The 57,671-nt window shown below is 39.7% G+C and carries 40 protein-coding genes (1 of these 40 running past the window's edge); 21 read left to right on the top strand and 19 right to left on the bottom strand.

The features are described 5' to 3' along the window. The 3 genes from sprA to lnt all read left to right on the top strand — a co-directional run. On the top strand, window positions 1-5,086 hold the 3' portion of the coding sequence (gene sprA, locus M0R21_06860; GenBank protein ID MCK9617542.1) for a cell surface protein SprA. 2,132 nt of this gene lie to the left of the window's left edge; the window shows 5,086 of its 7,218 coding nt (coding positions 2,133-7,218); its start codon lies off the left edge, out of view; it ends in the stop codon at window positions 5,084-5,086. Between the two features lie 5 nt (window positions 5,087-5,091). Then, on the top strand, window positions 5,092-6,243 hold the full coding sequence (gene hflX / locus M0R21_06855) for a GTPase HflX (protein MCK9617541.1): 1,152 nt from the start codon (window positions 5,092-5,094) through the stop codon (window positions 6,241-6,243). 109 nt (window positions 6,244-6,352) lie between these two features. Continuing rightward, complete coding sequence (gene lnt / locus M0R21_06850) at window positions 6,353-7,972, top strand: apolipoprotein N-acyltransferase (GenBank protein MCK9617540.1); 1,620 nt, start codon at window positions 6,353-6,355, stop codon at window positions 7,970-7,972. A 14-nt stretch (window positions 7,973-7,986) separates the two neighbouring features. Here lnt and M0R21_06845 read toward each other — a convergent pair whose 3' ends face one another. Beyond that, on the bottom strand, window positions 7,987-8,556 hold the full coding sequence (locus tag M0R21_06845) for a DUF3109 family protein (protein MCK9617539.1): 570 nt from the start codon (window positions 8,554-8,556) through the stop codon (window positions 7,987-7,989). Between the two features lie 180 nt (window positions 8,557-8,736). Between M0R21_06845 and M0R21_06840 the strand changes: the two genes are divergently transcribed. Together M0R21_06840 and M0R21_06835 are read left to right on the top strand one after the other, a co-directional pair. Beyond that, the gene (locus tag M0R21_06840; GenBank protein MCK9617538.1) at window positions 8,737-10,263 is read left to right on the top strand and encodes a glycine--tRNA ligase; all 1,527 of its coding nucleotides are present in this window, start codon (window positions 8,737-8,739) and stop codon (window positions 10,261-10,263) included. A 21-nt stretch (window positions 10,264-10,284) separates the two neighbouring features. Further along, window positions 10,285-10,761 (top strand): methylated-DNA--[protein]-cysteine S-methyltransferase, encoded by a 477-nt coding sequence (locus tag M0R21_06835; protein ID MCK9617537.1) that lies wholly within the window; start codon window positions 10,285-10,287, stop codon window positions 10,759-10,761. Between the two features lie 31 nt (window positions 10,762-10,792). On the opposite strand, the gene M0R21_06830 is transcribed toward M0R21_06835, so the two are convergent. Beyond that, window positions 10,793-11,026 carry a DUF2179 domain-containing protein gene (locus M0R21_06830; GenBank protein MCK9617536.1) on the bottom strand — a complete coding sequence of 78 codons (234 nt, stop codon included), beginning with the start codon at window positions 11,024-11,026 and terminating at the stop codon, window positions 10,793-10,795. A 189-nt stretch (window positions 11,027-11,215) separates the two neighbouring features. Here M0R21_06830 and M0R21_06825 point away from each other — a divergent pair, with 189 nt between their 5' ends. From M0R21_06825 to M0R21_06815, 3 genes are all read left to right on the top strand, one after another. Further along, window positions 11,216-13,645: an Ig-like domain-containing protein gene (locus tag M0R21_06825; GenBank protein ID MCK9617535.1), complete on the top strand. Its 2,430-nt coding sequence runs from the start codon at window positions 11,216-11,218 to the stop codon at window positions 13,643-13,645. Between the two features lie 4 nt (window positions 13,646-13,649). Beyond that, entirely contained in the window at window positions 13,650-16,001 is a 2,352-nt protein-coding gene (locus M0R21_06820; protein MCK9617534.1) for a T9SS type A sorting domain-containing protein, read from the top strand. A 412-nt stretch (window positions 16,002-16,413) separates the two neighbouring features. After that, entirely contained in the window at window positions 16,414-17,262 is an 849-nt protein-coding gene (locus tag M0R21_06815) for a bifunctional methionine sulfoxide reductase B/A protein (GenBank protein MCK9617533.1), read from the top strand. 64 nt (window positions 17,263-17,326) lie between these two features. Here the strand turns inward: M0R21_06815 and M0R21_06810 are convergent, their stop codons facing one another. The 4 genes from M0R21_06810 to M0R21_06795 all read right to left on the bottom strand — a co-directional run bounded on the left by M0R21_06810 (window position 17,327) and on the right by M0R21_06795 (window position 21,048). Then, complete coding sequence (locus M0R21_06810; GenBank protein ID MCK9617532.1) at window positions 17,327-18,769, bottom strand: NAD(P)(+) transhydrogenase (Re/Si-specific) subunit beta; 1,443 nt, start codon at window positions 18,767-18,769, stop codon at window positions 17,327-17,329. A gap of 24 nt (window positions 18,770-18,793) precedes the next feature. Further along, window positions 18,794-19,099 (bottom strand): NAD(P) transhydrogenase subunit alpha, encoded by a 306-nt coding sequence (locus M0R21_06805; protein ID MCK9617531.1) that lies wholly within the window; start codon window positions 19,097-19,099, stop codon window positions 18,794-18,796. A 12-nt stretch (window positions 19,100-19,111) separates the two neighbouring features. Then, entirely contained in the window at window positions 19,112-20,239 is a 1,128-nt protein-coding gene (locus tag M0R21_06800) for a Re/Si-specific NAD(P)(+) transhydrogenase subunit alpha (GenBank protein ID MCK9617530.1), read from the bottom strand. Between the two features lie 149 nt (window positions 20,240-20,388). Continuing rightward, the gene (locus M0R21_06795) at window positions 20,389-21,048 is read right to left on the bottom strand and encodes a hypothetical protein (protein MCK9617529.1); all 660 of its coding nucleotides are present in this window, start codon (window positions 21,046-21,048) and stop codon (window positions 20,389-20,391) included. 131 nt (window positions 21,049-21,179) lie between these two features. On the opposite strand from M0R21_06795, the gene M0R21_06790 reads away from it, so the two are divergent. The 7 genes from M0R21_06790 (at window position 21,180) to M0R21_06760 (ending at window position 27,349) form a co-directional block, all read left to right on the top strand. After that, the gene (locus M0R21_06790; GenBank protein ID MCK9617528.1) at window positions 21,180-21,713 is read left to right on the top strand and encodes a hypothetical protein; all 534 of its coding nucleotides are present in this window, start codon (window positions 21,180-21,182) and stop codon (window positions 21,711-21,713) included. A 94-nt stretch (window positions 21,714-21,807) separates the two neighbouring features. Further along, the gene (locus M0R21_06785) at window positions 21,808-22,437 is read left to right on the top strand and encodes an O-methyltransferase (GenBank protein MCK9617527.1); all 630 of its coding nucleotides are present in this window, start codon (window positions 21,808-21,810) and stop codon (window positions 22,435-22,437) included. Between the two features lie 992 nt (window positions 22,438-23,429). Further along, the gene (locus tag M0R21_06780; protein ID MCK9617526.1) at window positions 23,430-24,149 is read left to right on the top strand and encodes a hypothetical protein; all 720 of its coding nucleotides are present in this window, start codon (window positions 23,430-23,432) and stop codon (window positions 24,147-24,149) included. A gap of 474 nt (window positions 24,150-24,623) precedes the next feature. Next, entirely contained in the window at window positions 24,624-25,064 is a 441-nt protein-coding gene (gene tnpA / locus M0R21_06775) for an IS200/IS605 family transposase (protein MCK9617525.1), read from the top strand. Window positions 25,065-25,379: 315 nt separating this feature from the next. Further along, window positions 25,380-25,829, top strand: a complete 450-nt coding sequence (locus tag M0R21_06770; GenBank protein ID MCK9617524.1) for a hypothetical protein — start codon at window positions 25,380-25,382, stop codon at window positions 25,827-25,829. Between the two features lie 194 nt (window positions 25,830-26,023). After that, on the top strand, window positions 26,024-26,659 hold the full coding sequence (locus M0R21_06765; protein MCK9617523.1) for a hypothetical protein: 636 nt from the start codon (window positions 26,024-26,026) through the stop codon (window positions 26,657-26,659). A 114-nt stretch (window positions 26,660-26,773) separates the two neighbouring features. Then, window positions 26,774-27,349 (top strand): DUF1697 domain-containing protein, encoded by a 576-nt coding sequence (locus tag M0R21_06760; GenBank protein ID MCK9617522.1) that lies wholly within the window; start codon window positions 26,774-26,776, stop codon window positions 27,347-27,349. Window positions 27,350-27,410: 61 nt separating this feature from the next. On the opposite strand, the gene purL is transcribed toward M0R21_06760, so the two are convergent. Continuing rightward, window positions 27,411-31,118 carry a phosphoribosylformylglycinamidine synthase gene (gene purL / locus M0R21_06755; GenBank protein ID MCK9617521.1) on the bottom strand — a complete coding sequence of 1,236 codons (3,708 nt, stop codon included), beginning with the start codon at window positions 31,116-31,118 and terminating at the stop codon, window positions 27,411-27,413. A gap of 110 nt (window positions 31,119-31,228) precedes the next feature. Between purL and M0R21_06750 the strand changes: the two genes are divergently transcribed. Further along, entirely contained in the window at window positions 31,229-31,765 is a 537-nt protein-coding gene (locus M0R21_06750) for a copper resistance protein NlpE (GenBank protein ID MCK9617520.1), read from the top strand. Window positions 31,766-31,771: 6 nt separating this feature from the next. Here M0R21_06750 and M0R21_06745 read toward each other — a convergent pair whose 3' ends face one another. The 5 genes from M0R21_06745 to M0R21_06725 form a co-directional block, all read right to left on the bottom strand. Further along, complete coding sequence (locus M0R21_06745) at window positions 31,772-33,757, bottom strand: alpha amylase C-terminal domain-containing protein (GenBank protein ID MCK9617519.1); 1,986 nt, start codon at window positions 33,755-33,757, stop codon at window positions 31,772-31,774. Between the two features lie 755 nt (window positions 33,758-34,512). Next, a complete protein-coding gene (locus tag M0R21_06740; protein MCK9617518.1) occupies window positions 34,513-34,752 on the bottom strand; it encodes a hypothetical protein in 240 nt (79 codons plus the stop codon). 30 nt (window positions 34,753-34,782) lie between these two features. Continuing rightward, window positions 34,783-37,926: a hypothetical protein gene (locus tag M0R21_06735; protein ID MCK9617517.1), complete on the bottom strand. Its 3,144-nt coding sequence runs from the start codon at window positions 37,924-37,926 to the stop codon at window positions 34,783-34,785. Between the two features lie 101 nt (window positions 37,927-38,027). Further along, window positions 38,028-44,588, bottom strand: coding sequence for a hypothetical protein (locus tag M0R21_06730; protein MCK9617516.1), 6,561 nt, complete (start codon window positions 44,586-44,588; stop codon window positions 38,028-38,030). Between the two features lie 187 nt (window positions 44,589-44,775). Then, window positions 44,776-45,495 (bottom strand): hypothetical protein, encoded by a 720-nt coding sequence (locus M0R21_06725; GenBank protein MCK9617515.1) that lies wholly within the window; start codon window positions 45,493-45,495, stop codon window positions 44,776-44,778. Window positions 45,496-45,747: 252 nt separating this feature from the next. Between M0R21_06725 and M0R21_06720 the strand changes: the two genes are divergently transcribed. After that, window positions 45,748-46,173 (top strand): hypothetical protein, encoded by a 426-nt coding sequence (locus M0R21_06720; protein ID MCK9617514.1) that lies wholly within the window; start codon window positions 45,748-45,750, stop codon window positions 46,171-46,173. A gap of 416 nt (window positions 46,174-46,589) precedes the next feature. Here M0R21_06720 and M0R21_06715 read toward each other — a convergent pair whose 3' ends face one another. Continuing rightward, a complete protein-coding gene (locus tag M0R21_06715) occupies window positions 46,590-47,216 on the bottom strand; it encodes an NAD(P)H-dependent oxidoreductase (protein MCK9617513.1) in 627 nt (208 codons plus the stop codon). 127 nt (window positions 47,217-47,343) lie between these two features. Between M0R21_06715 and M0R21_06710 the strand changes: the two genes are divergently transcribed. After that, entirely contained in the window at window positions 47,344-47,886 is a 543-nt protein-coding gene (locus M0R21_06710) for a 5-formyltetrahydrofolate cyclo-ligase (GenBank protein ID MCK9617512.1), read from the top strand. Between the two features lie 12 nt (window positions 47,887-47,898). On the opposite strand, the gene M0R21_06705 is transcribed toward M0R21_06710, so the two are convergent. Further along, window positions 47,899-48,897: an OmpA family protein gene (locus tag M0R21_06705; protein ID MCK9617511.1), complete on the bottom strand. Its 999-nt coding sequence runs from the start codon at window positions 48,895-48,897 to the stop codon at window positions 47,899-47,901. Window positions 48,898-49,196: 299 nt separating this feature from the next. Further along, window positions 49,197-49,964, bottom strand: a complete 768-nt coding sequence (locus M0R21_06700; GenBank protein MCK9617510.1) for an exodeoxyribonuclease III — start codon at window positions 49,962-49,964, stop codon at window positions 49,197-49,199. A gap of 176 nt (window positions 49,965-50,140) precedes the next feature. On the opposite strand from M0R21_06700, the gene M0R21_06695 reads away from it, so the two are divergent. Both M0R21_06695 and M0R21_06690 read left to right on the top strand, forming a co-directional pair. Further along, the gene (locus M0R21_06695) at window positions 50,141-51,916 is read left to right on the top strand and encodes a chloride channel protein (protein ID MCK9617509.1); all 1,776 of its coding nucleotides are present in this window, start codon (window positions 50,141-50,143) and stop codon (window positions 51,914-51,916) included. Between the two features lie 85 nt (window positions 51,917-52,001). Continuing rightward, entirely contained in the window at window positions 52,002-52,538 is a 537-nt protein-coding gene (locus M0R21_06690; protein ID MCK9617508.1) for a DUF4468 domain-containing protein, read from the top strand. 6 nt (window positions 52,539-52,544) lie between these two features. On the opposite strand, the gene M0R21_06685 is transcribed toward M0R21_06690, so the two are convergent. Then, window positions 52,545-53,735, bottom strand: a complete 1,191-nt coding sequence (locus M0R21_06685) for an amidohydrolase family protein (GenBank protein MCK9617507.1) — start codon at window positions 53,733-53,735, stop codon at window positions 52,545-52,547. A gap of 83 nt (window positions 53,736-53,818) precedes the next feature. Then, a complete protein-coding gene (locus M0R21_06680) occupies window positions 53,819-54,385 on the bottom strand; it encodes an isochorismatase family protein (GenBank protein MCK9617506.1) in 567 nt (188 codons plus the stop codon). A 102-nt stretch (window positions 54,386-54,487) separates the two neighbouring features. Between M0R21_06680 and rlmN the strand changes: the two genes are divergently transcribed. Further along, window positions 54,488-55,537 (top strand): 23S rRNA (adenine(2503)-C(2))-methyltransferase RlmN, encoded by a 1,050-nt coding sequence (gene rlmN, locus M0R21_06675; GenBank protein ID MCK9617505.1) that lies wholly within the window; start codon window positions 54,488-54,490, stop codon window positions 55,535-55,537. Window positions 55,538-55,611: 74 nt separating this feature from the next. Here the strand turns inward: rlmN and M0R21_06670 are convergent, their stop codons facing one another. Both M0R21_06670 and M0R21_06665 read right to left on the bottom strand, forming a co-directional pair. Then, on the bottom strand, window positions 55,612-56,898 hold the full coding sequence (locus M0R21_06670) for a YCF48-related protein (protein ID MCK9617504.1): 1,287 nt from the start codon (window positions 56,896-56,898) through the stop codon (window positions 55,612-55,614). A gap of 30 nt (window positions 56,899-56,928) precedes the next feature. After that, window positions 56,929-57,671, bottom strand: a 743-nt coding sequence (locus M0R21_06665; GenBank protein MCK9617503.1) for a T9SS type A sorting domain-containing protein, incomplete at its 5' end; no start/stop codon positions are given.

Below are 57,671 nucleotides of genomic sequence, written 5' to 3'. Positions count from 1 at the left end.
TAGAATAAGCCTCGAAAACAATGCTATGTTTAACGTGCAAACCCAGCGTTTGATGGGTGCACATATTGAACATGCCCTGAGCAACGATTTTAAAATTGGTGCAACCATCCTGAATATGCGTGAACGTCCGCTGACACAAAAAACTAACTTCGGATACGACCCCATTTCCAATACCATCTGGGGCATGGACGTAAATTACCAAAGCGAATCACGTCTGCTTACCAAATTGGTTGACAAACTTCCCTTTATTACCACCAAAGCGCCTTCACGCATATCGTTTGCCGGTGAATTTGCCCATTTTATTCCAGGACACTCAAGCGCCATTGGCAGTGCGGGAACTTCTTATATCGATGATTTTGAAGGCAGTGAATCTACCATTGACTTAAAGAGTGCACCCATTGCCAACTGGTTTCTTGCCAGTACACCTCAGGGACAAATAGAAAGAGGTATGTTTCCAGAAGCAGCACCGGGTATAGGCATAGAATATGGTTTCAACCGTGCAAAATTGGCATGGTATGTTATTGATCCCCTGTTTTATGAAAGAAACAGCACCATAAAGCCCGCCAATGTTGATAAAAATGAACTATCGAAAAATGCAGTTCGTCCTGTTCTTGAAAAGGAAGTATTTCCGAATGCTGACCCACAAAACGGGCAACAGATGAATCTTCCTATTCTTAACCTGGCTTATTATCCTTCAGAAAGAGGACAATACAATTATGATGTAAATCGTATACCAGGTATTTCGGAAGGATTGAACTCCGCCGGAATCCTAAACAATCCCGAAACCCGTTGGGGTGGTATCATGCGAAAAATGGAAACTACCGATTTTGAAGCAACGAATGTGGAGTACATTGAGTTCTGGATGATGGATCCTTTTGCCAGTGATACCCTGAATGATGGGGGCGATTTATACATCAATCTGGGAGATATATCAGAAGACATTTTGCGCGATAGCCGGAAAAGTTACGAAAATGGATTGCCAACCTCCACAACTATTACAGAAGTAGATACTACTATCTGGGGAAGAGTTCCCAAACTGCAAGCTCTTATCCCCGGTTTCGACAACTCGGAAAGTGCCCGTAAATACCAAGATGTGGGGTATGACGGATTGAGAAACGAGGACGAACAAACATTTTTTTATGGAACCTATCTGCAGAAAATTATTGACTTATACGGCACTGAATCCGATGCCTATCTCAAAACTGTCAACGACCCTTCTGCCGACGATTACCATTATTTCCTGGGCACCGATTATAACCAAGGCAACCAGTACCGCAGCATACTCGAAAAATACAAAATGTATAACGGCTCCGAAGGAAACTCACCAGCCAGTAGCAATAACTACGCAACTACTATACCTAATATTGAAGACATCAATAAAGACAATACCCTAAATACTAATGAACGGTATTTCCAATACAGAGTCAATCTGCGACCAGATAAAATGCAAATCGGGCAAAATTATATCACCGATATTCACGGAGCTACCGTAAGGCTCGAAAACAACAAAACTACCGTAGTAAACTGGTACCAATTTAAAATTCCCATCCGCTACCCCGAAAAAGTAATTGGTAACATCCAGGATTTTAAATCTATACGCTTTATGCGTATGTTTTTCAAAAATTTCACCAGTTCTATTGTTTGCCGTTTTGCTACCCTCGAACTGGTTCGCGGCGAATGGAGAAAATATGACCAAAGCTTACTTTCTGCAGGCGAATACGTGCCCAATGATGAACAGCATCAAACCCAATTCGACGTTTCGACAGTAAATATTGAAGAAAATGGAAATCGCTTACCGATTCCCTATGTCTTACCTCCTGACATCCAACGCGAAATAAATATGGGAGCCATCACCATGCAACAGATGAACGAACAATCAATAGATTACAAGGTTGTCAACCTGCTTGATGGAGATGCAAGAGCTGCTTTCAAAACTGCTGATTTCGATTTTCGTATGTACAAAAAAATCAAAATGTACGTACATGCCGAAGAACTAAACAACAACGACAGACTACAACCTGGTGACCTTACCGTATTTTTGCGTCTGGGTTCCGACTTTACCGAAAACTACTACGAATACGAAATTCCTGTTGAATTTACACCCTGGCATACCGGCGCCCGTGATAAAGAAGCCATCTGGCCCGAAAACAATGAATTTAATATTGATATTGAAACCCTTATTGCTGCAAAACAACAACGAAACGAAGCTATTATCAGCAACGGTATTCCCACTACCCTTCCTTATGTAGTGTACGACGGAGCCAATAAAATAACAATAGTAGGTATGCCCAGCCTTAGCGATGTAAAAGCAATGATGATAGGGGTGCGAAATCCTAAAAAACGCGGTATCAGTGATACCGATGACGGAAAAACAAAAAGTGCTGAATTTTGGTTCAATGAATTCAGGGTATCAGGCTTTGACGAAAAAAGCGGTTTTGCTGCCACAGGAAGACTAAACGCTACACTTGCCGATCTGGGAAATGTAATCTTTTCGGGAGGATACAGCACCCCCGGGTTTGGAAGCATCGAAAAAAGAATTAACGACAGGCAAAAAGAAACCTTGATTACGTATGATGTGGCTACTAACCTCGAATTAGGCAAATTCTTCCCCGAAAAATCGGGTTTGCGAATTCCTATGCATTTCGATTTTTCCGAATCAAAAAGCAACCCCCAGTACAACCCACTCGATCCGGATGTACTTTTCAAGGATTTAAGCAAAAAAAGCAAGGACTCGCTCAAAAAAATAGTTCAGGACTATACCCAGCGCAAAAATATCAATTTCATGAATGTTCGTAAAGAAAAAACCGGTGCCAATAAAAAAAACCGGGTTTATGACATCGAAAACTTCGACTTTACCTACGCCTATTCGGAAATTTATCACAGAAATATTGACATACAATATGATGTAAAGAAAACCTACCGTGGAGGCATTGGATATAACTTCATTAATAATCCCAAACCGGTTAAACCTTTTGACAAAGTTAGGTTTCTTTCGAAATACAAATCACTGCAACTGGTCAAAGATTTCAATTTTTACCTAATGCCCAAGCTGTTTTCATTCCGAACCGACATGAACCGCGCTTATAACGAACGTAAATACCGGAATAAAAGCACCCAGGCGCTCATCATTATTGAACCCACCTACGTAAAAAGCTGGGAATGGGCAAGAGTTTACGATTTCAAATACGACTTTTCGCAAGGGTTAAAATTAGAATACAGCGCTAATGCCAACGCCTACATTGACGAACCCGCCGGAAAGCTCGATAAACACCAGAAAGATTACAAAGAAAAACGGGATTCCATCATAGATGAAATTTTGGGTTTTGGCACCTTGCAACGGTTCAATCAATCCATGAATATAACATACAACATCCCGATTAACAAAATTCCTTTGCTAAATTTTACCAATGCATCAGCACGTTACGGAAGTACTTATCGTTGGGAAGCTTCACCACAGTCGCTTCAGGAAGCACTGGGAAATACTATTGAAAATTCAAATAACAAACAAATTAACGCCAACGTTAAATTATCATCCTTATATAGCAAATTCGGATTTCTGAAAAATATAAACCCAAAAGGGAAAAAGCCCTCCCCGCGAAGCCTCCCTGCCGGGAAAAAACCAGGAACAGAAAAAGAGCCTCCAAAAAAAGAGGAAAAAGTTCAGGATTCCGCTGCCCGTAAACCTTTTATTGATTTACAAGTTGTAAAAAATGCCGTCTTAACTCTTCTTACCGGCATTAAAGAAGGTTCGATGAGCTATTCCGAAACCAACGGTACACTGATACCGGGATTTATGCCCAAGCCAAATTATTTAGGTAATCGTTGGAGCGACATGGCGCCGGGATTAGGTTTTGTGTTTGGAAGTCAGGAAAATATACGTGATATTGGAAAAAGAAACGGCTGGTTTTCAACCGACTCTTTGCTTAATACTCCTTATCTCACCAAACAGACAAAAAATCTTTCGTTTAAAGCAACCGCCGAACCTATTAACGACCTCAGGATTGATATCACCGCCGACCGTACCGAATCTATCAACCATCAAGAATACTATCTGTATAATTACACAACAGGGGAGTTTGAAACCAGTTCGATGATGGATGTTGGCAGTTATTCCATTTCTTACGGTGTTTGGAATACATCTTTCGATAAAAATGTAGAAGATAAAAAGTCGGAAACCTTTGAAAAAATGAAAAACTACCGCATGGAAATTGCTCAACGGCTGGCTGCCAAAAACCCGAACTGGAGCGGCGAATACGATTCGCTCGGTTATCCTGTGGGTTACGGAGCCACTTCTACCGCAGTGCTTATTCCTTCGTTTCTTGCAGCTTATTCGGGTCAAAATTCGGGAAGTGTTTCCCTTACCCCTTTCCCCAGAATCCCCAAACCTAATTGGCGACTAACCTATGGAGGGTTAAGCCGGATTGAATTCCTACAAGATTATGTTAAAAACGTAAATATTTCACATGCGTACCGCTCAACCTATTCCGTTGCATCTTACCGTTCCAACATTTTATACCACGTTAATCCCGATAACGGCTACGCCGATTCTCTTGATGTAAACAACAATTTTATTCCCGAATTTCAGATTGATGCTATCACCATAACCGAGCAATACAGTCCGCTATTCGGAATTGACATCACGTGGGTTAACAATTTGCTTACACGCTTCGAATACAAACGTAGCCGTAACCTTGCCATGAGCTTTACCAACAACCAGATGACCGATATTTCGTCGAGCGAACTGGTTTTCGGATTGGGTTACCGTTTCAAGGAAATGGAACTGGTGTTGCGTACACTGGGCATCGAAAGCAAGAAAAGCAAGGTGAAAAGCGATTTAAACATCAAAGCCGATCTTTCTATACGGAACGACAAAACGGTACTTCGCAGGCTGGTGGAAGACTCTGACCAGATTTCTGCCGGAAAAAAGCTGACATCAATAAATATTTCGGCTGATTATGTTATGAACCAAAACCTTACAATTAGGGCATTTTTTGAAAAACAGATTACAAATCCATTTGTTTCAACTCAATACCCCAATTCAACTACTAACGCCGGAATCAGTTTGCGATTCATGCTGGCACAATAAACTCCATGGACGAAACAAACATCATTCCTGAAAATGCTATTTTGGTGGGGTTGGTTACCCCAGAAAGCAACGAATCAAAAACGCAGGAACATCTTAATGAACTGGAATTTTTGTTGCAAACAGCAGGAGGACAAGCGTTGCAACGTTTTGTGCAAAAACTGGAAAAACCCGATGGAAGAACTTACGTAGGTTCAGGAAAGCTGGAAGAAATCGTCATGTTTGCTAAGGCAGCTTCGGTGGACGTGGTGGTTTTCGATGACGAACTTACTCCTTCTCAACTCCGCAATCTCGAAAAAAGCCTCGAATGCAAAATTCTTGATCGAACTACTCTTATCCTCGACATTTTTGCCAGGCGGGCACGCACTTCCACTGCCCGTACCCAGGTGGAACTTGCCCAATACCAATACTTGCTGCCCCGACTTACCCGAATGTGGACACACCTTACCAAGCAGCGCGGCGGTTTAGGTATGCGTGGACCCGGCGAAAAAGAAATTGAAACCGATCGGAGGGTAATCCGCGACAGAATTGCCCTGCTAAAAGAAAAACTTAAACACATTGATAAACAAAAAACCACACAACGGAAAAGCCGCTCCGAGTTGGTGAGAGTGGCGCTGGTAGGTTACACCAATGTTGGAAAATCTACCCTCATGAACCTTATCAGTAAATCCGATATTTTTGCCGAAAACAAACTATTTGCCACCCTCGACACCACTGTACGTAAAGTGGTGATTGATAATTTGCCCTTCCTGCTTACCGATACCGTAGGTTTTATCCGGAAACTGCCGCACGGGCTTGTGGAGTCCTTTAAGTCAACATTGGATGAAGTTACCGAAGCCGACCTTCTGCTACATGTAGCCGATATTTCGCACCCTGATTTTGAAGAACAAATTGCCGTTGTAAACCAAACCCTTCGCGAAATTAAAGCCTTTGATAAACCAATAATCATGGTCTTTAACAAAGTGGACGCCTGCCCGCCAGTTGTTCCAGACACAATCTCCACCGAACTTAAGAACTCATGGATGGCAAAAAACAATGCCCCTGCAATTTTTATTTCCGCCACCCAAAAAATCAACCTGGAAGAATTTAAAACATTGCTTTACAACGAAGTTAAAAAAATCCATGCCATACGTTACCCTTACAATAACTTTTTGTATTAAACCCGTGGCATGTGGAATTATTAAAACAACATGTGGCTTTTGTTAAATTCATCGGGAGAAGTTTCGGGGGCAACATGGGTTTATTATTTTTGCAATTCAAGATTCACACATGAAAAAAATTTATCAAGTTTTTTTATCTGTCCTTTCTGGAGTGCTACTTACAGTTTCCTGGCCAGCAGGAGGATTTCCCCTTTTCCTGCTTGTAGCATTAGTTCCGTTGCTTATCATTGAATACTATCACTTTTCCGAAAGAAAAATTAACCATGCTTTTGGTATCTTTGGATATGCTTTTCTGAGCTTTTTTATCTGGAACCTATTCACCACCTGGTGGATTTACAATTCAACTTTAGTGGGGGTTATTTTTGCCCTGCTTTTTAATACGTTGTTTTTAAGTACAATTTTTACATTATTCCATATTACACACCGCCTTTTCTCCAGACAATGGGTGGGCTATCTGGGTTTAATTTTGTATTGGACAGCTTTTGAATTTCACCACCTCGACTGGGATCTGAGTTGGCCCTGGCTTAACCTTGGCAATGGTTTTGCCTCCTATCCGCAATGGGTGCAATGGTATGAATATACTGGCGCTTTAGGCGGAAGTCTGTGGATACTTTTGGTAAATATTTGTATTTTTCTTCTTTACAGGCAATGGTTTGTACAAAAAAAGTGTAGCCTTCTCCTGGCAGGTTATAGCTTGGGAACACTACTGCTGGCAATGGTGCCTATGATTTTCTCGGTAATCAGGTACAATTCCTACACAGAAGTGCAAAAACCCGTCAATGTACTGGTTGTTCAACCTAATATCAATCCCTATACCGAACAATACGATTTTCCTCCTCAGGAAATTACACGGCGGTTGCTACAGCTTGCCGCCACCAAAACCGACTCTTCGGTACAATTCATCGTTACGCCCGAAAGTGCCATCCAGGAATATATCTGGGAAAACTATATGAACCAATCAAAAAGTTTCGACAGCATACGTACATTTTTAAGAAAATTTCCCAATACAAAAATGGTGGTAGGACTTTCATCCCGGAAGGTCTTTCTGCCCGGCGAGCCGCCTACCCATACCGCCCGAAAGTTCAGGGATGCTGACGAATATTATGATGCTTACAACACCGCTGCATTGATTGACACTTCAGTAGGCTTACAAACGCACCACAAGTCGAAACTTACTCCCGGCGTTGAGATGATGCCATTTGCAAAGTATCTTACCTTTATGGAAAGTTTTGCCATTGACCTGGGAGGTACGGTAGGAAGCCTGGGTACCGACCCTCTGCAGATTCCTTTCAGAGTAGGTGAGTTAAGCATTGCCCCGATAATTTGTTACGAATCGGTTTACGGTGAATATGTGGCAAGTTTTGTCCGCAATGGTGCCGAGTTAATTTTTGTAATTACTAACGACGGATGGTGGGGAAACACTCCCGGGCATCGCCAACATCTCACTTTTTCATCGCTTAGGGCGATAGAAACCCGCAGAAGCATAGCCCGCTCGGCAAATACCGGGATTTCCGCTTTTGTAAACCAAAGAGGCGACATTACACAGGCAACCCCATACTGGACTCCCGCTGTTATCAAACAACAAATCAATGCGAACGATACAATAACTTTTTATGTTCGCTACGGCGATTTCATTGGAAGAGCCTGTTACTACATTTCGGGTATTCTGCTTGTGTTGGTAGCTGCCTTTTCCATCACACAAAAAAGACGTTTGAAAGAGCTACGTTAACAGAAATAACACAGCTATTTTTTCCCAGTTGCGGGTAACGACTGCAAAAGTTTTTCGTACCACTCCTCCCCAAACTTCCGTATCAGGGGCTCTTTTAAAAAACGATACAATGAAACTGCATTGCGCTTGCCGGCAGTAACCGCCGATTCACAGATATGCCAGCGGTGGTAATTCAATACATCGAAACCATTATATTTTTTAATACGAATGGGATACAAATGGCACGAAATTGGCTTAATGAATTTTATTTCCCCTAACCGGAAGGCTTTTTCGATAGCGCAGAATGCAATTTCGTTTTCAAAATACACAAAGGCACATTCTTTCCCGTCAAACAGAGGGGTTACAAACTGCCCGGAGGCATCATAATCAAAAACTCCCGTCTTTTCCACTGCCTGCAACCCACTTTCCGACATATATGGCTTAATGGCTTCAAGGTTATCTTCTATGATAGAGATTTCCTCCATTTCGAGTGGTGCACCGGCATCGCCTTCCACGCAGCATTCTCCTTTGCAGGCAGCAAGATCGCACGAAAAGCATATCGTAAACAGTTCTTCGGTAATCAGGGAATTGTCTATAATCTTCATCTGGCAAAGGTAATATAAAAAATTCTGGCTGAAAGAAAAAATGCTTTTTAAAAAATAAAGATAACCTCTGATTATAAAAAATTTTTACAATAAATAGGAATCTGATAAACTAATTTTTTCCGACAGTCAATCAATCATTCATTCAATATAATTTTTTATCTTTTTTACTACTTTTGCCGCATGGCAAATAACGAAGAACTTTTCCGAAAAATCATTTCTCACGCAAGGGAATATGGTTTTGTGTTCCCGTCAAGCGAAATTTATGACGGACTGAGTGCTGTGTACGACTACGGTCAGAATGGCGTTGAACTGAAAAACAACATTAAGAACTATTGGTGGAAAGCCATGGTACAGAACCACGAAAACATCGTGGGACTGGATTCGGCAATCTTTATGCATCCCACCGTTTGGAAAGCCTCGGGGCATGTTGATGCCTTCAACGATCCGCTTATTGACAACCGTGATTCAAAAAAACGCTACCGGGCTGATGTGCTTATTGAAGATTACCTGGCTAAGATTGAAGACAAAATAAACAAAGAGGTGGGAAAAGCCGCCAAACGTTTCGGTGAAAGTTTCGACGAAAAAATGTACCTCGCCACCAATCCCCGCGTGAAAGAATACCAGGGAAAAATAGATTCGGTAAGAAAACGTTTTGTGGCTGCTTTGGAAGCAAACGACCTGGCAGAAGTTCGTCAGATAATCATTGATTTGGAAATTGTTTGCCCCATTTCAGGCACACGTAACTGGACTGATGTACGTCAGTTCAACCTGATGTTTGCTACCCAGATGGGCTCGATAGGCGAAGAGGCATCTGCCATTTACCTTCGTCCGGAAACTGCACAGGGAATTTTTGTAAATTATCTTAATGTACAGAAAACAGGAAGGATGAAGATTCCTTTCGGAATTGCGCAGATAGGAAAAGCCTTCCGTAACGAAATCGTTGCCCGCCAGTTCATTTTCCGTATGCGGGAATTTGAACAAATGGAAATGCAGTTTTTTGTTCGCCCGGGAAGCGAATTGGAATGGTTTGAATTCTGGAAAAAAGAACGGTTGCAATGGCATCATTCCCTGGGTATCCCCGAAAACAAATACCGCTACCACGATCACGACAAACTGGCACATTATGCCAATGCCGCCACTGACATCGAATTTGAATTTCCTTTCGGATTCAAGGAACTGGAAGGCATCCACAGCCGCACCGACTTCGATCTCAATGCCCACCAGCAATACTCAGGTAAAAAAATACAGTATTTCGACTCCGAACTCAACGAAAGCTACGTTCCTTACGTAATAGAAACCTCCATCGGTCTCGACCGTACTTTCCTTGCTGTGCTGAGTAACGCTTATACAGAAGAAAAACTGGACGATGGATCGGATCGAGTGGTAATGCGCATCCCTCCGGTACTGGCACCGATAAAAGCCGCAGTTTTTCCCTTGGTAAACAAAGACGGTTTGCCCGAAAAAGCCCGTGAGATAATGGACGTTCTGAAACAGAATTTCCTTTGTGCGTATGAAGAAAAAGATACCATCGGACGCCGTTATCGTCGGCAGGATGCCATCGGAACGCCCTATTGTATCACCGTTGACAACCAAACTGTGGAAGACAATACCGTTACCATACGCGAACGCGATAGCATGCAACAGGATCGTATTGCAATTGAAAACATTTCTGCCATTATCAACTTACGGATAAAGAAAAACAGGTAACCGATTACTTTTGAAATGCAAATGGACAAAACATATTACAATTCTCCTGTTGGCTGGCTGGAAATTACAGGCAACAATCTGGGAATAACTTCCATAATGTATTCAAATGAACCCCCGGAAAATATCGGAGAAATTCCCGGGTGCCTCGCACCCTGTATTCAGCAATTACAGGAATATTTTGCCGGAGCCCGCAAGGCTTTTTCGTTGACTCTTCGCCCTAAGGGGACGGATTTCCAACTGAAGGTGTGGGAAGAATTGCGAAACATTCCTTTTGGAACCACCATAAGTTATCAAAGTCTTGCAAAGAATCTTGGTACTGAAAAACTTACCCGTGCTGTTGGTGCAGCAAACGGGAAAAATCCCCTTAACATCGTTGTCCCCTGTCATCGTGTAATTGGTTCCTCAGGGCAGCTTGTTGGGTACGGTGGTGGATTGTGGCGCAAGGAATGGTTGCTAAAACATGAAAAACAAAATGTTTCGGAGGGCTTATTTCTATAAAACCTTATGATTCCAAGTTTCCTAAGTAAAATTATTCTGGAATTTTCTCTCCGAGCGATTTAAATCCTTTTCCAAGGATTTCGTTGGCTCCTATTACCGTTAAAAAGGCATTCGGGTCTATCCGGTGGATGTATTCTTCGGGCATCGAAAGCTCGTGGCGGCTTACCGCCGTAAAAATGAAGAAGTGCCCAACAAACTGTGTCAGGAAAACTTTTAGTACTTTCGTTTGCCGGGATAAACGGACACTGGCTCTGCTGGGGAGCAACCAATGAAGGGTTAAATCCGACCGGCAGTTGCCATTTGTTTCAAATTATAATAATTTCCATTTTAAATTATTGTATTTCTGCATGATATTTATTTTTGATTAAAAAAATAAAAAAAACATATAAAATTGTTTTTAAAATATCATTTTTATTTCATAATTTTAAAGCGTCCTTTATTATTCCTTAATATTATGAAAAATATTTACTTTGTAATTTCCTTTTTATTGCTGACATTTAGCGCATTATGTCAGAATCATCCACCTGTAGCCGTTGCAGATTCCGGTTTTGCTAAAGAAGCCCTCCCTGCATCCAGAATCAGCCTCTACGTAATTTTAAACGACTACGATCCAGATGGAGATTCTATTAAAATTGATACAGTTATCGCTCCTTTTCACGGAAAAATAGCATTTTCTGATAGTGTAATTACTTATACTACTACACCTTATGAAAATTATTTTGGTTACGATTCTGTTTATTATCGTATTACGGAAAGAAACGATACTACTTCCAAATCGGAATGGGTAAAAGTTCTTTACGAAATTGAGCAGGACTCCATTTTCGTTGTTTGTATAAATGATACTGTTTCAGCCTACAACCTGATACCGGTAACGATAAACGTACTTGCAAACGATTATCAGTTGTTGGGGATACCTATAAAAATAAGAGTTTCTAATAGAAATTCTACAATAGCAGGTTATGTAACCATTGATAGCGTGGGCAATCTTACTATTACTCCTGTAACCAATGTAAAAGGCTATGTAGATGTTCAATATGACGTATATCCCGAAGGTTATCCACACGGATATTTCAGTCATGGGCATTTAATGGTAAATGTTCTTGAGAACCATACCTATGATTCGCTTACTGTAAATAATATCAATGCAGGAGCCGATGCACGCGGATTTCTTTTCTCAAACAATCCGACATTAAATGTAACAAATGGCGGTGATGCAATTTTTCTTCCTCATTTTGAGGCGCCCAAAAGTTCGGGTTGTCATACCATTTTTACAAATACGCTTTGGATAGCCGGAAAAGACGAAAGTGGACAACTTCATGTTGCTGCAGAAATGTACAGAACAGGCCCGCATTTTAATATAGGAGAAGACTTTTGGGCAGGACCGGTAACGGATACTACCAAATATACTTTTCAGCAGGACAGTCTGTGGGTGCGTCTGTGGAAAATCAGCAAAAGCGATATAGATTATCATAAGGCATACTGGTGGCAAGCTGGCTACCAGATGCCGCAAGCGATAAAAACATGGCCAGGGAATGGAGATGTAAGCCTGGGGCAGGCAGCCAACATTGCTTCTTTTTTTGACTATAATAACGATGGAGTTTACAATCCAGAAACGGGCGATTATCCTATAATTCGTGGAGATGAAGCAATATTAACTATATACAACGACAATCGCTTTGCCCATAACGAAACATTGGGTAAAAAGTTAGGTGTGGAAATTCATTCGCTAATGTATGCGTTTGATCGCCCAAATGATTCGGCTTTCAACAATACCATTTTTGTACATTACGATATCTTCAACCGTTCTCAGAATACTTACGACAGTTTATACCTTGGCATCTTTACCAAACTAGAAATAGGAAACCCACATGATGATTTTTTGGGCAGTGATGTGGAAAGAGGAATGTTTTATGGTTACAATGCTTTGGATTATGAACCAGTGGAAGTTTCTACACCTGGGATTAATATTCCAAAAAACTATGGTGCTCATCCACCTGCACAAGGGATAACAGTACTGGAAGGTTTAAAAATGAGCGACGACGGGATTGACAATCCAAAGTATGACGAATATGGAAATCAATTATGTAACGAAAGCATAAATGGAAGCCGTTTCGGGGATACTATAATTGATAATGAACGAATGGGATTAACTGGAGTATATGATTTTGACATTACCGAAATAATGCCAACCTTTGGAGATTTATATCCTACCTATGATTTTGAATATTATAAGATATTAAAGGGTTTATGGCAATCTAGTTCCCATTTATCCTATGGAAGCTGGGGGCTTGATGGCTATGGAGCGTATGGACCTTCCTGTAATTTTATGTACCCTGGAAATTCTGATACACTACACTGGGGATCCGGATGTGTTCCGCCAAACGGACCTTCTTTCTGGACAGATAATAATCCAGGCGGAAATCACATTCGTCCGACTGGAGTAACAGGACCCATTACTTTTCATCCTGGCGAAAAGCAGGAAATAGACCTTGCCTACACATTTGCAAGAGATTATGCACAGAATACCGCTTGGTCTTCAGTGGTAAAACTTCAACAATATGTTGACCAATTGCGTAAGTGCTATTTTGCCGACAGCATTCCCGGTGGTGGCAGTTTTTCTGATATCAAAAAGCTTAAGCCAGCCTTCCCAGAAATCAAGATATTCCCAAATCCTGCCGATGATGTTTTGTATGTGCAGCTTAGCGGAAAGATTACATCTAATGTCCGTTATCATATTGTTGATTTGGTTGGCAAAGAAATTATAAGCGGCAAGTTGAATAATAGTACTACTGCTATCCAGACTTCTAATCTAAAAAAAGGATTTTACATCTTAACTATTACAGAAAATAACGGCCTAATAAGCAAGAAATTTATAAAGAAGTAAGGCTATGAAAAAAATAACCTTATTGCTAATTCTTTCATTTTTAGTACAGTTTGGCTATTCCCAGAACCAGCCTCCTGTAGCCGTAGATGATTACGGATTTTTACACATGGAAGACGTCTTATCCAGAATTGAAATAGATGTTATTAATAATGATTACTCTCCTGATGGGGATCCTGTAAAAATATTTGAAATTACAGAACCGACCAATGAATATGCACACGTAGAATTTACAGATAACACTATAACATACCAACCACGTTATTCATTAGGTCATGTATTTAAAGACTCATTACAATACAGAGTAAAAAAAGTGACGGATTTAAATTCTGTTTCTAACTGGGCAAAAGTAGTTTTTGAAATAGAACCTGATTCCTCATTCCCTATTTGCGGAGATGATTTTATCCGTGCCAAGGCTGGTCTTCCAGTTAAAATTAATCTTATTAAAAATGATTACCAACTTTTAAATGATACTATAAAAATTTTTAATATATTTTGTAGCAATGAGATCGGTTATATTTCATCCCGCGAAGATAGCAGTATTGTATTTATTCCATCTCCAAAAATCTCCGGGAGGATTAAATTTAATTACACTGCTTCTAAAAGCAACTATTACAGAACGATTGGAACTGTTTTTATCAATGTGATTCCTGGTCGTAGCTACGATTCGTTAAACATAAATAACATTAACGCAGGTTTTAATGCAAGAGGGTTCTTGTTCTCCTATGATCCATATACTGGACCAAGTACTAGTTCTGATTTGTTTAATCCACATTTTGAGGTTCCTAAAGGAAGTGGTAAAAACACTATTTTTACCAGTAATCTATGGATAGGTGGTAAAGATAATAACGGGCAACTTCACTTAGCTGCGGAAAGGTTCAGGCAAGGACCCAATTTATATGGAGGGCAGGACTTTTTTGCCGGTCCGGTGATGGATAGCATAAATTATTCCGAAAATCAAGATAGCCTTTGGACGAGGCTATGGAAAATTTCGCGTGAGCAGATAGAATATCATAAAAACCATTGGTGGGAAGACACTTATGCCATTCCGGAAGATATTGCCTCCTGGCCTGGAAACGGAGATGGAAATCTTGGAATAGCTGAACAATTAGCCCCTTACTATGATTATAATAATGATGGAAAATACAATGCACGAAGTGGTGACTACCCTTTAATTAAAGGAGATGAAGCTGTTTTCTTTATTTTCAATGATGATAGAAATGCCCATCAAGAAACATTAGGAAATAAAATAAAAGTGGAAGTTCATGGAATGGCATATGCTTTTGATTGCATGAGCGATACTGCATTTAAAAATACTATTTTTTTACACTACGATATTTACAACCGCTCTCAGAATACTTACGACAGTACGTTTATTGGTAATTTCACCGATTTCGATATCGGCTATAACAAAGATGATTATATTGGATGTGATGTAGAGCGGAGCTGCTTTTATGGATATAATGGCAAAGCAATAGACAATATCTATGGGAGTCATCCACCAGCACAAGCTGTAATAGTTTTAGAAGGACCTTTATTAGATGCAGATGGAACAGACAACCCGCATTTTGACGAAACAGGACATCCTTTATGTAATGAAAGTGTGAATGGAACGCATTTTGGTGATACCATATCAGATAATGAAAGATATGGTATGTCTTCATTTAGTTATACTAATTATTCTTTCATTACTTTTTTGTCAGATCCGGAACGGGCAGATGAATACTATTCCTTTTTAAAAGGGAAAAAGTCTTATCCTTCTGTTTATAATAATCTAGTTTTTTATTTTTGGTTTCCGGGATTAAGCGACACATTAAATTGGGGTACTAATTGCACACCTCCTCCATGGCAAGGCCAGAACATGGCAGAAGCTACATATGAAAATTTAGCAGAAGATAGAAGAGGCATAAGTTCTTCAGGCCCTTTTACTTTCAAACCAGGAGATAAACAGCAGTTTGACCTTGCCTATGTTTTTGCAAGAGACTATACTTCAAGCGATACTTCCATGTTTTCTGTAAATAAACTAATGAACTGTGTAGATATTATTCGCAATGCTTATTTTACTGATTGTGCTCCCGGTGGTGGCAGTTTTTCTGATATCAAAAAGGTTAAGCCAGACTTCCCAGAAATCAAGATATTCCCAAATCCTGCCGAAGATGTTTTGTATGTGCAGGTTAGCGGAAAGATTACATCTAATATTCATTATCATATTTTTGATTTGGTTGGCAAAGAAATTATAAGCGGCAAGTTGAATAACAGTACTACTGCTATCCAGACCTCTAATCTGAATGATGGATTTTATCTGTTGATAGTAGAAAACAACGGCAAAAGAATAACAACAAAGTTTATCAAAAACTAGCCTCCTGCTATCCGCAATTTTTCGGGACACCCGTATAAAGTATTGTAGATCAATATAAAATATGTAATTTTGGGCGTCCCAACGCTGAAAGCAGGAGGAAAAATTCTCTTAACATCGTTGTCCCCTGCCATCGTGTAATTAGTTCTTCAGGACAGCTTGTTGGGTACGGTGGTGTATTGTGGCGCAAGGAATGGTTGCTAAAACATGAACTGCAACAACAGCCACAAGGATTATTTATATAATAACCTCCTGTTTTAAACCTTTTTTTTACAGGTCAGCCCAAACTTCCCGCTTTCTTTTTTGTTTATATAAAATATATAGTAATTTGATGAACAAAGAAATAAGATTCGTTGTAACAGAAATTATTGCAATGGTTTTTTACACCCGTTGTTCATCGTAAAATGATAAAATGATGGCATATAATACACTTACACCCGAAGAGGAAAGGGTAATTCTGCACAAAGGAACAGAACTACCCTTTACCGGAAAATATGTAAGCAACAAAGATGTAGGAGAATACCAATGTAAACGTTGCAATGCACCGTTATACAGATCCTCCGACAAATTTGATTCCCTCTATGGCTGGCCCAGTTTCGATCAGGAAATTCCCGGCGCAGTTAAAAGAGTTCCCGATGCTGACGATGAGCGAACCGAGATTATTTGTGCCCGTTGCGGAGCCCATTTGGGGCATGTATTTACAGGGGAAAGATATACCGAAAAAAATATTCGGCATTGTGTAAATTCCATTTCGCTGGTTTTTGTTCCCGGCAATACAGGCACAAGTGATACAGCTATTTTTGCCTCGGGCTGTTTCTGGGGAACGGAATATTATTTTAAAAAAGTTTCAGGAGTTTTATCCACTACCGTAGGTTTTATTGGGGGCAACGTACAATTTCCTTTTTACCAACAGGTATGTTGCGAAAATACCGGTCACGCCGAAGCCGTGGAGGTAATTTTTGACCCGATTAAAGTATCGTATGAAGAATTGACAAAATATTTTTTCGAGACCCATGATTTTACCCAGATCAATCAGCAGGGACCTGATGTAGGAGAACAATATCGTTCCGAAATTTTTTACCTAAACGAAGAGCAAAGAAAAACAGCACAAAAATATATTGACCTGTTAGAAGCCAAAGGATATAAAGTGGCTACCCACCTTACAAAAGCGACTGATTTTTGGAAAGCAGAAGACTATCACCAGGATTATTACGAAAAAAAAGGAGGCATACCCTACTGCCACGTGTACCGCAAAATATTCTGAAAACACGAAAAATAAAAAAACCACCCCAAAACTGAGGTGGCTTATATAAATACATAGCTTTGTACTACAAAGATTTAATTTCAGCTATTAATTTTTGTAGAGTAGCCTTGGCATCGCCGAAAAGCATACGGTTTTTCGGATGATAGAACAAGTCGTTTTCGATAGCGGCATAACCTTTTGCCATCGAACGTTTCATCACGATGATGTTTTTAGCATCCCAGGCTTTAATAACCGGCATGCCGTAAATCGGACTTGCAGGATCAGTTTCGGCAGCGGGGTTCACCACATCATTGGCACCGATAACTATTACCACGTCGGTATTGCTGATTTCATTGTTCACATCATCCATTTCCACGAGTTTTTCGTAAGGAACGTCGGCTTCGGCAAGTAGTACGTTCATGTGTCCGGGCATACGTCCGGCAACGGGATGGATACCATATTTTACTTCCACACCTTTGCTTTCGAGCAATACATCCAGTTCGTGACACAGATGCTGAGCCTGGGCAACAGCAAGTCCGTAACCGGGGATGATGTATACTTTTTGCGAGTAACTGAGCAGGATGGAGGCATCGCTGAGGGTAATTTCCTTCACGGTTTTGTCGCCGGAAGTAGCAGCACCGGCAGCACTTCCGCCAAAGGCACCAATGATTACATTGATCAGCGAACGGTTCATGGCTTTACACATCAGGATGGTAAGAATGGTTCCCGATGATCCTACAAGGATACCACCGGTAAGCATCGCCTGGTTATTGTAGAGAAAACCGCCCATAGCAGCAGCCACACCGGTAAAGGAGTTCAGCAGGGAAATTACAACCGGCATATCGGCTCCACCGATAGGCATTACAAAAGTAACACCATAGATGAGGGCAGCAGCAGCAAACAGGTAAATAACCATGTTGTTGCCTTCCACCGGACGAAGAGTCATAATAAGTACGAGGGCAACAAGCAAAACCACAAGAAATGTAAGGTTGATAATTCGAAGAATAGGATGTTTGATATCACCTATGCGTCCGTCGAGTTTACCGAAAGCTATCATACTACCGGCAAAAGAAACGCTACCTATCATTAGCCCGAGGAGGATAGCAATAGCTTCTCCATTGAACATATTGGTAGCAGGTATTACAGCATTAGCAAGTGTTGCCTGCATTTTGGGAAATTCCATCAGCGAAATTAAAGCGGCACAGGCACCACCCATACCGTTGAACAGTGAAACCATCTGCGGCATGGCAGTCATTTTCACTTTTTTAGAAGCATACCAACCTACAAATGTCCCTATGGCAAGTGCAATACAAATCAGTATTATATTGGTCGGTTTATCGGTAATACTATTACCATTTTCATATTTGTAAAAAAGGATAGTAAAAATAATAGCGGCAGTCATACCTACGGCTGCCCACAGGTTTCCGCTACGTGCTGTATCGGGGTGGCTTAACTTTTTCAGCCCAAGGATAAATAAAATAGAGGCTAATAAATAAGATATCCACAGTATTGATTCTTGTATTTCCATATCACTGATTATTTTTGAGGATTGTTACTTTTTCTTTTTCTTAAACATTTCGAGCATGCGGTCGGTAACAACAAAACCACCGACTACGTTGAGTGTTCCTAACACTACAGCAATAAAGCCAAATATCAGTGAAAGCGTATCTTCGGCATGCCCCATTACTATAATAGCACCAATGATTACAACACCATGTATGGCATTGGAGCCCGACATCAGCGGGGTGTGTAATACGGCAGGTACATGTGATATTACTTCGATACCGAGGAAAATAGACAGGATGATGATGAATATCGCTTCTCTGTTTTCGTAAATGAAATTTAAAACACCTTCCATAAAGTATATTTTTTATTGATTAATAATTGATTTTACTCTTTCGTGAACGATTTCCTTGTTATGCGTTACGGCAGTACCTTTTACAATGTCATCGTCCCAGTTCAGATTCAGTGCACCTTCCTTGGTAATCATCAGTTTCAGGAAATTGATAACATTTTTGCCAAACATCTTGCTGGCATCCGAAGGCATATCCACAGCCAGGAAAGAGTTTCCAATAACGGTAACACCGTTGTGAACAATGGTAGTATTGTTTTGGGTTACTTCACAGTTTCCACCGGTAGAGGCAGCAATGTCAATAACCACCGAACCGGGCTTCATGGCTTCCACGGTAGCTTTTTTCAGCAGAACGGGTGCTTTTTTGCCAGGAATCTGGGCTGTACAGATTACCACATCTGATTTTACAGCATGGTCGTGTACGGCTTGTGCCTGGCGTTGTTTAAACTCGCCGGTTTGTTCCACAGCATATCCGCCGGCGGCTTTATCGTCAACAGCGCCTTCCACTTCCACAAATTTTCCACCTAAGCCCATTACTTCTTCTTTAACGGCAGCACGTACATCGAATACTTCAACCACGGCTCCCAACTTGCGCGATGTGGCTATCGCCTGCAATCCGGCTACGCCTGCTCCGAGAATGAGTACTTTGGCAGGAGTAATGGTTCCGGCAGCAGTCATAAACATCGGGAAGAACTTAGGCAACGTATTGGCTGCGGTAAGCACGGCTTTGTAACCGGCTACGGTAGCCATTGACGAAAGAATGTCCATTGCCTGGGCACGGGTGGTCCGGGGGATAACATCCAGGCTAAAGCTGGTTATGTTTTTATTTGCCAGTTCTTTTATCAAACCGGTATTGAAATAGGGATTCAAAACAGCAAGTAGTACCTTACCTTCTTTCATTGCACTTTTTTCTTCTTCGGTGGGTGGATTAATCTTTACAAGCACTTCCGACTGATTGATTACGTTTTCTTTGGTATCAATTTTTGCTCCGGAGGTTTCATAGTCTGCATCACTGGCACATGCTGCCAATCCCGCATCCTTTTCAACCATCACGGTTACATTCATTTTAACCAAAGCGGCGACACTTTCGGGTAACATAGCAACCCGACGTTCGTCTTTAGTTTCTTTTAATATTCCTAATATCATAAATTTAAAGGTTTTGTGCGGGCAAATTTAGAATAAGTTGTAAGATTAAGCAATAAATTTTGCGCTTATTAAATAAGTATTACACTGAATTTATACTAAGAATGATTCGTATTTTCAGATTTATTATTCCTAAAATACGATAAATAATGTCAGGGTTTTTGAAAAGAAACGCAAAGAATTTTACCAGTTTCCCAGGTCTCTTTACGAATGATTTTGCCATAGGAATCATAGTATATCCATACTGAATCCTTCAATGGCACAAAGTCGGGATATTTTCCGCTAAACATCGAAAGCTTTTCCCAATCGCCCTGGCAGTAGTTTCCTTCCTTTTCTTTATTCCCGTTTTCGTACCAATAAACCCAATGACCGATCATTTTATCATTGCGCCATTGTCCCTTCAGGCGCAGCTTGCTGTTTTCGTACCATTCAGTATGTTTTCCCCACCGTTTATCGAATACAAAGTGCATGCGACTTCGCGGATTCCCGTTTTCATACCACCGGCATAGCCATCCCATCCGTAAATCGTTTTTAAATTGGTGTAGTTCCCATACTTTTCCGCTACTGTCGTACCATTGCGTCCAGTTACTGTCGCGTTTTCCCTTGCTGCGAAAACCTATATACTTCAAACATCCGCTTTTATAATACCCTACTTCTTTTGTAAATGATAAATCTGCATCACTAAGTCCATACACATATTTGATTTTGGGTTTACCATTCTTCCATGTTTCAACTATGACCTCCTTTTTGTGGTTAGGAAAACAAGCGGAAAAAAGCAAAGCTATCGTTACGAACAGGGGTACAACTCTCATTTCAAAAAGTTTTCAGCAACAAAGTTACGGTGTGTAAAGCACAATCGCAAAAGAAGTGTTTTTGTAGGAGCGGTTTTGCATTTGCAAAGAAAATGTACCTTTGCTTTCATTATTGTAAGACAGTAAAAAATATGAGAAAAATTGTATTTGTAGGAATATTGTTGGCTGTACTTTTTTCGTGCAATCATAAGTCAGAAAAATCAATTGTTACCGAGCGTATTCAGTATGACGTAAACATAAAAAGCCCCGATCCGGGACTCGACTGGTGGGTACAGAATCTTGAAGGACAAAACAGGGAGAAATTTATTCACCAGATTATAGACGCTGCCTATGAGGGCAAGGTGAAAGCCTGGGATATTTTTGGCAAACAGCTTACCGTGGAACAGGTGAAGGCAATTGAAAATTATTCGGACACCATCCTTGTGCAAAATCCGGAACCGCCTTATAATGACAGCCTGATACCAGTAAAACACGAATTGAATCGCAAGGACATTACCCGAATCCGCTTTCTGGAAGAATGGAGCATAAACCCCACGACCCTGCAAATGGACAAAAAAATACTGGGGATAGCCCCCCTGCTGGAAAAATATACCGAAAAAGGCGAATTGCAGGGATATATGCCATTGTTTTGGGTGTATTTTGATGAGAAATATCCTTTGAAATAATTTAATTTGCCGATGGACTACTATTATACTCCCTAAAGCAGAAAAAGTTGTGTAAAATTGAAAAACCGAAAAACCTAAATTTGAAACTGTAAATTTGAAACCAGAGATTGAAGAATACGCCGAACTGCACACTTCTGCCGAAACGGAATTGCTTTATCGTATTAACCGCGAAACGCATATCCACCGGTTGAATCCGCGTATGCTTAGCGGACACTTGCAGGGGAAACTGCTTGAGTTTATTTGCTGTATGCTTAAACCCCAAAATGTTTTGGAAGTAGGCACTTTTACTGGCTATGCAAGCATCTGCCTTGCCGGGGCGCTTCCTGCTAATGGTAGGTTGCATACGATAGAAATAAATCCTGAGTTTGAAGACGATGTATTAAATTATTTTACCGAATCTGGGTTCGAAGATAAGATTACACTGCATCTGGGCGATGCAATGGAGATAATTCCTACGATGCAGATGCAATTCGACCTTGTGTTTATGGATGCTGATAAGGACAATTATCTTAATTATTACAACTTACTTTTTGATAAGATAAATAAGGGAGGGTTTCTGATAGCCGATAATGTGCTATGGGGAGAAAAAGTACTTGATACTGATGCCAGTGATAAAGAAACAAAGGGCATTATTGCTTTTAACGATTTTATACAAAACGATCCGAGGGTTGAAAACCTGCTTTTGCCATTCCGTGATGGAATTATGATGGTGAGAAAACTGTAAATATCAATCTGTAATAAGATTTAGCAGATGAAGATTTGAATTATTATGCAGTGAAATGATAGCGCTTGGAAGAAAGTTATTTTTAAAGACGATTAATTAATAATTCTGAATGGCTGGATAGGAGTTCCGAAAAGCTATGTAACGATTCTGAACGACTGGATAATGATTTATAATGGCTGGGTAAGAGTTCCGAATGGCTTAATAACAATATTTAATAACTGGGCAATAGTTCCGGACAGCTAAGTAACGATTCTTGATGGCTAAGTAACGATATATTAAAATATGCAAATCATATTGTTAAAAATAATAATATATAGAAATTAATCAAATTACAGAAAAAACAATAGGATGTGCAATAAAAATACATAAAAATATTGGTCGTGGTTTGCATGAATGAGCATATTAGGAATGTAGGATGTTTTATTTAAGATATGATTATCAATTTCCCTACTCAAAAGTATAAAACAATTATTTATAAAGAAAAATTTTAATGATTCATAGCATGATACGTTATTTTTTTGACATGATAGGCTCTGCGGTTCTTTGTGTAATTCTTTCCGTATTCTGCGATAAAAAAAATTTAAACCGCAAAGGATGCACTGACTTCTTCGCAAAGGGGTGTAAAAGAAATTTTCATTAATAAATTTGTTCAGGTAAGATATAGGATAATAATTTAAAATAAATATAAAACAGCATTGATTGGAATAAATATAATTATATGTTTGTGATTTATTTATAATTAGTAATCATGTGTTATAAATTAATGAATTATTTTTGAAGGATAAAAGCAGATATTTTTATTAAGTGATATATTCTGATAAACTTTTATTATTATTTTAATATCCAAATTAAAATAGGATTTATGGTATAAAATATTTTTAATACCCAATGATTAAAAAAAGATGTTTGGATTCAGGAATCCGGACATCTTTTTTATTGACAAATGCATTTTTATATATTAATTTTGTAGTAAACCTTAAAATAAAAATGCTATGAACTCAAAAATCCCATGCCGCATTGACGAATTGCCATACGCTGCAAGTTCAATACGGCACGCCTATCTCCGCGACAATGATGAATTTTACCGGCTTTTTCCAAAAAAGTTTCCTAAAGACTTTATAACTATGCTCGATGGCAAAATAGAGCTTGTGGAAAATATTGTGAAAACTCAAATTCCTACCGGGAAAATAAAAAAAATTACTGAACAGATAACCAATGAAACACAATCTATCCGTCCAAAACTGAAAATTCTGGAAAGTTATGTGTCGGATGCTGAAAATCTTCAATGTAAAATTGATAGTTTTGGCATAGTTGATGTCCGTAACAGCCTGCTAAGAGGCGATCCCGAATCGCTTGTAAGCAGCCTTGCCATTCTTAATTCTAACATCACAATTAACTTAGATGCACTGAAATCGGAAGGATTTACCGATGAAGGCAAGGATTTTTTCAGCCAGAAGTTTATAGTTCTCGACAGGCTGAACAAGGAACAGAACGACTTGCTGATTGACCGTAGCCAGATAGTGATGAAAAATCAGGAAAAATTTAACGAACTATGGAACATGCTTTCACAGATATTGGAACGCGGCAAAAAGATTTTTACCGATGTTGACCCTTCAAAAGTAACAGATTACACATTGACTCATATAATGAAAAAACTCCGCAGAGAACGTGGCGAAAAAAGCGAAGAAGGAGAAAGTGAAATAATTAGTTAATTAGTTAATATGCTAATGTGCTAATTGGCTAATTTGAAAATTTGAAGATGAGACGATTTGAAAATTAGTTGATTTGAAGATTTGAAGATAGGTGAAAGGGTAATAGAAAAATAAGTAAATAAAAAATAAGGGGGCGGGGATTGGGAATTTGGAGGAGCATTTACATAAACAACTCTTCCTCCGATTAAATCGGGGCAAACTTTAGAAGGATAGATAGAAATAAGGGTGAGCAGAGGATGCGAAATAAAAAACAAATGGAAACAGAAAGTTACAAATTACATAAGAATACGGGCGGGGTTGGAGATTCTGATAAGGACAAAATAACAAAAATGGATAAATCCATTAAAAATATGGTTTTGACATTCCTTAGCCCACGGTTTAAACCGTGGGCTATGTTAAACCGTGGGCTATGATAAATTGAAACAAAAAACGAAAGCGTTTTAACGGTTTACATTACCATAAAATAATACCCATATGCCACATTCGTATAATAAAATTTGGATACACGCAATCTGGTCAACAAAAAATCGTATGCCATTGATAAATCACGGAATTGAAAAAACAGTATTTTCGTTTGTAGCTAATCAATTAAATGAATCAGGTTGCCCGGTACGCATTATCAACGGAATGCCCGAACACATACATTGTTTGTTTTTATTAAATCCGCAAAAATCTATTGCCGAAATTATAAAACAAATTAAAGGAAGCAGTTCTCATTTTATCAACCAGCAAAATATTTTAACTGAGAAATTTGCCTGGCAAACAGGTTATGCTGCCTATTCGGTTAGTGAATCAGTTGTTGAAAAGGTTTTTGAATATATTAACAATCAGAAAAAACATCATCAGAAACGCTCATTTCAAACCGAATATGACGAGTTAATAAAATTACATAAACCCGATAATGAACCCGGCTGAGCGGTCCCGATAGTCCATCGGGATTCTGCTCTGAACAAAGAGGAATTTCTAATTCCGCCAAAAGCTAAAAGCCAAGAGCAAAAAGCCAAATAAAATAAATGAAAGCAGAAAATTACAAATTTTCTAACGTTTCGGGTGAAATTGCAAATTCCACTCAGCGGGGGTAAACAATAAATATATTATCTTCGAAGCAAAAAAGAAAAACCTCAGCGGGGACGATACAGACGTACCTCGTAAACCGCCACTTGCCATATTGCCACTGTTGTGCGTAATGCTACAATAAAAGACAAAATCACTTTTTAATGACATCATAGAATGGAAGAAAAATTACAAACGATTTTGCTTGAATATGATAAAAGCACTTTCCTTTTAGACTTGGTTAAACATCACAATGGAATAATATACGTTGCAATACAACAGATAGTACAGCTCGACAAAGACAAGTATGATATCCATAAAATAAGAATAAACCCAACTATTCTTCCCGACATTATTGAAGTTTTGAATCAGTACAAAGAAGAATTACCAATAGACAAATTACCTGCAAAAAATTACTTTTCGGCTGAACGAATCCAAGAAATAATAAAACGTTACTTAAAAGGTGGTGTAGAAATAAAACATTTGGCAATGCAGTTTGACTGTTCAGAGACAATAATTGAGCAGATTTTACGTAACAAAGGAATCGAAATAGTGAGTAACAAGATTCCCAATAAGGTTAAATTTTGGCGAAAAAAAAGAAAAAAAATAACTTATAACCCTCGCTAAGCGGCAAAAAATTAGCCGCCCGGGACGTTGCGGTCCCGATAGTCATCGGGATGTAATTCCGCAGAATAATAAGGTAAAAAGTATTGAAAAGCGATATAAAATTGATGAAAGCAGAAAATTACAAATGCGCCACTCAGCGGGGTTAGCTATGGAATATTAGAAACAAGGATTGAAAACGACCAAAAATAAACAATATGAAAAGGATATTATTTATAATTTCTGTTATATCAGGATTGCTATATGCTTGTAGTTCGGGAAAATATGTTGATGAGTTTAAGAAGATTAAAAGGAGTATAGATACTCTTGAGATTTTACCTATTGATTTGCAAATTAAAACGGTTGATTTTTATCGAAGGCAACAGTCTGATCCTCAATTAGAGGAAATTGTAATAACTGATATTATAAATCAAACAAATTCTGTACTTAATAAAAAATATAAGATTGTAAAGCCTGATTATAATGATCTTACAGATTCTCAGGTAAGCGTTGATTTTGAGCAATTGAGTAATTTGCTTGATGATAAAAAGAATTCATTAAACAACGTAGACATCCCGTTATCCTTTAATAATCTAAAGCGAAATCATAAACATCAATATTCAATTATGCTGATTATTAGAGCACAATATTGTATAAATTATCCGGAGCAAACAAATAAAATTTGGATAGATCCACTGGTAAAAACTTATATAAAACAGTGTATATTTTTAATAGATAATTTTAATGGCAAGATTTTATATTATAAAAAAATAAAGACAGCTGGAGATATAAGTGTAAAATTAGCTGTAGAACAGATTACTTTGAAAAGTTTACGAAACTTATATTATAAATGAAAATTCCGGCTGAACGGAAAATGCTTTGTTAATAGGAACATGGCGGGATTGCAAATTCCGCTCAGCGGGGGTAAACAATAAATATATTATTTTCAAAGCAAAAAAGAAAAACCTATGTTAGGTAATTTGCACATTGCATTACTACGCGGGATAAATGTAGGTGGCAACAACATTATCAGAATGACTGATTTGAAATCATGTTTTGAAAACATGGGATACGGTAATGTAACTACTTATATTCAAAGTGATAATGTTATCTTTAGTACGAACGAAAAAGACAACGCCCAACTTGAAAGCAAAACAGAAAAATTTCTTTCGGAAAAATTCAACTATACATCGAGAGTGGTAATAATTACCCATGAACAACTGGCTAAAATTGTTAAAGAAGCCCCGCAGAGATTTGGCAGTGATGCCGGAACATTCAGGTATGATGTGGCATTCTTAAAGGAGCCTCTCACCTCAGCCGAAGCAATAAAAAATATTGCAAAAAGGGAAGGTGTTGATAACATATATGAAGGTAAGAGTGTTCTTTATTTTTCGCGGCTCATCAGCAATTCAGGACAAAGTTTTTTAAACAAACTTATTAACCTTCCCGTTTACAAAGAAATGACCATCCGCAACTGGAATACGGCAACAAAATTACTTGCACTGATGGCAGCGAAAAAAAATAACAGCGAAGAAGGCACATAAAATTAAAAAATATGTTTCCGTTAGTTGCAACTGACGGAGAAAAGATAAACGAGGTTGTTTCTTACACCGGCACAGAAGTTTTCATTTTTTCTTCCACCCACTTCCGGGCGTTAAAAAAAACTTCCATCCAGGGACTTATTTCGTCAGTCAGGCGACGACTGGCGGGATATTCCGCCCATTGCCAGGGAAGGAAAGCCCTTTCGAAATGAGGCATTATTGCCAGGTGGCGTCCGTCAGCCGAAGCAAGGCATGCAACATCGTAGTCGGAGCCGTTGGGGTTGCCCGGATAGTCGTGGTAGCTGTAACAGGCAGGAATATGGTATTCGTTTTCGACGTAGGGCAGGCTGAACTTGCCTTCGCCATGCGATACCCAAATTCCGAGCCTTGCACCGGCAAGGGTCTTCAGCAATACAGAATCGTTGGGTAACACATCTATGGTAAGGAAGATGGATTCATACTTCCGCGATTCGTTGTGCAGCATCTGGGGTTGTTTTTCGTGTTCCGGATAGATGAGATTGAGGTGCATCATCGCCTGGCAGCCGTTGCAAACACCGAGGCTCAGGGTATTGTTGCGCTGGTAAAAATTCCTAAGAGAGGTATTGGCTTTCTCATTGAAAAGAAAGGCTCCAGCCCAGCCTTTACCCGAACCCAGTACATCGGAATTGGCAAATCCTCCCACAAAGACGATGAAGTTAACATCTTCGAGGGTTTCCCTGCCTTCAATCAGGTCGGTCATATGCACATCTTTTACGTCAAAACCTGCAAGGTGCAGCATGTATGCCATCTCGCGCTCGCTGTTGCAGCCTTGCTCGCGGATAACGGCAGCCCTGATGCCCGAAGGATTTGTTCTGTCCAGATCAATGCCAAACTGTGAAGCTTTGCCTGTAAAATGTTCAGGAAAGCGAAACACAAGTTCCTGCTTTTTATAATTTCTGAATCGTTCCATGGCAAGAATTTCTCCGCTCTGATGCCTGTCGAGCAGGTAAGAACTCTTAAACCAAACATCGCGCAGATGGTTAACATCAAAACGCATTTTTGTCTTTTCATAAAAAATACCGAGGCTTCTTTCTGAAGTAACTTCTCCTAAAATGTAATAGGAAACATTCTTTCCCTTTAAGAAATTATCAACATATTCCAGCTCTTTTACCTGGATTACCACAGAAGGATGTTCATTAAAAAGTATGTGAATGGGGTCTTTGCCGGGTATTGAGGATATATCTGCCATAGCACCCGTATCGTTCCGGGCAAAAAGCATTTCGAGCAGACAAGTGATAAGCCCGCCAGAAGAAACATCATGTCCGGCAAGGATTTTTTCTTCCTGAATCAATTGCTGGATGGCATTAAAAGCGTTGGCGAAGATTTCAGGACGGATAATGGCAGGAGCCTCGTTTCCTATTTGCCCTGCCACCTGTGCAAAAGCGCTTCCTCCCAAAACAGGCGCATCACAGGTAAAATCAATGTATATAAGTGTGGTTCCAGGCTGGTTTACAATAACAGGACGCACGGTTTTACGGAAATAGTTTACCTCAGCCACTGCGGTGATGATGACTGTTCCGGGAGCAAACACCGTTTCGCCATCGGGATATTTTTGTGTCATAGAAAGTGAATCCTTACCTGTGGGAATATTTATTTCCAAGGCAATGGCAAATTCTGAAGCAGCTTTTACGGCTTCGTACAGGCGTGCATTTTCTCCGGGGTTTTTGCAGGGCCACATCCAGTTGGCACTTAGCGACACTCCCCGCAGACTATGTGTGAGCGGAGCCCAGACGATGTTAGTGAGCGCTTCGGCTATGGCAAGCTGCGAACCTGCGGCAGGGTTGATAAGGGCGGTGGCAGGAGCATGTCCAAGTGCGGTTGCGATTCCCTTTTCTCCCTTATAATCCAGAGCGGCAATGCCCAGGTTATTCAAGGGAAGCTGTACAGTACCCGCCGTTTGTTGTAACCCGATGCGCGAAGTAACCGAACGGTCAACTTTGTTGGTAAGCCAATCTTTGCAGGCAACGCTTTCGAGTTGGAGAACTTGTTCAAGGTAATTTGTAAGTAGTTCAGGTTGGTATTTTATTTCTGAAAAAGTTTCGCGGGAGGTTTCGTCGGTAAGGATAGTGCGGGGAGGTTTTCCGAAAAAGTCTTCCAATGAGAGGTCAATGGGTTTGTTATGGTTTTGCGTATCTTCAAAAACGAGGCGATGGTCGCCTGTAGTTTTTCCCACGGCATACATTGGGGCTCTTTCGCGTGCTGAAATCTTTCCTAACAAGTTCATATTTTCTTCTTTCAGCAGCAAGCCCATGCGTTCCTGCGATTCGTTGCCTATTATTTCTTTAGCCGAAAGAGTGGGATCGCCAACGGGAAGTTTTTCAATCGCAATTTTACCTCCGGTACTTTCCACCAATTCTGAAAGGGAGTTTAAATGTCCGCCTGCGCCATGGTCGTGGATAGAAACTATGGGATTATTTTCCGTTTCGGTTAAAGCCCTGATAGTATTGAAAACCCGCTTCTGCATCTCCGGGTTTGACCGCTGAACGGCATTTAGTTCGATGGCGTTGCGGTACTCTCCTGTAGCCACTGATGAAACTGCACCTCCACCCATGCCGATACGGTAATTATCACCGCCCATCACCACTATGGTATCACTATTACCGGGGTTGTTTTTATGGCTGTCGGATTTTTTTCCGAAACCAACACCTCCGGCAAGCATGATTACCTTGTCATAAGCATATTTTTTGTTGTTTTCCTGGTGTTCGAAGGTTAAAACGCTGCCACAGATGAGTGGCTGTCCGAATTTATTTCCAAAGTCGCTGGCACCATTGGAGGCTTTGATTAAGATGTCTTTGGGAGTTTGGTACAGCCACTTCCGGGGTTCCACTGCCAGTTCCCATTGTCTGCCGGGTTCGCTCCGGGGATATGCCGTCATATAAACTGCTGTTCCCACCAGTGGAATACTTCCTTTGCCACCAGCCATGCGGTCACGGATTTCGCCTCCGCTTCCGGTAGCCGCTCCGTTGAACGACTCAACGGTAGTTGGAAAATTATGCGTTTCTGCTTTTAGAGAGATAACTGTTTGAATTTGTTTCTTTACATAATAATCCGGTTTATCGGGAGTTTGTGGTGCAAATTGCTCTATTTCCGAACCCTGAATAAAAGCCACATTGTCACTGTAAGCCGAAACCAAAAGGTTGGGATGCACTTTTGCGGTTTTTTTTATCATTCCGAACAGGGTTTCGGGCTGAGTTTTTTCATCAATGATAAAGGTTCCGTTAAAAATTTTATGCCGGCAATGTTCGGAGTTTACCTGCGAAAAACCAAACACTTCGCTGTCGGTAAGTTTTCTTTCCAGCTTGATACTGAGATTTTCGAGGTATTGAATTTCTTCATCGCTAAGCGCTAACCCTTCTGACTGATTATAAGCAGCTATATTTTCAATGGAAATTACCGGTGCGGGGGAACGATGAATGGTAAAAATTTCCTGGTCAATATTTTTATACAATGCCTGCAGCATGGAATCGTAAGGGGTAGTTTCAGTAGCCGTAACGAATTCTTCTATGCGCCGAATTCCCAAAATTCCCATGTTGCGAGTGATTTCCACGGCATTGGTACTCCAAGGGGTAATCATTTCACGACGGGGTCCTACAAAATACCCATACAAAATATCTTTTTTTATAAGTTCCGCTTCACCAAAAAGCCATAATAGTTTTTTAATAGTTTCCTCGTTAAACGGACAATTCGTATCAATCACATAGATTTTTGAACTGCTTTTAAAAAAGAGTATCATGAGTAGGATATTTTGAAAGAATTTTTACAATTTTGCAAAAATAACAAATTCACCCCTATCCCCAAGGTGAAAGGACACGGATTCATGCTCCCTTCATCAACTTGCAGACAATGAAAATTATTTATACCCTAATTTACACAATAATCGTAGCGGTTCTATTTTCGTGCCACGGTTCAAACAAAAATGTTTTGTATCGCGAGGGCGACAGTACCGTTTCTGAGAATCACATGACCGACACTGTGGTAATACCCAACCCGAAGAAACCCGGAAAAACCATTACCCGGAAAGTTACTCTGGCAGATAAAATAGAAAATGTGATGGCGGGGAGCTGGAGACTTGAATCGGTTGATCACGACATTAAGTTCAAGGACAAAAGGGCAAGACAGAAGTTTGAATATACCATTGAAGACATCAAAAACAGTTTGTCAGTAATTTTTTATAAAGACAACACCTATGTGTTAAAAAGCAACCGCGACAACGATAAAGGCAATTGGAAAGTGTCAAATGACGGTAAATCGGTAGCTATCAATTCTCACAACACCCCCAAAACCATTAATTACAAGGTTCTCGAAATCCGCACTGACGAACTAGTGGTAGAGATGGATAAAGATCATGTACATTTTATCTTAACTCTCGTTAAAAAATAAAACATTTTATTTTTTCCTTTTCAACACCAGAACCGATCTGTTGGGCAGATACAGTTTCAGCAGATGGGCGCCATTTTCGAACCGGGTAAAATGCTGCAGTCCGGGTATATTTCTGCCAAAACCATCAAATTCTGTTGCATCACTATCCAATATCTCCACATATTTTCCGGGTTCTACGGCAAAACCGTAATTAGTAAAAGATTGCACTGGGTTAAAATTAAAAGCAAAAATGCAGCTTCCACGTGTAAATACCAGAACCTGATCCTCATTATTTTGCACGACAACAAACGGAAGAACATCAAAAATCTTTTCTTTCCGTGCAAGAGCAATCATAGCCTGATCGAATAAGTTGAGGTAATAGTAACGCAACGATTTATTGTCAGCAAGCTTCCATTGCCGTCGGGCATAGCGGAAACTCCAGTTGTTTCCTTCCCTGGGAAAGTCAATCCATTCGGGATGTCCGAACTCGTTTCCCATAAAATTGAGGTAGCCATCTCCGGCAGTAGCCAGGGTGGCAAGCCGTATCATTTTGTGCAGGGCAACACCTCTGTCCACAACAATATCTTCGGAAAGGGTGCTCATCTGGGTGTACATATTTGCACCTATCAACCGGAAAATAATGGTATTATCTCCCATCATTGCCTGGTCGTGGCATTCGGCGTAGCTGATGGTATGTTCTTCTTTCCGTTTGTCGGTAAGATGGAAAAACATATCACCTACATGCCATTCTTCATCTTTTTTCTCCTCAATCGTCTTCATCCAAAAATCGGAAACGCCCATAGCCATTCTGTAATCGAAACCTATGCCACCTTCCTGTTGCGGCACAGCCAACCCCGGCATACCGCTCACATCTTCGGCTATGGTAATTGTATGGGGAGCGTGTTCATGCACAAGGATATTTGCCAGCGAAAGGTATTGTATGGCATCTTCGTCCTGGTTGCCGTCGTAGTACATGGAATAATCCAAAAAATCAACGCCTATACCATGATTCAGATACATCATGCTGGTAACGCCGTCGAAGCGGAAACCATCGAAATGAAACTCTTCGAGCCAGTATTTGCAGTTGGAAAGCAGGAAGTGCAACACTTCATCCTTACCATAATCAAAACAACGCGAATCCCACAGCCGGTGTATGCCCTTTTCCCCTTTATGAAAATATTGATATTCGGTTCCATCAAAATGGCTCAGCCCTTCCAGGTCGTTTTTTACCGCATGGGAATGTACTATATCGAGTATCACGGAAATTTTCAGCCGGTGCGCTTCGTCTATCAGTTGTTTCAGTTCTTCGGGTGTACCAAAGCGCGAAGAAGGGGCAAAAAAGCTGGAAACCTGGTATCCGAACGAGCCATAGTAAGGATGTTCCTGTATGCCCATCAGTTGGATGGTATCGTAACCTGTTTTGGCAATACGTGGCAAAACCTTCTCACAAAATTCGTTATAGGTTGCTATGTGCGCTTCTTCTGTAGCCATGCCGGGATGGGCTTCGTAAACCAGTGGATGAGTTTTCCTTTCCGGGTTTTTATGCTTCCAAACATAGGGACGCTCAGGATTCCAAACCTGGGCAGTAAAAAGCTTGGTAGTTTCGTCCTGTACCACACGACGACAGTATGCAGGGATCCGTTCGCCCTGACCATCCACCCAGGTAACGAGTAGTTTGTACAAAGAGCCATGTTCCAGGTAATCCAGAGGCAGCACCAGTTCCCAGTTTCCGTACTCTTTTTTTGTAAAACGGAAAAGAGGTAACGCCTTCCATCCGGAAAAATCCCCAATAAGATGAACTGCTACGGCATTGGGAGCCCATTCGCGAAGCACCCATTTATCCGAATAACAGTGCAATCCGTAATACAAATGTCCGTTCATGGCATCGTACAACCTGGAGTGATTACAGGCAAGTTGCTGTTGTTTAGCCAAGACTCTTTCCTGTCTCTGTCGGATTTTATCCTCGTAAGGCAACAAACCAGGATCGCTGTTAATAAGAGAAAGGGTGTTCATCATGGTAGCAAATATACTAAATTGGCAAATAAAAAATTACACGTATGAATTTGTTTATTTAGAAAAATGTTTGTACTATTAAGTGCGATTTTTGAAAAGCATTGGAAAAAGAGGTATAATTAAATAATTTTTATCACTCATGCTTATGAATAACTTTATTCTTTGCTTCTTAAATAATATCATTTTGGTAGGTATTCTTTGTATCGGTTTGAATTCCGGACTGAAAGCACAAAGAAACATATTAATGCCGTTGCAAGGCGGAAAATGTTATAAAATATTGTCATAGTATTGTTTATAACGATAAAATTGTTATATTTATAGCATAAAGAATGAAAAACGAACAGGCTATGCCGATTTGGCAGCAGAAAAAGAAAAGTAAAGACTGAATTTTTTGATCAGGTAAACACACTGATTAACTGGCGTTCCATTACAAATAATATCAATAAGTATTAACCTGAGTTCGGGATAAAACATGTTTTACATCTACCTGATATTAACCAGTCAGAGGTTTAATATCCATAGAAAGGATTTTTATTTCTGTGGATTTTCCGTATGGAGATCAATAATGAATGTCTGATGGACAATCTTTTATAATAAATCAACATTCTGTTAACGTTCATCGCCTACGGCGAAATGTAGCATGCTGAAATATATCATAGATGGTTCTACAATTTTAACCCGAACTCAGGTTTATAAATAAAAGAGGCTTGCCCTATTAATGGCAAGCCTCTTTGTGTGAAACCTAATAAAAGGTATTATTTTTTGCGGATATCATAGATTTTTTTGTAGCCATAACCCGCAGCCATAGCTAACAACATGATAACGCCGCTACCCATTGGAGCGCCGCCACCGATAGGGCCAGCAGCACCGGGTCCGCCATTGCCTCCGCCTACCGCCCCATTATTTGGGTGAGGCTGACCAAAAGCAGTGGATAAGAACAAGGGTGCTGTAAGTATAAAGCCCGTAACAAGTAATGTTTTGATTGCTTTTTTCATATTGTGAATTTTTAATTATTTACATTAATATTACCTTACAAATACTTTTTCGGTGCAAACTTTATTGTCGGTAACCACTTTCACGATGTAATTAGCATTGGTATTGCCCATGTGAATGGTGTTAAATTGTTTGCCGTCAATAGCTTTACGGGCGACTTCCTGACCTAATGCATTATAAACAACGATGTTGCCATTCATTCCAACCTGCGGAAGGTTTACATAAATGGTTTGGTCATAGGCATAAACATTAATTTTCAGGTTAGAAGGATCATTGATTCCAAATGCTGATTTGAAGTGCAACAAGAAGCGGTTGTCGTTGCAGCCGGCTACATAATTAAAGGTGTATTTGTTGTTGCTGCGGAAGTCAACTGCTGTGTTGAGTACTTTATCTTCGAGCCAGATTGGTGTAGTGTTGTCGAATGATTCCATTCCACTTGCATTGATAGTATAATCACCTGAAACACCTGCACGGAAGGCAACAGGAACAACATTATTTGTTTCTATTGAAGGCAGGGTGTTGATTGAGAGCATATCTTCGTATGCAGTGGTGTAAATCTGAGGAACTTCCGTTGCATCGCTGAAGAGTTTGTAAGCATCGTAGTTTCCATCGAAACCAGCAGTGGCATCGGAATTGAAACGTACGAAGGTGTAATCTTCACCGTTGTTTGCATTGGTAGTAAGTTTCAGCAGATTTGCAACTTCTTCTTTGTAGAAGGATACTGTTGTTTGGTGTGTACGAACGGCATTGGTAAGTTCAAAAGTTACTGGTGCTGTTGTGTTTACAAAGTAACCTTGCATAGCAGGAGCATAACGTGAGCCAGCTCCAACTCCCCCAACATAGGATAAGTATGTTTGTAAAGTGGGTTCCCAGTAGTAAATAGCTGAGTTCATTCCAGCAGGTATTGTTACAGCGTCCCAGTCAATAGCTGAAGGATAGGGGTTGGAAACAAGGTTCCATCCGTCATATGCTCCACCTGCAGAAGTTAAAGGAATAGAAAGTGTTCCTGTGTTAAGAGTACCGTTAAAATTCAATGTAGTAAAAGGTCCTGTATAACGTACGGCATAACCTTTCATTGCAGTATTGAGCGTAACACCTTCGCCAATGTTGCTGTAGGTTCCGGTGGGTTCCAGCCATTCTTTCAGCCAGCAATTCCAGAAAGTATCGGATAATGTGCTTTGAATAGGAATCCCCATCAAATGCCAGTTGGTATTAGCTGTTGCTGCAGAACCAGTGATGTAACGTTTAACTGTAGCCGTTCCCGTAACATTTAAATTACCATTATCAAGTAATGTTGCTCCGGATTCTAAGGTAATATTATGGCAACTGCTTGGTGCAAAAATTGAGGGATAATTGGTTAATCCTGCTGGAACTGTTACATCAGATATAGAGCCAGGAACATTATTCGTCCAGTTTTGGATCATTATCCAGCTATTGCTCATTGCACCTGTCCATGTGGTATTATGCGTAGCCCAAACATCGTTCAATGTGGCTACACCAGTTATATTAGCTAAACGGTTAGGATCTCCATCCCATTCGCCGTAATCCCAGCTTGGAGTTTCACTTATTACCCTGAAGTATTTGTATTGAATTTCGCCGTCTGGAATAGTCAGAGTAATGGTATAAATGGATGAACCAGCAGAAACAGGATTCATTTTATATGAAAGACTACTTCCTGGTTCTGCCCAACCGTTCATGCTACCTGAAATAAATATTCCGTCAGTAACAGGGTTGAATATAGCAACGCCAGTCATATCAACATTGAAAGTAACTGCTGAACCGGCAGGATTAACAGTCATGGTAACAGTGTTTGATGTAGCAGGGCTGCCACTTACGCAAGTCAAACTCGAAGTCATTTCACAGGTAATTGCATCGCCGTCAACCGGAACGTAAGAGTAGGTATTTTGGTCAGTTCCTACATTGCTTCCGTTTACTTTCCACTGGTAAATGGGTGTGCCACCACCATTGGTAGGTGCAGCAGTAAAGGTTACTGTTGTCCCCGCTGTAACGGGATTTGCATCGGCAACTATAGCAACACTTGCTGCAACTGGGGCATTAACAACCATGTTAACGATGTTGGAAGTAGCCGGGCTGCCTGATACGCAGGTGAGTGTAGAAGTCATTTCGCAGGTAACTGCATCGCCGTTGGCAGGTACATAGCTATAAGTAGCCAAACCTGTTCCTACATTGCCTCCGTTTACTTTCCACTGGTAAGTGGGGGCTGGACCACCGTTAGTTGGGGTAGCTGTGAAAGTTACAGAAGTTCCGGCACAAACGTCGTTCAAATCAGCGACTATGCTCACGCTTGCAGCTACCGATGGGTCTTCGGTAATTATTGCACTGCCAGTCATTGTATTGGTAATGTTGGTTACGGCATTGGTAGCTACTACGGTGTAGGTACCGGCAAGTTGGCTATCCCAGGTTAAGGCAGCACCGGTACCGGCAACGGCTGTACCCTGATCGAGTCCGTCTTTCTTCAACTGATAGTTTACACCAGTTTGCGAGTTGCTTAATGTTACCGTTAAGCCCGTTCCACCTGCACAATACGATCCCGTTCCACTTACGTTATAGGCGGTTGGGGGGTCGTTTAATTCAAAATTTATTAAATTACTAACAGATGTCATTGTTGCATTTAAGGTAACATTCATATTTAGATGAGTTGTTTGATCATAATATGAAAGCCTTGAAGGATATGGAGCTGCATATAACCATGTGAAATTGGGAGAAGCATTTCCAAAAGCAACACTATTAGTCAAACGAATGCTCATTAATTTAGTACCTGGTGCAATTGCTGAAACAATATAACCGTTACCAGTACCAGGAGGGGTACGTGGTGCTATTCTGATAAAATAATTAGAACCGGAAATTGCAACTTGAATACTTGAAGGTGTCATTGAAGCAGGCAAATCACCAGCAATAATTGTAGGAGTAATAACACCACCATTTAGTATTGCTGAATTATAAGAAATACCACACTGAAAATTAGCTAATTCCATTACAGGAGCACCACCAGTATGAAGAAGATAAACATCAACAGTAAATACTCTATCAGATGTTTGTACATCATTTCTAAGTTCCATAGTCCATGTAGGAACTTGTGCCTTCACATTTAAAAAAGTAAGCATCAGCAAAATAATTGCCCCAGCTTTAAAAAACAATAGTTTAAATTTTTTCATACATAAAAAATTTGGTTATTTAAAAATCATTTTAAGGTTCAAAGATATAAATAAAAGATGAATCCTCCGGATTTTTCCGGAGAATTCATCGAAAATTAATGTTAAGGTGTTTGTGCCATGATAAATGCTGCAGCATTATTATCAATTATTGTCATATCTGCAGAATCAACAAATCCATCGCCATTAACATCGTTATCAGACCAGCCCATAACAAAAGCAGCAGCATCATTGTCAACAGGAGCCATGTCACCAGAGTCAATAAATGAATCTAAGTTAACATCTCCAGCCCAAAATGCATAAACGCCGCTGAAGTCCTTCATATTGCTACCAGAGCCATAAGCCTGGTTGTCGGCAGTGCTGAAGTCGTAAGCAATAGTGCTTCCGGCAAAGGATACAGTGGAAGCCGAAACGGTTTCGAGGTGGTTACGTGTATGGATGCTGATGTAGTAGTTGCCATTGTCGGTACCCGGTATGGTAACACTACAAGTTCCATCTGTATTAAGATCCTGGTCAGCATAAATGCCCACCATGATGGCATAGTTGGCATCATGCAGTTTTACGGTTACTTTATCAGCAATAGGAGCCAAATAATGAGCGCCCATATCATCCTGAGCCTGGTTCATCACTCCGGCACCTGCATATAAACCTTCGAGATAGAATTTCAGATTGAGGGTTTTGGTGGAAGGCGCAACAGCAACTGAAATTTCGTCGATGCCAATATCATCGTCTCCATAATCTGAGGTAGCAAGGAAACGAACCATAAAGTTTGCCGTATTATAAACAGACAGATCAACAGGAATGGTCATTTCTGTCCAGGTTTCGCTTGTAACGAAAGGTCCTGGTTCCATACTGGCGGACCATGTAGAACCACCATCGGCAGAGAAATAAACATCTAATTGATCTGTTCCTGTGAGGTTGATGTAATAAAACTTCAAATTCACTGCATCGGAGGCAGAATAACTACTCAGGTTTATAACGCCGGTTTGCATGTATGAATTTAAGTCACTATTTAAACCATATGAATGGAATCTTGCATAATTTGGTGTACCGTTTGCTCCTGTTTCAATAGGTGAACCTCCAGTTGGATACGTCCAGTTAGAAGTATAATCATTACGGTGCCATGCTATGTTGCTTGTAGCTATTACATCACTAATCCAACAACTGTTAGGAACCGGCGAAGTCCACATTCCATCAAAAGTTTCCAGATAAGGCAAGGTACTTGCATCACAGAGAGTAGTAAAGGAATAAGGACCTGTCCATGTACTTGTGGAACCGCTTCCGCAGTCAGCCTGTACATAATAACTATATTGTGTATTTGTTGATAAGCCTGAATAGGTATATGGATTGGTAACTCCGGATTGAGTAGGTGTACCGGTAGGAGTAAATCCAAAAGTACCTAATTCTATGTTCCATAAAGTAGCAGTTCCCGTTTCAGTCCATCCAAGGCTTGCACTGTTGGCAGTAATGGAAGTTGCTGTCAATATTGTAGGTGCAGGACAAGATGGAGTAAGTTCAAGTTTGAAATCATCAAGACTTATGTACCATGGGTCACCGGTAGCTTCGTTTACACGGATAGCGAAATAATAAGTTCCGGAGGTGGAAGGTACAAATGTACTTACTACTTGAGCATAGTCCTTTGTAGTTACTGTTGTACTTACAACAAAAGAAGCTCCTAATTGAGTGGCTCCTGTAGAAATCGGTGAGGTATTATAGAATACATCACCAACCCAATTGGAATAATTATCACCAGCCCACCAGAACGAAAAATCATAGGAAGTACCAGCAGTAAGATCAAAACCGGGTGTCCATACATATTCATTTGTAGCCGACCATGAATCGCGAAGAAACTGGGTACCCGTATGGGCATCAGCATCATTAGCTGTATTTACATTGTTTGTAGTTACCCAGTCGCCATTTTCTTTAAACCAGCAGCTTGGAATTGCAGGGATAGTTACACCTTCAAAACCTTCGTTCCATGGTAATGAAGTTACTGCTTCACAGGGAGTAGTAAAGGAATAAGGACCTGTCCATGTACTTGTGGAACCGCTTCCACAGTCAGCCTGAACGTAATAGCTATAACTTGTGTTGGGTGTTAAGCCTGAATAGGTATAAGGATTGGTAACTCCTGATTGAGTAGGAGTACCGGTAGGAGTAAATCCAAAAGTGCCTAATTCTATGTTCCATAAAGTAGCAGTTCCTGTTTCTGTCCAGCCAAGGCTTGCACTGTTGGGGGTAATAGATGTTGCAGTTAATGTCATAGGTGTAGTACAAGATGGGGAAAGATCCAATTTGAAATCATCAAAACTAATGTACCATGGGGCACTGGTAGCGTTTACACGGATAGCGAAATAATAAGCTCCGGAGGTGAGAGGTACAAATGTACTTATTACTTGAGCATAGGTCTTTGTAGTTACTGTTGCACTTGTAACAAAAGAAGCTCCTAATTGAGTGGCTCCTGTAGAAATCGGTGTGGTATTATAGAATACATCACCAACCCAATTGGCATCACCATCACCAGCCCACCAGAACGAAAAATCATAGGAAGTACCAGCAGTAAGATCAAAACCGGGTGTCCATACATATTCATTTGTAGCCGAATATGCATCGCGAAGAAACTGGGTACCCGTATGGGCATCAGCATCGTAGGTGGAGTTTGAATTGTTTGTAGTTACCCAGTCTCCATTTTCTTTAAACCAGCAGCTTGGAATTGCAGGGATAGTTACACCTTCAAAACTTTCTGTCCAAGGTAAAGAAGTTATGGGATTGCAAGACGTTGTAACAACTAATGTTGATGTATAATTACTATAACATGTTCCACCCGAATTAGCCCTAACCCTTACATAATAGGTTGTCGCAGCAGTTAAACCGGTAACAGGATAAGTAAGCGTTCCTATACCTACATCCAAACCGTTATATCCGGTTACAAAACTTGTAAAGGCAGCATCAGTTGCTACATCGAGAATATAACTAACATCTGTTGTACTGGATGCTGTCCAGGAAGCAGTAAAGCCTGTAGTAGAAATTAAGGAACTGGTCGGGGTTCCGGGAAGACCAATGTCAGTAGCACAGGTAGTTACGTTTAAGAGTGAGGGGGAGGTAGTCAGATAAACCGGTCCGTAGCAACCGCTGTTATTATAACTATATACATAATAATCATAGGAAGTACCAGGTATGAGTCCCATTTGGGTAAACGTGGTGGCATCGCTTACAGATACCACTGTACCAGTTCCCAATGTACCGCCTACAGTATAGGTTGTATAATCAACAGGATTTGTCGGAGTTGAAGGTGCTGTGTAGCGGACAACCAAGTAGTTGCTTGGTGCCGGTGAGGCAGCGGTAAATGAGCCTGTAAAACCTGTGGATGTGATATAACTAGCTACAAATGCAGTAGGTTGAGTGGTAGGTGCAGCACAGGATTGTAGTTCCCCAAAACCAAAATAACCATAATAGGAGCCCGCTGGAATTTGTGAACCAGTTGTCGAAAGTGTATTCGGAATTCCTGATGCAAATGTTGATACTGAAGGAATAGCTCCATAAACACCGGCAGCAGCATTGGCTTGTAATATCTGATTCACGTTAGTGATGGAAGAACTTCCGAGCGAGAGAAAAGTGCTGGTTAAATTGGCATTACCAGAAGTAGCAATTGCTTCCCAACGTATCCCTTTTGCCAGGGAAATTACTCCCGTACCCTTTGTGCCGATGTTTCTGTTGAAAACTTCTCCTGTAAAGACTACAGTACCACCGGCATTGGTTGTTGGATCAACCCACATGGGAGAGTATATACCATCTTTACCGATCGGGAATAAGGTTGCACCCGTATAAGTACCTGTAGCGGTGCGGCTGGCTGCAAATGTACGTGCTATGGGCCCAACCACAAACGACGTGGTAGAACCTCCTGAAACTGCAGCCCCTGTATTATTGAGAGTAAGCATATTGGTGGCAGAAGTTGTCAAAGTTCCTTCCGTCATGGAAAGAACACCGGCAGCGTCTAATGTGAGATTTCCGCCAGCTAAGGTAACTCCATTGGCGTTGTTAATGCTTAAGGTTGTGATGGTCCGGCTTGGCGGAATCTCAAACCCGATAGTACGCGGCGTAGATTCCGGTTCATAAAGTACTGTATAGGCACCCGTTCCTAAGTTAAAAATAGGAGAAACGTCGAATGAGCCACCGGGATCAGCATTTCCGCTCACACCTATCTGAACATAACATGTAAGTGCCAATCCGTTACCTATGGTTATATTATTACTGTTGGTAATAATTCCTTTAAACAGGTTTACCCTATAAACATTAGCGGGAGCGTTAAAAGTAACGCCATTTGAATTGTTGATGCCAAGGCTAAGATTTGTGGTTAAAGTAGCCGAAGGTCCAAATGTTCCTGTCCCTGAATAGGTTTGAGCAGCAGGTGATGTTTCTAAAAGTGAACCGGCGAAATCGAACCGGCTGGAAGTAGTAGTGCCAGTTATGGTTCCGTTGTTTACCACGTTACCTTTACACCAAAAACCATATCCGTTTAAATTGAGATCAGATCCGGCAGGGATGGTAAGATCACCATGATAATATATGCTGGAATAGATCGCTACTTTATGTGTTGCAGAGGTTGTTGTTATTACAAATGGGGGCACCCTGCCTGCGAGATAATAGGTCTGGGCTGTTGCTCCCGAACTTGCATTTCCGAGATAAAGGGTTGTTCCTGCATAGGTTGTTGGCGCTGTGCCTGTAGATAACCCCCTGAAATCCCGGGGACCGCTGGTAGCGGTACTGGCAAGTTGTATGGTGATTGTACCACCACCCAAGGTAGCTGTTGAAGTTGCTGCGGTACCTAAGTCAAAACTTGCGTATGATGTGCTTGTGTTTCCCAGGGTACATACGGTAACATTTCCACCTGTTTGTGTATAATTAATAATATACGATGTAGAAGTAACACCAAACCTGCCTGTTGCGATTACTGTACCGCCTTCAATAACAACGGTGGCACCCGAAGAAAATCCCATAGAGTTGTTGGAAACAGTACCCACATTTAGGGTTCCATTCGATATTCTGAGCAGACCAGCCAACGTAGGTGAACCATTTTGTCCGTTAACGATAAAATTGGTATTGTTAAGCCAGAATCCGCAGGTAGCGGAAATTGAATATGAAGTAGAAGTAAACACGGCTCCATCGAATGTATTGGAACCTGATATTTTTAATGTACCATTAGTTAAAGTAAGGAATCCAACGGTTGCTGTACTTATTCCTTTTATCGTAAGGGAAGTTAAGTCCATATCAAGTATGTTGGTATTGGCAGTACCTTTGTTAATGGTTAGTGTATTAAGGTCGGTAGTGCACGATGCACCACTTGTAAATGTATTATTAGAGGCTGAAGTAAATGTTAACCTGGCACTATTTGAAGCATCCGTATAAAAATCCAGTGTACCGTTATTAGTCAGGTTCCCGGCTATCGTAAGTATTCCGGCAGTACCTGTAGAAGCTAAGGTTTTTCCATTGTTGATTGTCAGGTTAAAACAGATATTTGTAGCTGCATCAACATTAACATTGTGATCAATGATAACATTGTCTGCGGTGGTGGGTACTACCCCTCCAACCCATGTGGAAGTTGCACTCCATGCGCCATCTGCGGCAGAAGTAATATTACCCGGTGGGCTGGTAGCCTGATTCCCCGTAAGGCCGGGAGATGCAGAACCTTCGTTATTGGCAGTAATTTTAAAATAATAAGTAGTTCCCGGAACTAAACCCGTAAATGCACTGTTATAGGCGGTGCCCGTGCCTGCTATTGTTGTAGAAGCCACAGATGCTGTTACGACTCCGGTTGTAAAACCGGCATCAAGGGCACGTTTTGCTGTAAAGAATGTTTCATCTGTGGAATTATCTACCCAGTTCACTGTAATTGTTGAACTGGTAACAGACGTAAAAGTCATGTTAATAGGATCGGCAGGAGTAGTAGAATAAGTAGGTGTAAAAGTATATACGGTTCTACTTCCCTGAGCTGTTGAAGCTAAATTGGCAATTAAAACACTTGCGGCAAACGAATTTGAAGTAGGTGACGTTGCTACTGACTCATAAGTTGGAGTAGCGGCAACGGTTACAGAACCTCCGGTAGTAGTAACATTTGAAGAGGAAATAAAGGTCGAACGTGTTACAGAGCCTGTACTAGTATTGTATATTTCTCCATAAATATATTCAATTTTACCAGTTCCTTCATATAAGAGTGCCTGCATGTTTCCTGCATTTGTTATATTGGTATAGTAAACATAGAATTGATTCCATTCAACAACCAGGATTCTGTTTGGTGCAGTTCCAATTACTTTGAATGACATTCCATTATTTACTTCGTTATCACCCGACATAGGTGAAAGCACTGCAGTTGATGCAACGTAATTAGAATAGGTCGTTGCTGTTAACACAGAACCAAGTCGTATTTGCCCATTGGAATTGGCACTAAACTGAGTATAGGGTGTCCCCATAAAATAAAAGGTAAACCCGATGTCAAATACAGCAGAAGCGGCATCATCTTTATTCCCTGTTAGCATAACGGTCGCCCCGGTGGAAATGTCCTGTAGCGACCCGTTAAAAGCATAAGTGAATGCGTAATTCGCCGTGCTTTGTCCCCATGAGCTACCTGCCCAGAGGAAAAATAGGATCAGTAACGTAATTAGTTTTCTCATAATTACAAAAATTTGGTTAATATTGATATGAATTAATAATTTTTCAACACTTTTGGTAGTATTGCAAACAAAGTAATGTAAAAAAAGTAGATTTGGTACAAAAAAAGATGACCGGATTCACGAATCCGGTCATCTTTTTTTGTTTTAGTGTCAAATTTTACTAAAAACCGATGCATTTTTTCCGGTTTCAGGCTTGTCCGCCGCCCGAAGGTGGGGTTGGGGTAATGTTTTCGGTTTTGTTATTACGGAAACGCTGTATGGTAGTCTGGTCAAAATAGTGCATACAGGCGCTGGCATCGCCAGGATGTTTCAGTGCTATCTGGTGGATGGCACAGATGAGTTGGATTTCCAAAGCTGCACGTTCGGCAGAAATTTTTTCCCTCAGGGTACTTACTTCGCCAAACTGACCAACTTGGGTTCTGCGTGCCAGGCGGTAATCGTCGAGCAATTGTTTCATGTCGGATGTGAATTTTTCGCCGAGGTCATCCTTATGGCTTTCGCATTGGTGTAATAGGTGTTCCATCAGGGGTTCGATAGTAGCTTTGTTTGCTTTTGTAAATTCACTCAACCCTCGTGGAAAAAACAATAGCAGGGTATCGGGTTGTTGCTGAAAAATTCCTGATACGATGTGGTGAAGGGCTTTTACCTTTATGCGGAAACTTTCAATTACTCTGTCAGTAGTAAGCGTAAATGCTTTTTGTTCCGATGATTCGTCCTTTTTCCCTGTTTGGGAAATATGGAAGGGGGCATATGCGGATTCGATGGTAGTTATTAAGGGAGTAAGGCTGCCATCGGTATTGGCTGCTTCGAGCAGTCCGAGTGTAAGCAGGGTGTGCTTGTCGAGCCGTGCGTCGGTAATGTAGTCATCATCGTACGGATTTTTGAAGAATACTTCCAAAGTTGCCATTTCATAATGTTTTAAGTACAACAATATTTTATTATAGGATTTTATATATTATTGTGGGGGTAGCCCCCGGAATGTATCGGCTTTAGTGGTTATGTACTTGTTTTAATTATCAGTAATGTATGTTCAGTTTACTATCAACCTGAGTTTGGATTAAGATTATAGAACCATCTATGGTATATTTCAGCCTGTTGCATTTCGCTACAGGCGATGAAAACCCTTAGGGGTTTTTGAAAAATATAAAACATCCTTTCTATGGATGTTAAAATACCTACGGTTTTATTATCAGGCAGATGGAAAACATATTTTATCCCGAACCTAAGTTATAAGGATGTAAATATTTGTTCCGGAATGAAATATGGCGCTGCCATTGCCGATACTTCAACTTTTTTATATCTATATGGCACTGCCATTGCCTGTATATTAATTTTTCTATACTCGTATGGCACTGCCGTAGCCGATACTTCAATTTTTCTATACCTATATGGCACTGCCATTGCCTATGTATTAATTTTTCTATACTTGTATGGCACTGCCGTAGCCGATACTTCAATTTTTCTATATCTATATGGCATTGCCATAGCCGATACTTCAACTTTTCTATACTTGTATGGCACTGCCATTGCCTATATATTAATTTTTCTATACCTATATGGCATTGCCACGGGGTGGCATAGCTGATAAAAGGGCGGACAGGTATTTTTCTGAAAGTTAAAAATAATAAAAAAGAACAGGAGCCGGCAAAAATGGTTGGAACTTTAACACAGAGACTGGCAAAACTTTAACTTTGCAATTATACTACTTTTTCGAGTGAAAAGCAAGTAAAATTTTTGCTATCAACCTGAGCCTGGCGTAAGGTTGCAAATCATTCCTGGAATATTTCAGCATGTTGCCGTGGCTGATGAAAACCCTCAAGGTTTTTAAAACCTTGAGGGTTTTTGAAAAATATATAAAACATCCTTTCTCTTGATATTAAAACCCCGACGGGTTATTATCAGGCAGATGGGAAACATATTTTATTCCTGACTCAGGTGAATAAAAAAGGAGACTATCATCAATGGACAGTCTCCTTGTTTTTTTGAATGGAAAAAGATAAATCAGAGTTGCCAGTCGGAAATTACTTTTTCCACCTGTATTTTGGCTTTTTCAATATTTTCAGCAGTTTTTGCAGGATTTCCGGTAGAGGCTGTAACAAAGGCATAATCTGTTATTCCAGCAAAACTGAAGTTAACTTTCATGGTAAATTCCAGTGTATTCCAGTTAGGATACTGTATGTTATACGTATCCGGAGAATAAGAACCACCGCTGGTATATAGCACCAATACTTTTTTCCCACCAAGCTTTCCGTAAGGGCCATTTTTGCCATAATCAAAAGCCACACCCTTTTGCATTACAGAGTCCAGGTAAGTTTTAATAATACCGGGAAGACTGAAATTGTGCATCGGATGGGCAAAAATAACTACATCGGCTTTGGCAAATTGTTCGCACATTGCATCCATAGGTGCTATGGCTTGTTTTTGGCTTTCCGTAAGTTCTTTTCCCTGGTAATTCCGGGTATAGTAAGCCCCCATAGATTCATAACCAAAAAACACAGGCGATTTCTCGATTAAATCGAGATGTTCAATTTCAATATTTTTTGCTTTCGTAAAAAAATAATCAAGCAACTGCTTGGTATTGGAATATTCGCCCGATGGCAAATAACTCACAACTAAGGCTTTTTTCATAGGTCAATACTTTTATATTCTGTTATACAAACAGCCACAAATAGTATTTGTTCAAATAAAAAAATGTTAATCGTAATTATGGTATTGCAATAGAAAGCAAAACCTATTTTTGCAAAAAATTCTGATAATGACTGTTGACGAACAAAAGAAGCAAATCCGTAAAGAAATTAAAATTTTGAAAAGCCGGCTTTCTGTGGAGGAAAAGCAGATAAGATCGAGGCAAATTCTGGAAAAACTTGCTCAGAATGAAGCATTCATTCAGGCTAAAACTGTAATGCTTTACTGGGCAATGGACGACGAAGTGCAAACACAGGAATTTATTTGTAACTGGGCAGCAAAGAAGAAAATATTGCTTCCTTGCGTAACTGGCAATGTGATGATATTAAAGCAATTTATTTCCATTGAACAGATGCAGTTAGGCGAAAGTTTTGGCATTCCGGAACCCACTGGCGAAGAATTTACCGATTATGCTTCCATAGATGTAATTGTGGTTCCCGGTGTGGCTTTCGACAGGCAAAACAACCGCATGGGGCGTGGGAAAGCCTTTTATGACAAATTTTTACGAAACATCACTGCCAAAAAGATTGGGGTATGCTTCGGATTTCAGTTGTTTGGCAATGTTCCAACCGATCCTTTTGATGTAAAAATGGATTTGGTAATAACCGAATAAATTATTGGCTAATTAATTAGTCTCTATAATTTTAAACAACTCATCCAATTTTGGTGTGAGGATAATTTCCGTGCGGCGGTTTTTTGCACGTGCTTCTGAGGTGTTGGCATTGTCCACCGGGAAATATTCTCCTCTTCCGGAAGCACTCAGGCGGCGTGGGCTAATACTGCTGTTATTTACCAAAATCTTCAACACGGCAGTAGCACGCATCACGCTCAAATCCCAGTTGTCGCGAATTTGCCCGGCTCCGGTATAAGGTACATTATCTGTGTGTCCTTCAATCAATACACTGATGTCGGCATTGTTTTCCAGTACTTTCGAAAGTTTTTTCAGCGCATCTATACCTTGTTTGGAAACTTCGTATTTACCGGAAGCAAACAGCAGCTTTTCATCCATCGAAACATACACTTTGCCATTCTTCATCTGAACGGTTAAGCCCTTGCCCTCAAAGCCTAAAAGGGCATCCGAAACGATTTTCTTCAGGCTTTTAACGATGGAATCCTGACGATTAAGGATATTTTGCAGGTCGGCAAGACGAACTTCTTTTTCGTTGAGATCTTTACCAAGTTTGTCCAGATTTACCTTTTTTTCGGCCAATTCTCTTTCCGCTTTTTTCAACTGGTCTTCCCGTTGCAAAAGGTTTTCCTGTGTCTTGTTCAAATCACCCAGAAGTTTCTGGATTTCAGCCTTGCTTCCGACGGATAATTTCTTATTTTCATCCTGCAAATCTTTATATTGCTGATTCAGTTGCTGGTAATCTGCCTGTAGTTTGCGTTTGTTTTCGTTTATCGAGGTAGTATCCGATTTCAGATCCGCAATAGCTTGGTTCAGTTTGCCAAGTTCGGCATTTTGTTCGTTATTTTTCAAAGTAAGATCCTCATTTTGCCGTCGTAATTCCGAACGTTGGTTGTTACAACGTTTTTCGAGGTCTTTATATTTTTTTGTGGAAACACAGGCAAACAAACCTGTAATAGAAAACAATAAAATAAGTGTTCTGAAATTTATTCGCATAATGCCAAATTTTTACAAAAGTAAGATTAAAACGGATAATAGCCTTTAAAATTGTGAGATAGTAAATGGAAATTACGACTTCTTTCTTCTCATTTTTTTGAAAATACAAAAGCGGAAGGAGGGATATTGAGCCCAAAGCAAACCTTAAACCATTATATGTGAATTGACCTATGTGTTGCATTCCTACCCGTTGGGCAACAAAGGCAAATCCCCAGATAATGGCAGCAAGCAATAGCATGCCGTCGTTTTTCAAGGTTTGTTTACCCGGCGATGACATTAAAACGCTTGTCTTTAATGTGCTAAAAGTCTATTTCCAACGTAATGGGACAATGATCGCTATGCATGGCAAGCGAAAGGATGTGTGCACTGTGCATCCGGTCGGCAATGGGTTCGCTTACCATTTCATAATCAATACGCCAGCCTAAATTTTTAGAACGAGCGGCAGCACGGAAACTCCACCAGGTGTAATTGTGCGGCTCTTTGTTGAAATGACGGAATGAATCCACAAAACCATTGTCAATAAACCGGGTAAGCCATTCGCGTTCTTCTGGTAAAAAGCCGGAGCTGGTAGCATTACGTATGGGGTCGTGAATATCAATGGGTTTATGACAAATATTATAATCTCCCACAATGATAAGATTAGGGCGAATTTTCTTTAAATCATTGATGTAAGCAAGAAAATCTTCCAGCCAGATCATTTTAAAGTTTTGGCGTTCATCTCCACTCGATCCTGAAGGATGATAAACGCTTATCACCGAAATATCGCCATAGTCGGCACGGAGGAAACGTCCTTCATAATCATATTTTGGAATATTCATACCATATATTATATTGTCTGGCTGCACTTTGGTAAGAATTGCCACTCCGCTATACCCTTTTTTTTCAGCAGAAAACCAATAGCAGTTATAACCCAGAGCTTCAAATTCCATTATTGGTATTTGGTCGGGCTGAGCTTTTAGTTCCTGGAAACAGACAATGTCGGCATTAACTGATTTTAGCCAATCAATCAGCCCTTTGCCTATGGCGGCACGTAAGCCGTTCACGTTATATGAAATGATGTTCTTCATAGATTTTTTTTTGCTAAAATAGAATTAAAATAAATAAACCGGGTCAAAAATACTTTTATTTAAAAAAACGTTAATCATTGAAAAATTATTAGTGGCTGTTTATCAATCAATATGCTATTTTTGACAATTAAAAATGTTTTGGGTTTTGTATTAGGGAATAGTACTTTTGCTTTCTCATGGAAAAATTAAGTTTATTTGATCGTTTTCTTTCCTGGAGATTAAAAAACATCAGCGAGAAGAATTTTGTTCTGCTTTTAAGCTTCTTTATTGGTATTTTAAGCGGCTTAGCTGCTGTGATCCTCAAAAATGCCGTTTTTTATACTCATTTATTCCTTACCAAGGGCTTCACTACCGAGAGCGAAAACTGGTTATACCTTGCTTATCCTTTCATAGGGATAATTTTAACAGTTCTTTTTGTTAAATATTTTGTAAAAGATAATATTGGACATGGTATCACAAGGATTTTATATTCTATCTCACAGGAAAATGGGCAGATAAAGAAACATAATACTTATACTTCTATGATTGGAAGTACTATTACCGTTGGTTTTGGAGGTTCGGTTGGATTGGAAGCACCCATTGTTTATACTGGGGCAGCCATCGGGTCGAATGTGGGCAGGGTGATGCGACTGAATTACCTTACTATTTTATCATTAATAGGCTGCGGAGCGACAGGAGCCATTGCCGGTATTTTTAAAGCCCCAGTTGCTGCTGTATTGTTTGCACTGGAAGTGCTGATGCTTGATCTTACCATGTCGTCGCTAATTCCCTTACTTATTTCGGCAGTTACCGCCACTACATTGTCCTATTTTTTGATGGGGAAAGGTGCTTTATTTCAATTTTCTGTTACAAGTTCTTTTAGCTTATTTAATATACCTTTTTACATATTGCTTGGAATTGTAGCTGGTTTTGTGTCGCTGTATTTTACCCGTGCCAGTATGGCAATAGAAAATGGTTTTAGTAAAATCAAAAGCAATTGGACTAAATTATTATTTGGTGGTTTAATTTTAAGTTTGCTTATTTTTATTTTTCCTCCTCTTTACGGTGAAGGTTATGAGAGTCTTACCGCAATTCTTAATGGTAATGGTGATGCACTGGTAAACGGAAGTATGTTTTACGATATCCGAGATGATTCCCTTTATCTTATTGGATTTTTATTGCTGATAATGTTTTTTAAAGTAGTTGCCATGTCTGTAACTACTGCTGGCGGTGGGGTAGGAGGTATCTTTGCACCCAGTTTATTCATGGGTGGAGTTACAGGCTTTTTTGTTGCACGTTTTATTAATTATCTGGGATTTTATCAACTTCCCGAAAAGAATTTTGCATTGGCTGGCATGGCAGGAATAATGGCTGGGGTAATGCATGCACCGCTTACTGCCATATTCTTAATTGCCGAGATAACAGGTGGATACGCATTTTTTGTTCCTTTGATGATTACTGCTACCGTTTCTTACCTCACCATTATGTATTTTGAGCCTCATTCCATTTATACCAAGCGTTTGGCGCAGAAAAACCAATTGATAACCCATCATAAAGATAAAGCGCTGCTTTCGTTGATGAAGATTGATAAATTAATAGAAAAGAATTTTAATATTATTTCGCCAGAAGCTACTTTAGGCGACCTTGTTAAGGTGGTTTCAAAGTCGCAACGAAATATTTTTCCCGTGGTGGACGACGAAAAAAACTTTTATGGAGTAGTTTTTATCAATGAGATCCGGAATATTGTTTTTCAACAGGAATTATATGATACTACGTATGTTCGGAACCTGATGTTTATGCCTGATACTATGGTTGAAATGGATGAAACGATGGAAGATGTGGCACAAAAATTTCATTCCACGGCACATTACAATCTTCCGATATTGCAAAATGGTAAATACATTGGTTTTGTGTCGCGTGCAAATGTGTTTTCGGCTTATCGCAATATGCTGAAAGACTTTTCGCAAGAATAATATTGAAGATAAATTCTTATTTTTGCAATTAAATTGACTATAAAATTATAACAATATATTCTTAATAATTAATAATTTAAAAGCTATGAAAAAGATATGTCTTACGTTTCTGTTTCTGACAGTTATCTCCTTTTCGGGAAAAGTATATTCGCAAAATATTCCTATAGATTCTGATACTAAATTAATTACATATAAAGAGGTAGTGCAGCAGCAGGGAACAAAGGATCAGTTGTATCCGCGTGTAATTGATTGGGTGAACTCATTTTATAAAAATCCTGCCGATGCTTGCCGTGTACGTAACCCGGAAAATGCTATTGTGGAGACCTCTCACCGTATCGAGATATTTTTTCCGGAAATGGATGGGATTAAAAAACTTGCAGGCTATGTTAATTATTCAGTAAAAATTGAATGTAAAGAAAATAAATACCGTTATACAGTAACCGATTTTACCCTAAAACAGGCTTCAAAATTTCCAATAGAACGGTGGTTAGATAAGAACGATAAAGCTTACAATGCCAATTGCGATTTTTTCCTTAAACAAGTGGATGATTATACGCAAAATCTTATCAAAACGCTGAAAGAAAAAATGCAGCCTACTGTAAAAAAAGAAGATAATTGGTAAAATATTTTAGCAAATACGCTGTGCTTTGCTTGCTTTGGTAAGTGATAAATGCTCTAAATCCAAATCATTAATTGATACAACGCCTGGTATTTTCCCTTTTTCAAAACTACCAAAGAGCTTATCTGCATGTAAAAATTTTGCCCCATTTATTGTAGCCCAGGTAAGTATTTCCTGTAATTGTAACTCGGGAAAATTTTGCAAGATAGTTTTCATTTCTTCCAGCACCGACAAATGATGATTTGATGCAAAACTGTCTGTACCAATGGTAAGCCGTAAATTCAGCCTTCGAAACAATGGAATATCCGGCAAACGGTTTTCAATGTATAGGTTCGCATTGGGACAAAGAGCCAGCCAAAGATTTTTAAAATGTTCCGATGCAAAAATCATGTCTTCTTCCTGAGAAATGGTATTGTGTACCAGTAATATCGGATTACCTTCAGGAAGAAAAGGTGCTACACTTTCCAGTGGACGTTTCCCGGTAGGCTGAAAAGCGAAAAAATCTACACCATAATTTTTCATTCTTTTCGGGATATTCCCTGTTTTATTTATAAAAAGTAGATTTTCATCTTCATTTTCCTGGTGGTGCATGCTTAAAAGACTATTATTGGCAATAGCATGTTGTTTAATCAATTCAAATAATTGATTGGAAACCGAATAAGGTGAATGTGGAACAATGGAAACGGCTGATAATCCATTAGAATGGTAAAAATCAAAAATTTCTTTTGCATAGCCAAAACGAAACCTGGCTTGCTGGGGATCGGAACCAAAGACTTCTACGAAAGTATGGTAATACAGTTTCCCCTCTTGTTTTATCTCTAATGTGTCCAGTGTATTAGATATATCTCCAACGGCAATAATGCCATTATTAAGCATCTCTTTTTCTGTTAGATACATTGTTTCTTCCCGGAATTCTGCCTGCGTTTGTTTTCGGATTTCATCCAAAAATGTTAAAAAAGCATTTAATCCAATTTTTTCAGGAATTTTATTCTTGAAATGTGAAAGCTCCAGGTGGCAATGCGTGTTTACGAAACCGGGGCAAATAATACCTGGAAAATATTCAGTATCTGCAATTTTATAATTTGTATGTTCCGGATTAATAACATCAGTGATCCTTCCGGAATCATCAACTACCAAAATTCCATCTTTAATCGGAGCGGAAGAAACAGGGAAAATCCAGTCTGCAGTGAGCTTGCGCATTTTAAATTTGAATGTTCAGGAATAAAAACAGAGTAAAATCGGAAAATGCGACTTTTAAACCCGTTTTTGTTTATTAACAATAACTATTTCAGACGATTAAGCATAAAATACATTGTATTAATGCTTACAGTTTCTGTAATTTGCTCAATGGTTTTGGTATGAGTAGCATCAGGGCTTAATAAAGCATCTTTGATCATAAAAGCATCATATTCATTATCTTTTGCACCGAAATAAGTTGCCAGAACGCAGGCTGTGGCACTCAAACCGCATAAATATACGGTATTGATTCCTTTTTCTTTCAGAATTTTATCTAAATCAGTTTTTTTAAAGGCGTTACCATAATTTTTAATCACCTTAGGATCGGTGTCTTTAATGGAAATAGAAGACGGATATTCAAAGGCTTCTGTCCCTGGAGCAGGTCCAAAACCGGGGTCGGTGTGATACACGCGAATAACTGGAAGATTTTTTTCGCGAAAGATCATAATGGCGTAATTGATGTATTCCAGCGCAGCTTTTTTGTCTTCTTCACACATATATTTCAAAAATTCGTTCTGTGTGTCAATGACTAAAAGTGCAGGTTTCATTTCTTTTTGGGCGAAAGTACTTAATGTAAGTACCATCATGGTAAAGGTAATTAATAGCTTTTTCATAGGCGTGATTTTTTAACAAAGATACGAACTCTATTAATTGGATATTTCTTAATTTTTAAAATCCCATCTTAAAATCATAAAAAGCTGGCTACCTTTGTACCGATGAAAACTTCTGAAAAACCGGATATCCGTGATTTAAGCCTGAACGAGTTAATGGAATTTTTTACTCGTATAGGCGAAAAAACCTTTCGCGCAAAGCAGGTGTATGAATGGCTATGGAAAAAATGTGCCCGTTCTTTTAATGAAATGACAAATCTTTCCAAGCCTATAAGGTTGCAATTAGCAGAAAATTACACTTTCCAATCTGTAACGTTGAACAGTTTTGTACAAAGTGCGGATGAAACCATTAAATGTGCATTTCGTTTGTACGACGGAAAACTGGTTGAAGGTGTTTTGATACCTACCGAAAATAGAGTAACTGCTTGTATTTCTTCGCAAGTGGGATGTGCACTTGACTGTCAGTTTTGTGCTACCGGAAAGTTAGGCTTCAGCCGCAACCTTCACTTTGCCGAAATTTTTGACCAGGTGGCGATGCTTACCACTTTGTCTGTTGAAAAATATGGTATTCCTTTAAGCAATATTGTTTATATGGGCATGGGGGAACCGTTACTAAATTATGAAAATGTCATGAAATCAGTGGAAAGGATTACCGCAACGGATGGATTGGGAATGTCGCCGCAGCGGATTACGGTTTCTACTTCCGGTTTGCCAACGATGATACAAAAGCTTGCCGATGATGGTGCCAGATTTAACCTGGCATTGTCGCTGCATTCGGCAAACGACCGCAAACGCAGCCAGATGATGCCGGTAAACCAAAAAAACCCACTTCCAAAACTTACTGAAGCATTAAAATATTACCATCAGAAAACTGGAATGCGCATTTCCATTGAGTATATCCTTTTTGGCAGAATAAATGATTCGTTAGCGGATGCAAAGGAATTGGCTGCATTTTGCAGGAATTTTCCTGTAAAAGTGAATATTATCGAATACAACACAGTGAGTGATATTAGTTTTGTGAAAACTACGGATCAACAATTGGGGGAATTTGTTGCCTTTTTGGAAAGCAGAAATATGGTGGTGAATGTTCGTCGTAGTCGGGGAAACGACATTGGTGCCGCCTGTGGACAATTAGCAAACAGGTTACAAAATTAATTCTATTAACAAAACAGGGGCATTAAACCCCTGCTTGTTACAAAGATACAAATCAGTTATTTACCTGTCTTTAGCTAATTTTTGGCAATAATTATTTTTTGTGTGTAAGAAATACTTTCACAATTAATGGTTACGAAGTATATTCCATTATTCAAATTCTGAACTGGTAATGATATTTTTTGCATACCGGCAGTTAGGCTGCCATTGTATATTTTTGCTGCCATTTGTCCCGTAGCATTATATAAATTAATGAATACCTTACCGTTATTGGGATTATTAAAAGAAATAGTTGCTTCGTTTACAGCAGGGTTAGGAAAAATGGGAAAATTTAACTTATTAGTATTTTCAGGGATACTGGCTTCAGGCGTTTTTTTCAGAATAGTACCGTTAGCTCCCACAATATATCCTGTATTGCCAATTAATTTTACATCATATAATATAGGGATTTTCTTATTGTCAACAGATTTTTGTTTCCAGTTATGTCCGGAATCAGTTGATTCGACAATAATTGAGTAAGAGTCGAAGGCGCCTCCTCCAACGGCTACACCATAATTGTCAATAAAATCAACACCATATAAAACGCATGAATCTTGTTGGAATGCTGCATTCCAAATTGGGTTAGACCATGGTTGATTACAGGTTATGGAGGTGTTAACTTCCATAAACCTGGTTATTCTTCCTACTGTTATAGAAGAATCTTCATTGAAATTATATCCGTCATAAATCATACCTTCCCATCCCTCGCCTTCGTAACTAATATAAAATTTTGTAAATTCGGCAAGGCTGTCGCCATTTATTATTTTTTGGATATAGTTTTGTGCGATACCTGATTCTCCATAGATAAATGCAACACTATCATTTAATATTCGTACAGAATTAAAAAAACCACTCTCATCATCTTGTACAATTGTCCAATTGATTCCTCCATTGGTGGTGGAGAGAATTACCCCCTGTCTTCCACAAGCGATTCCTTTTCCCGAGGGAGCCATATCTATTCCAAACAAGTTTTCCTGCATACCGGGCAACCAATGTGAACTCCAGGAATTTCCACCATTTTCTGTTACAATAATTTGCCCATCGTTTCCCACAACAACAGCATGCTGTTCGTCCATGTAACTTATGGAATTCAAATCATTGGTAACGTATGCATTTACTAATTGCCATGTGGTTCCTCCATCACTGGTTTTTAACACGGTTCCTTGTTCTCCTACTGCTATTCCATTATTAGCATTGATAAAATCAACGGCATATAGAATCTTATTAGTTCCTGATTCTAATGATACCCATTCTGTTTGAGCTTTACAAATTTGAAATGAAAAAAGAATGGATAGTGCTGAAAAAATAATAGTATTTTTATTCATTTTTTTTATTATTATAGAGATAATACGTTTTTATTTAGTTATGCTAATTTTTTTTGTAATTATTTGTTTCCCAATAATTATTATACAATAATATAAGCCATTGCTCAACATGTTTACTGGAATATCAATTATTTGTTGCCCGAAAGGTAATTCTTTATTGATGATTGAATTGATGTGCTTTCCTTCTAAAGTATAGAGGTCAATTTTAATATTTTGTTTTTCTTTGTTCAAGAAGGAAATAGTGCATTTATCTGATACAGGGTTGGGAAAAATTTTAACATTATTATCAACACCTGGTGATATAATTCCTACCCCTGTTATGTCTTTTTTTAGTATAACGCCACTCTCTCCGACTATATATCCCGAATTATCAATAAGTTTAACATCATAAAATGGATAATCTAATAATGGGCTCTGAACTTCTTCCCATGAATTTCCTTTATCATAAGATTCGGAAATGATACAAGAGCTTGGATTTATTTCACCACCAATAGGGACTCTTCCTCCAACGGCTACACCATAATTACCACCAAAGTCAATTCCTGAAAAATAAGATGAATCTACAGAAAAGCATGGATACCAATATTCTGTATCCCATGATTGATTATTGGTAATAGAAGACATCCACCACGGACCACTTGAACTAACTACACAACCAGCTGTAATTACCGAATCTTTGCCCCAACCATATCCGTCGTAAATTTTTCCTTCTGCCCACGCATTTCCATTATAAACATAAAAATATCGGGCAGTGGAAAGGCTATCATAATGAG

Source organism: Lentimicrobiaceae bacterium (assembly GCA_023227965.1).
In the GTDB taxonomy this organism is placed as follows: domain Bacteria; phylum Bacteroidota; class Bacteroidia; order Bacteroidales; family JALOCA01; genus JALOCA01.
Note: the sequence above shows the minus strand (reverse complement) of the source record. Positions and strands in the feature narration are given on the sequence as shown.

Excerpts from the sequence above, each read along its gene's own strand:
- hflX (MCK9617541.1), top strand. The coding sequence starts at position 5,092 with ATGGACGAAACAAACATCATTCCTGAAAATGCTATTTTGGTGGGGTTG.
- lnt (MCK9617540.1), top strand. The coding sequence starts at position 6,353 with ATGAAAAAAATTTATCAAGTTTTTTTATCTGTCCTTTCTGGAGTGCTA.
- M0R21_06845 (MCK9617539.1), bottom strand. The coding sequence starts at position 8,556 with ATGAAGATTATAGACAATTCCCTGATTACCGAAGAACTGTTTACGATA.
- M0R21_06840 (MCK9617538.1), top strand. The coding sequence starts at position 8,737 with ATGGCAAATAACGAAGAACTTTTCCGAAAAATCATTTCTCACGCAAGG.
- M0R21_06835 (MCK9617537.1), top strand. The coding sequence starts at position 10,285 with ATGGACAAAACATATTACAATTCTCCTGTTGGCTGGCTGGAAATTACA.
- M0R21_06825 (MCK9617535.1), top strand. The coding sequence starts at position 11,216 with ATGAAAAATATTTACTTTGTAATTTCCTTTTTATTGCTGACATTTAGC.
- M0R21_06820 (MCK9617534.1), top strand. The coding sequence starts at position 13,650 with ATGAAAAAAATAACCTTATTGCTAATTCTTTCATTTTTAGTACAGTTT.
- M0R21_06815 (MCK9617533.1), top strand. The coding sequence starts at position 16,414 with ATGGCATATAATACACTTACACCCGAAGAGGAAAGGGTAATTCTGCAC.
- M0R21_06810 (MCK9617532.1), bottom strand. The coding sequence starts at position 18,769 with ATGGAAATACAAGAATCAATACTGTGGATATCTTATTTATTAGCCTCT.
- M0R21_06805 (MCK9617531.1), bottom strand. The coding sequence starts at position 19,099 with ATGGAAGGTGTTTTAAATTTCATTTACGAAAACAGAGAAGCGATATTC.
- M0R21_06800 (MCK9617530.1), bottom strand. The coding sequence starts at position 20,239 with ATGATATTAGGAATATTAAAAGAAACTAAAGACGAACGTCGGGTTGCT.
- M0R21_06795 (MCK9617529.1), bottom strand. The coding sequence starts at position 21,048 with ATGAGAGTTGTACCCCTGTTCGTAACGATAGCTTTGCTTTTTTCCGCT.
- M0R21_06790 (MCK9617528.1), top strand. The coding sequence starts at position 21,180 with ATGAGAAAAATTGTATTTGTAGGAATATTGTTGGCTGTACTTTTTTCG.
- M0R21_06780 (MCK9617526.1), top strand. The coding sequence starts at position 23,430 with ATGAACTCAAAAATCCCATGCCGCATTGACGAATTGCCATACGCTGCA.
- tnpA (MCK9617525.1), top strand. The coding sequence starts at position 24,624 with ATGCCACATTCGTATAATAAAATTTGGATACACGCAATCTGGTCAACA.
- M0R21_06770 (MCK9617524.1), top strand. The coding sequence starts at position 25,380 with ATGGAAGAAAAATTACAAACGATTTTGCTTGAATATGATAAAAGCACT.
- M0R21_06765 (MCK9617523.1), top strand. The coding sequence starts at position 26,024 with ATGAAAAGGATATTATTTATAATTTCTGTTATATCAGGATTGCTATAT.
- M0R21_06760 (MCK9617522.1), top strand. The coding sequence starts at position 26,774 with ATGTTAGGTAATTTGCACATTGCATTACTACGCGGGATAAATGTAGGT.
- purL (MCK9617521.1), bottom strand. The coding sequence starts at position 31,118 with ATGATACTCTTTTTTAAAAGCAGTTCAAAAATCTATGTGATTGATACG.
- M0R21_06750 (MCK9617520.1), top strand. The coding sequence starts at position 31,229 with ATGAAAATTATTTATACCCTAATTTACACAATAATCGTAGCGGTTCTA.
- M0R21_06745 (MCK9617519.1), bottom strand. The coding sequence starts at position 33,757 with ATGAACACCCTTTCTCTTATTAACAGCGATCCTGGTTTGTTGCCTTAC.
- M0R21_06740 (MCK9617518.1), bottom strand. The coding sequence starts at position 34,752 with ATGAAAAAAGCAATCAAAACATTACTTGTTACGGGCTTTATACTTACA.
- M0R21_06735 (MCK9617517.1), bottom strand. The coding sequence starts at position 37,926 with ATGAAAAAATTTAAACTATTGTTTTTTAAAGCTGGGGCAATTATTTTG.
- M0R21_06730 (MCK9617516.1), bottom strand. The coding sequence starts at position 44,588 with ATGAGAAAACTAATTACGTTACTGATCCTATTTTTCCTCTGGGCAGGT.
- M0R21_06725 (MCK9617515.1), bottom strand. The coding sequence starts at position 45,495 with ATGGCAACTTTGGAAGTATTCTTCAAAAATCCGTACGATGATGACTAC.
- M0R21_06720 (MCK9617514.1), top strand. The coding sequence starts at position 45,748 with ATGGATGTTAAAATACCTACGGTTTTATTATCAGGCAGATGGAAAACA.
- M0R21_06715 (MCK9617513.1), bottom strand. The coding sequence starts at position 47,216 with ATGAAAAAAGCCTTAGTTGTGAGTTATTTGCCATCGGGCGAATATTCC.
- M0R21_06710 (MCK9617512.1), top strand. The coding sequence starts at position 47,344 with ATGACTGTTGACGAACAAAAGAAGCAAATCCGTAAAGAAATTAAAATT.
- M0R21_06705 (MCK9617511.1), bottom strand. The coding sequence starts at position 48,897 with ATGCGAATAAATTTCAGAACACTTATTTTATTGTTTTCTATTACAGGT.
- M0R21_06700 (MCK9617510.1), bottom strand. The coding sequence starts at position 49,964 with ATGAAGAACATCATTTCATATAACGTGAACGGCTTACGTGCCGCCATA.
- M0R21_06695 (MCK9617509.1), top strand. The coding sequence starts at position 50,141 with ATGGAAAAATTAAGTTTATTTGATCGTTTTCTTTCCTGGAGATTAAAA.
- M0R21_06690 (MCK9617508.1), top strand. The coding sequence starts at position 52,002 with ATGAAAAAGATATGTCTTACGTTTCTGTTTCTGACAGTTATCTCCTTT.
- M0R21_06685 (MCK9617507.1), bottom strand. The coding sequence starts at position 53,735 with ATGCGCAAGCTCACTGCAGACTGGATTTTCCCTGTTTCTTCCGCTCCG.
- M0R21_06680 (MCK9617506.1), bottom strand. The coding sequence starts at position 54,385 with ATGAAAAAGCTATTAATTACCTTTACCATGATGGTACTTACATTAAGT.
- rlmN (MCK9617505.1), top strand. The coding sequence starts at position 54,488 with ATGAAAACTTCTGAAAAACCGGATATCCGTGATTTAAGCCTGAACGAG.
- M0R21_06670 (MCK9617504.1), bottom strand. The coding sequence starts at position 56,898 with ATGAATAAAAATACTATTATTTTTTCAGCACTATCCATTCTTTTTTCA.